Genomic DNA, 57671 nt, shown 5'->3' with positions numbered 1-57671 from the left:
GTCCCTACCGCCTTACGGCTGTCCTGCGCGCAGGCCTCCAAAAATTCTTCTGTTACCTGCCCCTGCGCAAAAAACTCCTCTACTTGTTTTATCGTATATTTGCTTAAATCATTCACTACTTTTTTCACCATTTTCTGCAGGAACTTCATCTAATGTTACCAATCCGAGTTTTCCGGCACGGAATTCATTTAAGACGATATTCTGTGCTTTTTCCAAATCCACGATACCGCCCTTGACGAGACAGCCCCGTTTGCGGCCGATAAGTTCCAATATTTCCAGCCCGTCTTCCGGCACATCGCCCGTGAGCTTGAACCTCTCGGCCAGCCGTTCCGGATAATCGCGGCGCATAATGCCCAGCAGCAGGGCTGTTACCTTTTCCCGATCATAAATATCATCGTTGATTGCGCCGGTAAAGGCCAGTTTCAACCCTACAGTCTGGTCTTCGAACTTCGGCCAGAGGATACCCGGCGTATCCAATAAATCCAAATTCGTACCAATCTTGATCCACTGCTTGGCACGGGTGACACCCGGCTTATCGGCAGCCTTAGCCTTTACCGCACCAGCCAGCCGGTTGATCAGAGAGGATTTTCCCACATTAGGAATGCCCAGAATCATGCAACGGGCCACCCGCGGCTTTGCCCCCTTGCTGACAAATTTTTCCGTCTTGGGACGAGCTAAATCTTCTGCCACCTTTACGAGCTGTTTCATGCCCTTGCCCTTCATGGAGTCAATGGCAACCGCCGGCACATTCTGACTCTTGAAGTAATCCAGCCATTTTTTCGTGCTGGCACTGTCAGCGAGGTCAGCTTTATTCAGGGCAATCATACGCGGCTTGCCTTTGATGATTTCTGCGAGCATGGGGTTGGCACTGCTCAAGGGAATACGCGCATCCAATAGTTCAATGACCACATCCACCAGTTTCAAATTTTCCTCAATCAGCCGCTGGGCTTTTTTCATATGCCCGGGGAACCACTGCAGATTGGGAATATCCTGTTTTTCCATTAATTATTCTCCTCTTACATTATCATCTGTGCTTATCATTGTACCATATTTCGCCCTTGAAAAAAATTCTGTAAAAAAATAAAAAAGTTATTGACAAGATAGATATTATCCCGTATACTAATACTCGTTGATGACGCGAAACAAGCGAACATCACGGGGGCATAGCTCAGCTGGGAGAGCGCTTGCATGGCATGCAAGAGGTCAGGAGTTCGATCCTCCTTGTCTCCACCATTTGATTTTTAACGGTCACGATTTGTGACCGTTTTATTTGCATAGCCTGTGTCAGAAAATTATTGACTTTATGTTTATTCTGTGATATTATGAATCCAAGCTAAAGGTTGAACTGACCGAAAAAGGTAATAGCTAGCCGTAGGAATGTTCAAGCTTGGCAGCATCTTTGGCTCGTGAAGGAGGGGAGTCCAATGGGCCCGTAAGATTGGTACCCATAAACAAGATGAAAACAGAATATATGACAAACAACTAGCAGCATAACCATGAACGGTAAGCTGCTAGTTTTCTGTTTGAGTGTAAAGTTGTAACATAAATTTTATTTTCCGATTGACAGCGCCCTGCCCTATATATTAAGATATAAAACAATATACATGACGGCAATGACCGCCTGTAAAGCTTTCCACAATATGAACATCTACAGAAAGAAGGGGTTAAGTTGGCATTCTATTTTGAAGAACCATCACACACTTTTGGCGAGTATCTCCTCGTTCCCGGCTATTCCTCGGACAAATGCATTCCGGCAAACGTCTCCTTGAAGACACCGCTGGTCAAGTTCCGCAAGGGAGAGGAACCGAAGATTACCATGAACATCCCCATGACCTCTGCCATCATGCAGGCGGTTTCCGATGACAACATGGCTATCGCACTGGCCAAAGAAGGCGGTGTGTCCTTCATTTATGGCTCGCAGAGTATCGAAGATGAAGCCGCTATGGTTTCCCGGGTAAAACATTATAAATCCGGTTTTGTCAGCAGTGACTCCAACATCAAGCCCTCCACTACTCTGGGCGAAATTCTCGACCTGCTGCAGGATACTGGGCACTCCACGATGGCTGTTACGGAAGACGGCACAGCTAACGGCAAACTCCTGGGTATCGTGACCAGCCGTGATTACCGTGTTTCCCGTATGTCCATGGACACGCCGGCCAGCGAATTCATGACGGCGTTTGAAAATCTCGTTTATGCCAAAGCCGAAGAAGTAACCACCATCGCTCAGGCCAACGATATCATCTGGGAAAACAAACTCAACATGCTCCCGATTATCGACCAGAACCAGCGCCTGCGCTACATGGTCTTCCGTAAAGATTACAATGCCAACAAAGACAATGAGCTCGAACTCATTGATGATAACAAGCGCTATATCGTAGGTGCTGGTATCAACACCCGCGACTACGCAGAACGCGTTCCTGCCCTCTTAAAAGCTGGTGCAGACGTCCTCTGCATTGACTCTTCGGAAGGATTCTCCGAATGGCAGCGCATCACCCTCAAATACATCCATGAGAACTTCGGCGAAGATGTCAAAGTCGGTGCCGGCAACGTTGTTGATGGTGAAGGCTTCCGCTTCCTGGCTGAAGCTGGCGCTGACTTCATCAAAGTCGGTATCGGCGGCGGCTCCATCTGCATCACCCGCGAAACCAAGGGTATTGGCCGCGGTCAGGCAACAGCCCTTATCGATGTCTGCCGCGAACGTGACAAGTACTATGCAGAAACGGGCATCTACATTCCCGTATGCTCCGATGGCGGTATCGTTCACGACTACCACATGACTTTAGCTCTGGCTATGGGCGCAGATTTCCTGATGCTCGGCCGCTACTTCTCCCGCTTTGACGAAAGCCCGACGGACAAGGTCAAAGTCAACGGCACTTACTACAAGGAATACTGGGGCGAAGGTTCCAATCGTGCCCGCAACTGGCAGCGCTACGATTTGGGCGGTTCCAAGAAACTCTCCTTCGAAGAAGGCGTTGACTCCTATGTTCCTTACGCCGGCCCCCTGAAAGACAATGTTGGCACGACACTGGCCAAGATTCGCAGCACCATGTGCAACTGCGGCTCGCTGTCCCTGCCGGAATTCCGTGATAAGGCAAAACTCACGTTGGTATCGGCAACCAGTATCGTGGAAGGCGGTTCCCATGACGTAATCCTGCGCGACCGTCTGGGCAGAGATTAATCTTTGACAAAAAAATAACCCAAAGCCCTGCCGGCAACCTTCATGCCGGCAGGGCTTTTTTCTAATTTAATGGTAATCTTTCGCGCATTCGTGTTATACTAAAAACATAAATGCAACACCATTTAGGAGGAATCGCTTTGCAATTCACGAAATCGTTAAAAGTCGTAAAACTGGGGGCACTGGCCGCCATTGTTTTGCTGTTTGTCGTCATCCATCTGCTCAATCCAGCCTTCCTGCCCCATATGTGCGGTCTGCTGGCCCGCGGAGATATTCAGGAAACAGCGGATTACATTGCCTCCTTTGGTTCCGGAGCGGTAGTATTCAGTTTCCTGCTGACCCTCTTTGTCAACGCGCTGGGCTTTCCGCCCGCCATCATCTTTTCTACCGCCAATACGCTGATCTTCGGCATTGGCTGGGGCATTTTCCTCTCCGTAGTTGCCGAAACCGTCGGCGTTGCCATCAGCTTTATCCTGCTGCGCTTTTTCTTCCGGGAGGCTGCGGAAAAAATCATCAGCCGCAACAAGACCTTGGCGAATCTGGACAAGTACAGCGGCAGCCGTGGCTTTGTGGTCATGCTGATTGCCCGCATGGTGCCCTATCTGCCGTCCGTGATGCTGAACGCCATCGGCGCCCTCTCAGCCATGCGTTTCCGCGATTACGTTATCGCCTCTTTTGTCGGCAAGTTTCCCTCTACCGGCATTGAAGCCATTATCGGCCACGATGCCATCACCCAGCAGGAAGACCCGACCCGCATGATTGTGGTCATTATTTTCGCCATCGTGCTTATTGTTGGCGCATGGCTGTATGAACGCCATGAGCAAAGAAAGAAGTGAGTTGCCTTGCGAATTTCACGCCGTGAATTCATTGCTTTAACCGGAAAAATCGCTCTGTTTTTGGGCTTGGAAAACACCTTCCCCAAACTGGCGGCTGCTGCCAGCGGGACACAACCCATTGAGGCTCTGCGTCAGCTCATCACCGCTGACCCACGCAATTCCCGTACCATTATGTGGCAGAGCAAAACACCATTGGATGGCTGCCGTCTGCAATATCAAACAGCAGACAATCCTCCGCAAAGCCTGCCGGTCAAAATGGAAAGTTTAAACGAAGACCGGATTACGAACTACTATTATACTGCGTATCTAAAAGATCTTACGCCCGCCACAACTTACCAATACCGCATTTGGCAGGGCAATAGCGCCACCGAGTGGCAGGAGTTTACCACCGCCCCCGCTGAAATCACGGATTTTTCTGCGCTTATCTTCTGCGACTCCCAATGCGGCCAGACCTATGCTGGCTGGGGCCAGAATTTCCGCACTGCCTGGCGGCGTCACCCCGATGCGCAATTCTTTGCCATTGTCGGTGATATCGTGGATAACGGACAGCAGGAATGGCAGTGGCAGCATTTCTTCGCCGCGATTGCCGATATCCTGCCACAAAAATTATTCACTCCGGTAATGGGCAATCACGAATGTTACAGCCTGCTATGGAAATTCTGCCGCCCGCGCCGCTATGAACTAAGCTACAACCTGCCCGCCAACGGCGACCCGGAACTGCAGAATTACTACTATTCCTACGACTACGGCCCCGTACATTTCATCGTCCTCAACACGCAAATGCTGGAGCTGAAAGATATTCACCCCGACCTGCTGGAGAAACAAAAAACCTGGCTGCAACAGGACGTAAAAAACCACCCAGCCAAATGGCGGGTGGTCCTGATGCACAAAGATGTGCTGGCCTATGACGAATATCAGGAAGGAACAAAAACCATGATGGGCATCAGCGATGCAGGCTATGCCTTTATGCCCCTCTTTGATGAATTAAACATCGATTTAGTGTTGACCGGCCATATGCACACCTACCGCAACCGGGGACATATCTACCACCTGAAACCAGCCGATAAAGGCCCTGTCTACATCATGAGCGGTCCCTGCGGCAACCAGCAGTACAACGTCCCTGCCGACAAAACCTTCGACCAATCCGCCATCTACCAGCCCACGCCAGAAAATTACCTGCTGCTTTCTGCCAGTGCAGAAAAACTGACCATCACCTGCTATACCATAGCCGGCGAACTCGTAGAAACCACTGAACTCCCCCACCAATAACAAGCCCTATCTAAGCAGAGCAATTATATCGCAGTAAGCCCGTGGTGGCTGGTCATGTTACCTTACCGGCTGCACCGCAGGCAACTCCACATGATTCTCGTCTGCCACATCATGAATCACCAGTTCAATACTGGTCGATTCCACAACAGCCTCCATAATCGTTTCTACCGGTACAGTCTTCTGCGGCTGCACTGCTGGCATTATCGGCGGCAATTCTACCGTTTCCTCAGGCTTAATCGTTCGTACTACACTGCTTATCGGCTGAATCGGCGGCAATTCTACTACGTCAGCCGATACAACCGGGCGGGGCAACGGTTGGACAGGCTGTACCGCTGCAGGCTTGGCAACAGTTGCCGGAGCCGGAGTTGATGTTATTTTTGGCGGCTGAACAGGCCGCGGTGTAATAAGTGATGGTTTTTCCCCACGTTTTTGCGCTTTCCGCTCTTTATCGATATCCGCTGCCGTAATGATTATGGGAATCGCCTTATTCTGCCGCTGGGCAGCTTTTTTCTCCTCAGCCAGTTCTACCGAAGTTTTTACAGCCGCCCAACGCAGGCGGGAATTCAACTCAGGTAAATTGGCCACGGCATTATCCACAGCCTGAGCTGTATCAGGCCCTTTTGGCGCCTTGTTATCCACTACCATCCGCGAACGAAAAAGCTCCTGCGAATCCACCGTAGAAACCGTCCCTGCCGCAGCCTGAGCAAAACTCCCTGCCATTACCATACCTATAAATACGGCCATACCGGCCGCTTTACTGCCATACTCCATGCACCATATCCCCCAATAGTCTGCGCTTAAAATTTTCTCTAAACATAAATAAAATTCGGCAGGACCGTATAAAAGTCCTGCCGCTTTTTTAACTGTGCTTATTTTTCCTTGAAGCTGACAACGCCCTTTTGGAAAAGATCTACCGCTTCATCGCGCAATTCCGGATTGTCGATAAGCTGTATCGAGTAGCAGCCGCCCTTATTACCGCGGAAGAATGTCACCGCCATCTGCGTATCAGCCTTTGCCGTCATATCTGGCTCACCATCATTATCTGTATCAATCTCGACTTCTTTGGCCGTGATGGCATAGATTGCCCGATCCTTTTCCGTACGGTTGATCAGTTCCATAGCCTCATAACCATTGGCACGCATCAGGATAGACAAATACTTTCTGCCATCTTCCTCATTAAGCGTATTCAAGTCCGGCATTCTATGGGTATCAAAAGCATCTTTGATTACTACCCAGGCATTTTTAATGTCATAGCCCTCATTATCAAAAATCAGGACTTCCCCTTCCTTGTCTTTATACAACTCACTAGCAGGAATGACATTGGGTTTCTTCGGACAGTTAATCGTATAACCATATTTCTTGCTGGTATATACATAACTGAGCGCTGCCTGTGCATCTTTCACCTGCTGTTCCGTCTGTGCCGGAGCTTTCTTTTTGGCATCAGCCTGATTCATGCCCGTTCCCATAAACAGAACGCCCATAAGCCCCAAAGCTGCGATAATCTTTGCTTTCTTATTCATCGTGCATTACCTCTTTCTATAGTAGTAATGAGATTCCTGAATTTATTCTCTAACGATAAGATTATATCATATCTGTCAACGCTTGCGGGCAGGTTCCACATTTACCTTCCAGCCCTTCACCGTATTGCGGTGCATAATGCTCATAACGCGTTCGGCTACATCTTCCGGCACTTCCACGAAGGTGAACTTGTCATAGATATTGATTACACCGATGGTTGCGCCTGGAATGTCGGCCTCGTCGGCAATGGCGCGGACGATATCTGCCGGACGGATTTTCTGGCTGCGGCCGATGTTCAGGAACAGACGCACCATACCCGGTGCCCCGCCTGTATCGCCGAAACCGTTGTTATCGTTCTTTTCGTCCTTAAAGCCTTCCAGGGAAAGCTTCAGAGCAGCAGCTGCAATATCCACCAAGTCAAAGCCTTCAGCCGCCACATCCGAGATAATCTCATGGTAATCGTCATAATGATTCTGCTGCAGGGTCTTGATCAGGCGTTCCTGCACCAAATCCTTCTGCCGTTCCAAGAGGTCCGAGGCCGTCGGCAGTTCCTTGCGTTGAATCTTCGTATGCGCCAGTTTCATAATCAAACGCAGCTGACGGTATTCCTTCGGCTCGATAAAGGTCATGGCCACGCCTTTACGCCCGGCACGGCCCGTACGGCCAATGCGATGCACATAGGATTCATGGTCCTGCGGAATATCGTAGTTGATGACATGCGTGATATCGTCAATATCAATGCCGCGTGCCGCTACATCTGTCGCAATCAGAATATCAATACGGCCCTCGCGGAAACGCTTCATGACCCGGTCACGCTGAATCTGCGACAAATCACCATGCAGGCCGCCCGCAGAGTAACCGCGTGCCTCCAAAGATGCCGTCAAATCGTCCACCGCCCGCTTCGTGCGGCAGAAAATGATGAGCTTGCCTGTCTCTTCCACATCCAGCACACGGCACAGCCCCTCAAACTTTTCACGCGTCTCGTAATAGAGCTGGTCAATCAGAGGAACAGTGAGATTTTCCTTCGTAATCGTAATGCGCTGCGGATGCTGCATATAGCGGCGGGACAGCTTTTCAATCGGTGCCGGCATGGTGGCCGAGAAAAGCAGTGTCTGCCGGCCGTCCGGAATCTGGCGGATGATATTTTCGATATCATCGATAAAGCCCATATCGAGCATTTCATCGGCCTCATCGAGCACCAGCGTATGAACCGTTTCCAGTTCCAATGTACCACGATTCAAATGATCCAGCAGACGTCCCGGCGTACCGACGACAATATGCACACCGCGCTTCAACGCGCGAATCTGCCGGTCAATGGCCTGCCCGCCGTAGATGGGCAGCGTACGCACCCGCTTGAACTTGCCGATTTTATTGAGTTCTTCAGCCGTCTGAATGGCCAGTTCCCGCGTCGGTGTCAGGATAAGCGCCTGTACCTTGTGGATTTTTTCCGTAACCTTTTCCACCGTCGGAATGCCAAAGGCCGCCGTCTTTCCCGTACCCGTCTGCGCCTGACCGATTACATCATGCCCTTCCAAAGTAAGCGGAATGGTCTGCGCCTGAATCGGTGAAGGCTCCTCAAATCCCATCTCCCGCAGTGCCTGCAGCACCTTGCGGCTCAGTTCAATCTCACCAAAGTTTTTCAGTTCCTGTTTCAAAAAGTTCCTCCAAAAATTTATTCTTCTACCGGCTCACCTACAACATCATAGGTAAAGCCCTGCAACACGCGAACCTTGATAATATCACCAGGTTTGCTGGTCGTATCGCCCTCGATATAAACCTGCCCGTCAACCTCCTCCGGAGCTTCACGGTAAGAACGCCCCACCGCAATATTGGGCTGGCCTTCATCACGGCCTTCCACCAGAACTTCGATGACTTTCCCCTCAAAGCTCTGATTGACTTCCTCAGAAATCTTGCTCTGCACGCTCATCAGGTCATGATAACGCTCCTGCATAACCTCCTCGGAAATCTGATTTTCCATATTATAAGCAGGAGTATCTTCCTCGCGGGAATAGGTGAACACACCCACCTTATCGAGGCGCTGCTCAATCAGGAAGTTACGCAAAGTCTGATACTGCGCATCCGTTTCCCCGGGGAAACCAACGATAAATGTCGAACGGATCGTTACCCCCGGAATGCGCTCACGCAGTTTCTTAATCAGCGCAATCATCTGCTCCTGCGTATCCGGACGGTGCATGGACTTGAGCACAGAGTTATGCGCGTGCTGCAAGGGCAGGTCAACATACTTGCAGACCTTGGGTTCCGTCGCATACACATCAATGAGTTCATCCGTAAAGAATTTCGGATAGCAATAGAGCGTACGCACCCATTTAAGCTTTGGCACCTTGACCACTTCACGCAGCAGTTCAGCAAGCGCCGGACGTTTGTAGATATCCCGGCCATAGTTGGTGCTGTCCTGTGCAATAAAGACAACTTCCCGCACACCGTTTTCGGTAAGCTGCTCCACTTCTGCGCAAATATCTTCAATCTTGCGGCTGCGGAACTTGCCGCGAATCTGTGGAATCGCACAGAAAGCACAACGGTTATCACAGCCTTCGGCAATCTTGACATAAGCCGTATAATCCGGAGTCGTACGGATACGCGGCGTCTTGGCATCATAAAGGGTATCGTCTTCACCCGCGATGACCACGCGATGACCCTTTAACGTTTCCTCCACAGCCTCCATAATGCGGCCCCATGCACCCGTCCCCAAAATCGCATCAGCTTCCGGCAGCTCGTCCAAGAGTTCCTGTTTATATCGCTGACCCAGGCAGCCCGTTACAATCAGGCTGCGACAGCGGCCCGACTCCTTGTAATCGGCCATGTTGAGCACCGTGGTGATGGACTCTTCCTTCGCCGACTGGATAAAGGCACAAGTGTTGACAATCAAAATATCGGCTTCCGCCGGATTATTCGTCAAATCAATGCCATGGTTCTTCAGTTCACCAAGCATAATTTCCGTATCCACCAGATTCTTGGAGCAGCCAAGACTGATAAAACCTGCTTTCACAAAAAGACCTCCAATGTCCTATAAAACTAACACAAACACATGTTTTATCGTTTGAGGGGTTCCCCCTACGAACTCACGTAACAATCATTTTACCATAAAATAAGAAAGGAATACAAGAAAATTGACACGGGACTTTGCGTCATGAATTACAAAAGAGGATACCGTCTGCAAAGCAGACAATATCCTCTGCACATCACAATACACAAAAATAATTACTTAAATCGGATTTCTTTTACCCACTTATCCAAAAAATCATGCCTTTGCTGTGCCGTAAAATTTACTGGCTGGTCAAAGAGAATCATATTCTTCCCCGCAAAGGACTTATAGGCCAACGTGCCCGGATTAGCAGGAACAAAGTAAAAATCTTGTTTCTGCAAAGCCTGTTGTGCTTCATCCGAAAGCAGCCAGTCCGCAAATTCCTTTGCCGCCACTGTATCGGCAGTCTTCGCCTTATAGACTATACCAGTCCCCGTGACCATAGCGGCTGTACCGTCAGCAGGATAGACAATCTTTAAAGGATAGCCCCCCTGCATATAGCGGATAACCTCACTCTCCACAGCAATAGCCACATCTACTTCCCCCATGCCTGCCTGACGTACCGGGTTAGATAGATAGCGGGCATACTGCACCACCTTTGGATGAATCTGCCTCCATATATCATAGGTAGCCACATCACCAAACTGGGCCAACATACTCATAAAAAGATTTGCCGATGCATCTGCTGCCAAAAAATCCGTAATACCAATGCGGACTTTCTGCTGAGCCGCCAATTCCTTCCAAGTATCTGGTACCAAAGACAAGGTCAGCAGATAATCTTTGTTCACACAGAATACAATCGGATCATACCATACGCCAATCCAATAGCCGTCCTGCTGTCTTAAACTTTCCGGAACCTGATCGCCTGCCTCGGAAATATAGGGTATAAGATAACCTGCAACAGCAGCTTTTGTCAGCGTATCCTTATCGGCCAAAACCATAGCTGCCGTTCCATCCTCAGCCCCTTCTGCCTGTTTCTGCAAACGCTTCAACAACTCATCAGCGGACAATGGCACGAAGTTTGTGCGCACATTATGCGACTGTTCATAGGCTCTAGTTAAAATTGCTGCATGTTCAGCCGGCAGTGTAGTATAAACCACAATCTCCCGCAAAGGCCGGTTTGTTTCATCATGTCCAGTCCCAGCAAAATACGCCGATCCTGCTACAACCAAAATAAACAACAAAAAAGCCGTCAGCAGCAGGGATGTATACCTTCTCATCAAACGATACCTCGCTCACAACTCCAATCATTCCTTATTTTATCATAAGAACAATCCTGCCGCAATACATTCGTTCGCATTACCACGGCCATTTGTGACCGCTCAGCCGCTACTGCCCACGACTTTATGATATCATTAAAATATAGCATATCATGAAAAGCAAAGGGCTGACCAGTCAAATTTGACTAGGGCGTGTTGAAAAGCTCTTCAACTGCACTATATGTTGTGATTTTTGATTCATTTTCACAAGGAAAAAACGACATAGGGAGTTTTTCAACACGCCCTAATCGACAGTCCAACAGTGAATTCGTCAAAGCGTAGATAAGTATTTCACTATAGCAGCACGTATTTCTTCATATGACATTTTTTCATTTATAGCTATCGGACATTTTTCAAAGCTTTCACTTCTTTTCGGATAATATATACCGCATTCTACTGCCCAAGTAGATATACACCATGAGGGATCATCACCAAGTATTTCATCAACTTCTAGCGCATTATCCCATGAAGATATTCCATCTTCAAATTCTTCGTCCTCTTTGTCTATATTAGGGTCTATTGTCCATAACTCTAACGGTTCATCAAATCCAAAGTACATAGCCGGACGGGCATCGGCATCTTTCTCATCATATACATTTTCCTGAAATTCTACATTCCCATCCTCAAAATTTCCCTTGAGCATGCCAATATGCCAGGTTCCTTCACGCAAGAAATTTTCAATTCCCTCACACATTAGAGATGCTGCTTTACAATATGAACCTTCACCTCCATAAAAATAGTCCCAAACGTAATCGTAATATTGAGTCCCATCAATATTTTGAACTTTATTTTCGTCATGCAACTCTAAATAGAAGGCTTGTTTCGGATGTGCGAAGTTTGAGTTATTTATAAATAAACATCCCCCTCAATCATTTAGCAATAATACTAAAAAGCATCAATATTTCCAGTTTCCTAGATTATGCTGAATTGTATTCAAGACGTCACCACGTAAGCCACTTAATCTTTTTTCTAGAATTTTATGGATTTTCTCGTTTGTATTAGCATCATCATTCGATAAATAATCATTTATATGTAACACTGACTTTACTTGATCATTAATTTCTTTTGCATAAATCTCCAATGGTTTATCCGAAATCATTTTATTAGATTGTTTGGTTATTAATACAAAATTCACAGGTGAATTGCAAATATGTTTGGGATTATCCCTCAATTCGTCTGAGGATTCTTTTATATTTTTTGCTGCTCCCAAGGGGACAATATGATGAGCTTCTAAATCCTTAGCCTCTTGAGCAAACACACTAATCTTCTTATTTGTGTCAAACATATCGCAATATGTTTTAGACAACATATACTGACATATAAATATTTTTAGAACATTTTTAGGCAACCTATCATCTTCAGCCTTATCCATCAACAATAATTTTTCATCAGAAAAATTAGTTAACTTGAATACATTTTCTATTATAGTCTCCATCCATGAACAGTCTTTATCTTTCCGTATGGTTTTTAATATATTTTTTAAGTTACTTATAAAATTAGTATTTTGATCCTTATCATATTCTCCAGAAAATAAAATAGACCAATACCATCCTTCCAGCAACTCATGTACTTCTCGCGAAAAGAATTTTGTATCTTCAAAAAAAACAATAGCTATCAATACTATCATCAACGAATAATTTACTTCTTGTATCGTCCTTACACCACATCTTGTTTGCAAAAAATACATCGCTCTATCTATTGCAACTATAACTTTATCGCAATTTTTATCTATTTGTTCCGGCATTAAATCCAATATATAATTCTTTTTAATATATTCCAGTTTTATTTCATCTGGTTTCAAGTCAGGCACTCTGCAACAAATACCTAAAACATCTAAAAAAACATCAACATACTTAGAACTTATTTCATTTTTATTTTTATTATAGCAACCCATGCTCATAGTAGCATTATAACTATTATCTTTTAATTTTGGTGATAAAATATACTTTATGTTATCAGGCAAAACATTATCAGGATATTTTTTATTCTCCTGCATTAACCGCTTTATTCGCTGATTAAAGTTTTCCTTATTATTCACTTTAGCCACTCGTGCCATAAGTAAATCAAATGTATTCAGACACACCCCACCACGATTAAGATTTTCATATATATCAATAGCTCTAGCCCTCTGCGATGCCTTCACCCTAATCTGATTAAGTTCCAATTTGGATACACATGCTTTCAAATATTCCTTAATCTTTTCTTGCCAAACCTGTTGTCTTTCATTTATATTATTTTCAAAATATTTATCTCTTTCATCGCCACTTTTTCCAACAATATCCTCTGCATCTTCAAATATATATTTTATAAAATTTTCCTTGTCCACATCGCTATCGTATGACATATATTGATTTACAATTTCTTTTTTTATATTGTCCGCAATCGATTCTATAATTTCTTTGAACCGCAAAATAATTTTTGTCTGTTTCTTTTCCGTAGGGCAAAGTAAAAACAGTGGTATTAAATACTTATCTTCTGAATTTAAGCAATACGTATCTAACGCCGGTGTCAACTCTTGGCTAGGATTATAGGGCTTTTTATCATTAGCTGTAAAAGTTTCCACATGAATATAGCTGTATATTTGCGATGTTAAAAACTCCGGCAAGTCTTTGTCTGGATTACTCATTGGAAAACAAAGATTGTTTACCCCGAACCAATCTTCTGCACGATCAGGTCTATTCTTCCATTTAGGTAATGCTAAGAAGAATCTGCGTTTTAAGGCCATTGGAGCAATCAATTCACTAACCTTTTTACAATTTTCATGTATTACATTTGAAAACACATTAGCTAAAACGGTTATACGTTGCTGCCCATCCAATAGAAACTCTACCTCTGCATTCATGGCATTTGTTTCCACTTTTTTCTTAGCACAACCTATAACATTTGCTGCATAATCATCAGGTTTTGCCTCAAGCAACAATATACTTCCAACCGGCATTTTACATAAAACAGATGCTATTAACTGCTTCTGCTGTTCTTCATCTCGCCATACAAAGTCTCGTTGAAAATCGGGTAACAGAATTTCATTTTTTTCAATTTTTTCCATTATCTCTGCTAAGTTGGACATCATAATCATTCCTCCAAACCTTAAATATTATCCCTTATATAGTCAAAAGCTATCTTCATTTTATTGAAATCATCATCATTATTAAAACACCCTAGACTTATTCTTATTGTTCCAGCCGGATAAGTATTCAAATATTTATGTGCTAAAGGTGCACATTGTAATCCCGTACGCACGTCAATATCCATACGACTAAAAAAAGGATTAATACTATCACTGCTTATGCCATCAATAACAAAAGAAACAATCCCTATATATTTATTTTTTTCATTAACCCCTATAATATTGATAAAATCATAATTGTCTAATAATGCTAAAATTCTCTGTCGATTATTCAAATCATTATTACTATAATATTCTACCCCATTAGAAATTAACCATTTCAACGCTGCATACAATCCAGCAATCGCCATCATATTCGGTGTTCCCATCTCATATCTGGCTGGTAAATTTTCTGGCATATCTTGATTTGCTGAATCTACTCCCGTTCCTCCATATAAAACGGTTGGCAAATCAACAGCTGGATTCAGCAAAAATCCTGACACCCCCGTAGGTCCATATAATGTTTTATGCCCGGCAAAAACTGCAAAATCACATTTAGCTTGGGTGATATCTAAATCCACAAGTCCTGCGGTTTGTGCCATATCTACTACAGTCACCGCATTATAATTTTTAGCTAAGGAAAACACCTCCGCTACTGGTGTTATCAGCCCAATTACATTACTCGCATGGGACATAATAACCATATCCGGCTGACAATCTGCGAATTGATAACCGATACGCTCCAGGTCAAAGGAGCAATCGCTATTCACTGCCAGCACTTGCACATTTATCTGGTCTTTATAAGCATGGAGTACTCTCGTTACGGCGTTATGTTCAAAAGGCGTGATATAAACATTTTTGATATTTGTCTTTAACATGCCTTGAATAATCATATTCAACGCCAATGTCGCAGTCGGTGTGAAAATCACTTCATGACTAGGAGCATGCAACAATTCCTTTAACATCATTCTTGTTTCTGCCACAATTTCAGCGCCAGTTTTTTCGCCTTTACCACCACGCCCCATGCTACCGGCATTCTGCCGGTAAAACGTATCCATTGCTTCATACACTGCCGCCGGCTTAGGGTATGTCGTAGCAGCGTTATTAAAATATGCCATATTTATCTCCCTTAACAGAACTCTTGCAGGATTTCAGCTACAACCTGCCTTTTTTCCTGTTCGCTAATAGACTGTCCTATTGCTTCAATATTAGCCAGCAAACTATTGCGCAGGAGTTTTGCCCGCGGCGAATAGTCAATCTTAGCAAATCTTTTTTTAGCTGCTTTTCCCTGTGCATTTAAGAAGGTAAATTCATAGTCACTATGCGGTTCTTCAGTTGCGACACTTTCCTGAGAGTCTTCCACTTCAAAACCACAGGCCGTTTCCTTATACTGTTTTATCTTATTTTGAAAATCGACAAAGGTTTGGTCGCTCCAATCCGTCAGGCGAAGCCCTGTTGCATATCGCACAATACTATGCAAAAGCTCATTATCATTAATTCCATCCGTGCGGCACAACTCCAAAAATTTGCTTGTTCCATCGGCAAATATTTCTTCAAACACGGCCAAAGGTAGACTATCACAAAAGTCCAGCATGATTGACTTTAATGATGCCCTTTTAGGCTGACCATGCTGAAAAACATCCCGCAAACACTGCGTCGCATCCGCCTGCAATGCAATTACAGCATGGTCAAAAAATGATTTTGCATGTTGAATCGCTAGACATAATTCAGACGGCTCTGTTAATTGCCGCTTAAAAATCCGTGGCAGCTTTTCAAATAGCAATTCGCTGGCATTTCGGCTATCTTTTACCGCCTTACGGAAAGGAACATAATCTGAATTTATTTTCTCACCATTAGGCAAGCAATGCATATCACGCGCATACTTGGGCAACGAAAGATACCATTTGAACATGCCTTTGGCTACATGTTCAAAATTATCTGCTTTGCTTTCATCTAATGTAATAAAATCAGCAAAGACCTTCTCTAAATCATGAATATAGATTTCTTTATCGTTTGACCAGTCAATTTTTTCTAAGGTATAGTTTCCCGGACTGGCATTTATTTGTTGCAATACATCAGCAGTAATATTGACGGGCTCACCCTTATCGTAGATGATAACGGTTTTCTTATGACTATGCATCGCCACGGCTAAGTATATGGGGATAACGCCTTTTCTAAGGCCGAACATGCATTCTGGCGCCATCAGTAATTTATACAAGTCTGCAAAATTACGTCTTTTGCCACTTTTAGAGGGTTCCTCCATAAAGTGATATATGGTTTCTAAAACCAAATCCATGTTTTTATCACCGGTATTACGATTAAAGGTCCAACCATCTTCATCTACAGTTAATATTTTTGTCCGCATAAGCGTACTGCGCATAATCGAAACATCCTGCCCCGTTCCCGTAAGACCTAATTCCGGTTCTACTTCCGTACGCAATATAGCCGATAACACCTTATGACTGCTATTGATGGCCGTAGTCGTCAGTTCATTTTTGTTGATTACCTCATTATTAATAACCGGGGTATTGCGATAAACATCATTACATATGTCGGAAAGCAGTCTTGATAACTGCGAACGGCGATGAATATTCTGTTTATTACCCATATGATAATAAGCTGCCTTACCGCGTTCTGGTCTGGTATATCGTTGAATAAACTCCCGTACAACATCATATAAGTCGCTATATACCAAATCATACTCGCCATAAAGAACACTATCGCCAATGGCATTTTCTCTTAACTCTGTTACTGCATGGAATTCCAAGAGTTTATCCCGGATATCCATGTATTCCTGCGGCACCACAAAGAGAAAACGTTTATATTTAGCGTCTACTTGTGGCAGTTTTTCCGTTGCTGCTATTAATTCTTCTTCAGAATCCGGCAAAATAGCATAAATAATACCGTCTGCTTCAATATTTTCACTCTTGATATCCCAATCAACGTCAGCACCTACTTCACTGGCATGGATGAATTCAAAAGCGAAGAAGCGCGTTATTTCACGTTCATCATTGTATTTAGCAGGATACATATAACGGTCAAAATTCATTTGATTAAGAAGCTTCTTCACATCATAATTAGCATTGGCCGCTACAAAATCACCAATTTTTTGATAGATATTTACCCCCGAAGACTGTTTTAAGCATAAATAGCCGTTGCTGCGTTTCAAATAGAGTACGTATTTCTTGTCAATCAACTCTGCTAAGGCTTTATCAATTTCATCTATCGAATATTCCTGCTGTAAAATTCTTTCTAACTCTATTTGTGTAGGCGGTAACAGTTCAAATTGTTCCACCATGTAAATAAGGGCTAGAATTTTTATGATTTTGCCTTGTAAAGTATTACCAGTAACCCTGCCTAAAATATTCTTGGCCAATATATACGTTTTGTGTATTTCACCTGCATATACTTCTTTTTCCAGCAGTGGCAGGAAATAATCGAATACATAATCAGGAGTCAATAAACGGAATCCGTTAGTTTCTTGCCGTAAAAAGTCTACTAAGGTATAGCGCGTATCTGCTGACAGAAATGTAAATAGCGTTCTTTCATTCTGAGCGATTTTTTCTGATAAGCGTGGCAAAATAAATGTTGTTATCGGATGCAATGGATAACAGGAATATAGATATTGTCTCTTTTCCTGTTCTGAAAAACCTTTAAGGATATCATGTTTATCATAAAGTTTTTCTAAACCGTTAAAATTCTGTGCATATTCCTGCTGAAATTTCTGCCATTTATCTTCATCCTTCTGAATCGCTGTACCGATAATGCCGTAAGTCTGCTCATAGTCATCACTTAAATGAATATGCTTAAATCGTTCAGACACGCCACGCCAGCCGTCCGTTTTTTGTTTTGGCAGCTTATCAATGTAATTGGCAATTTCTTTATGGGAAATCAGCAGCAAGTGCAACTGATTTTTCCCACTGCGATTGCATTTTTCGGCAAAGTCCTGCAAAAGCTTCGTATCACTGACAGACGCCCCTTGAATATTTGCTTCAAGGAATTTGCTAAATTCGTCGTATACGACATAAATACCTGTGTACCCTTTTTCTTTTAAGCTTTCCAGTACACTTTCATACAACTCCACCACATCGAAGCCAATAAAGGGGTTAAACACACTTCCCGCAGTCAGTTGCGGATAGATTTTCTCAAACTCTTGATACGCTGCAATATCATAAGCGGTTAGCCGGGCAAGAAAATCCTGCATCGTGCCATTAATTTTAGCATTAAGTTCTTTATACGTTTCTGGAAAATCATTTTTCCACTTGTTCACACAACGGATGGCCGCCTTGTAATTGGTATCCGGCATAATATCGAGAAGATTCTCATCCCGCAAGGTGTGTTCTAACGCCATCAAGAACGCCTGTGGTATACTCGTGCTACTGCCGGAAATAATCACCGGCAGGATTTTATCAGTGGAATTATAATAGCGCTTGATTTCTCGTGCTAAGTCTTCTCGTTCAGCTAATTTAGGCTGTAAATGACGAAACTTTGCCCTGTCCTTTTTCAGCAGCAAAGAAAGCGTCGTGAGTACCATATGTGATTTTCCCCGCCCATAAGCACCAATCAAAACGCGTGCTCTATCCGTAGAGTTTTCTGCCGTAGACTTTAGCACATCCTCCATGAAATCCAGTGCTGAATTTGTGGGGATAAAATTCTCTATTTTTTCATCGTGGTATAAATCGTAGCTAAGATTTACGGAATACTGAAAACCATCTGCCACTTTTATCATTTGCTCATTCACCTTGTTCTTCCCAAATTTCTTTATAATATGCCTCGATATTTTCTAATGCTGTTTCCATTTTTAGCACCTTTACTACATCGAGCCCCGCAGTACGTACAATCTTCAATACGCCCATATTCTCGATATTTCGTAGCACCCTGAGTAAGGTAATTACATCGAGATTAAATACGCGGCCAATACTCCCCGCATCATTCTGCAGGCTATCCAAAGTTATCTCTGTTTGATTCGGATGCTTACTTAGAATCATTGCCCAGGCAATCCGCGCTGGAATTTGTTCTGCCGTCATAATATTTTTGCGATAAATCTTATTTTCCCGGCTGACATAGTCTACAAGACCTAATTCCCCTAACGGACAAGCAATGTTATTTTCTGGTGATACGTATTTCGCGCTGCTTTTATAGCGCGGCAAATACGTATTGATTATACAGTTAAAATCATCCTGCAAAGAACGTTCTGCCACGTTGGCACTCTCGTCCTGCATCGTAACCCAGTTTCTTAAACTGTTCATAAAGTCTTCCTTGGTAAACTCCTGCATTTTAAAGAAATTGAAGAAATAGTACCACGAAGTAGCTTCCTCCTCATTGTTGGCTAAATGATATTGCAAAAGCGCCAGCGTTCCCTGTTCTTCTATGTAACGGTCATATTGGTAAATCAACTCCCCCAATGGAGTAAATGTTTGGATGCGTTTACCAGACTTCTTTTCCTGCGTTATCCCTGCGACCTGTAGCCAATAGCGCAGAGACTTCACCATATTTGAACCAATGCCCAGCACATCCATGGGCTTTTCGTCCTTGCTTACAAACACGGCACCATTTTGTTTTACATACTTCATGCCTTTGCTGAGCCAGCCCTTACGAATAAAGAATGTCTCGTGGCCCCTAAATTTCATTATCTATTTCTCCCTTATCATTCGTTATTATTTCGTTCGCAAATACTTGTCCATCATGCAGCCGCCCGCCAAATATTTGGCGTTCATGCACTTATAGCAGTGAACGCACTTTTCCGGGTCGATATAGTAGGAATCACCGATTATGGAAATTGCCCCCGTCCTGCATAGTGATTCACACTTCAAGCACCTGCGGCAGGCATTGAATTTCCGGATTTGATAACCTGCCAGGCGCTGTAATTCATCATGATTTTCTACGTTTAAGGTCTTTACCTTTACAGCATGCTCATAACCATCCTGCATAAAGGGTTGTAACGATAGAATAGGCACATTGCTTTTCGCATCCAAAATAATGGTTTCTTGCAATAGTTTTTGTCCTAAGTCTTTTGCTACTTTTCCAAATGGTGTAAACATATTAATCAGTTCATCATCATAAGGCTTGAACAGCTTATATATCTTGGAATGTTCTTCCGAAGTACAATTCGTGAATTGCAGCTTGACTGTTTTGGCTGCCGCTAAGCCATTACCGCCCTGTCTTGCTTTCCACTTGCCGGAATCAACATAGACTTCCGCATCAGCCTTGCCAATCTTCTTGGCAAAATCAATCAAGAAATTTCGCCATGCCGTAGACTTATCCGGCATATAGATGCTAGACAAGAACTGTGCGCGACTATTATTGTTTGGACAGCAATAACAGCCCACCCGGTCATACCCCAAACGATAGGCATCATTGAAATCTATTTTTTCGGATAAAATATAAAGCCAAACATCAATATCCTTCCAGTTGAAAATCGGCGCTGCTACGGTCTGTTGCTGAATCTTTACCGATTCCGTATTCTTCTCTACCCGGTTATATTTACTGCGGCTGACCGATTCAAACTTGCGAATACCGTAAAAGGTTAAAATCTGCTGATTGCGATAAAAATTACTGATAATCCGCGTGATGGGGCCAGTCTTAAACATGGAGCAACACCACCGCATCATGCGGGCTGGCGGCCCAATTTCCGCGCACATATCCATGAAGTTCTGCTCTTTGTTCTCGGCTACTTGAAATATCGCCTGGGGATGGTCTATGCGAAAACGCTTGGCATATTCCATCGTCATCGGAAATTCTAAGGTTGTATTGCCAAAGATATGCACCAAGCTCGGATTGCTCAACGCTTTGGTTACGATATCGGCCACCACGGTAGAATCCTTACCGCCAGAAAAAGACAGGACGATATTCTCCTGCGGATACTTCTCAGCTTCATGACGAATAAAGTCATGTGCTTCTTCGATAATCGCCGCTAAATGCTCCCGATTGGCTTGCACAAATAATTCCACTTGTCGTTGAAAAGCTTCATCATACTCATCCATACGGCTTTCCGCCAGTGCTTGCCGCAGTTTTTCTACATCTGCCGCAGTGTATATACTGTTCGTTACGGTTTTTCCCTTACCATCTATATAGTAACGGTTTTTGTTAGCCCATACAGATGCTTTTCGCAGACTATATGGCTCTTTGTTCAACAACAGCTCCAGCAAGCGGCGTTCTTCGGGGAACACTGGTCTTAAATCTGCCGTCAAATACTTCATTTTTTCCTGACATAGCGGGCATATATCTTTCTGCGCATCATTGATACGCTTGATAATCGGCGTATGACAATGCGTACAGTAGTATACTTCCGTAGGGATATCCTCTATTGTTTCGCTGCCACACACAGGACATGTTTTATCTAAAGTTTCTATCTTACAATCTTTACACCACATAAATTAATTCCTTACATATAACGGATTCCGTTATTTTATACCTATAAAATTAGCCGTCTATCCCTATGAATGACGGCTTTTTCATTTATTTTTAGAGTTACCACGATTATAAATGTACATTAATATTATATAACGAATTTCGTTACCATTCAACCAATCGGTTAGTTTTTCTCAAATACGGTTAATTGTATCAACTTTGTACATTTTTCCGCTATAATACTTTCAGAGGTGATACGAATCATGTCCATCGGTGACAGAATCAAAGAACGACGTAAATATCTTGGCCTGACCCAGATTGAGCTTGGTCAGCGTATTCATAAATCTTCACAGGTAGTCTCCAACTGGGAACGTGGCTACACTACGGGCATATCCGCTGAGGATTTACAGCTATTAGCCCAGGCTCTTGCCACGGACATTGCGTTTTTCGTCCCCAATGCCTATACTGCCACCTCGGAGGCTCTTGAACCTGACGCACTAAAAACCTTCCAGATACGGGATACCCCCATAGACAGCCGGTTATCTTCTTTAATCGCTGAATACCCACACTTAGATGAAAAATCAAAGGACATTATTGATGCCATCGTAGCCTTGTCCAAAAAAGAATAAAAACGGCAGCGTGCCTGTGACGCAATCGTCAACGGGCACGCTGCCGTTATTTTTCTGCTTGTATAAGATATCGCCGCCTGTAGTAATCCTTGGCTCGGTATTCCACAATGTCCTGAAAATGAGTTACTACCACTTCATTGTCTAAGTATGGTTCCATCGCTTCACAAAATACCAAAGCCCACTCACCCCGGCTTTGTAAAAAAGCACTTTGCAGGAATTGCACCGGCATTTTTTTGATTTTCGTCAAATGCCATGAATCCGTAAGCTTTTGATAATCTTGAAAGCTTCCTACATGCGGCAAATCCTGCCAGTTTCGGCCATGTGCGAAGAACTGCTTCCACACCGGTAATATATCGGCATAGGTAATCCCGGCTTTCAGACGGCGCTTCTCCTGCAACGCCAGTAACACGGGCATCTTATATACCTTGGTCATTGCCGTATTCATCATTTCCTGCAGGAATTCCTCTGCTACAGTACCTTGGATTGCTTGCTCTGCAGGCGTAAGTTCATTGAGTTCTGCCAAAAGCATCAGATAATGTTTGAACGGACTCTCCTTGGGGTGTTTCAGGCATTGTTCGTATACAGATACCGTCATATTGGCAAAGAGTTCCATTCTGGAAGGGCGCTTGCCCAACAGTTGTTTGATGCGATAGTATTCCTCCCGGATGGCTGCCCGCAAAGGCTGCCGTCCTTTTTCCATTTGTGCAAAGAGATCGAGCAGCCGCAAGTCGAAATCAACATAGCAGTTAGCCGGCGCCGCTAGCGCATCATGTTCTCCATAAGAGGCTCTTTCCTCGCCGCAAAGCAATCCCTTTACCAGCCCGGCATTATGATAATTGCCAATGAAGTCCAGCACCACCAAATATTCCTTGCCCGGATATAAGCGCAAGCCACGGCCAAACTGCTGCATAAATACGGTAGGCGATTCCGTTGGCCGCAGAAACATGACCATATCCAAGGCAGGAATATCTATGCCCTCATTAAACATATCCACCGCAAAAATTACCTGCAAATCGCCTGCATTTAATCGTTCTACAGCCTTGCTTCTTTCCTCTGCATATTTTCCCTGCGCATTGCTGTATACTGCCGCTGCTTTTATTCCCTGTTTTACAAAAAAATCCGCCATGCTTTCTGCATGTTCACGCGTTGCACAGAACCCTAGTGCACGTTGCGAACGATATTTTCGATAATGACTTAGGATATTTTTCATCCGCCGGATATTATCCAGATAAATACAATTCAAATCGCCGGCAGCATAGGTTCCTGCCACCGGACGCAGGGATTTATAATCCGTATCATCGTATATACCATAGTAGCGAAAAGGCACCAACATACCGCGGTTAATCGCCTCAAACAAGGATAATTCAAAGGGTACATTGTAATCACATAACGCGTAGATATTCCGCCCATCCAAGCGTTCAGTCGTTGCGGTCAGCCCCAACAGGAATTTAGGCTGGAAATACCGCAGGATATTTTGGTACTGGCTGCTCACCGCATGATGAAATTCATCTATGACAATGTAATCAAAGCAATCCGTCGCAAAATAATCCGGGTGCAAATATTTTTCCTGCCCTAATGTTTCCACGGAAGCAAACAGCATTTTTTTATCTGTTTGCTTTATTTTGCCGGTAAAAAAGCCATAATCAGCCGAGCCGCGTACATGTTGAAAAGCTACAGCGGCCTGCCGCAAAATTTCTTCACGATGGGCAATAAAGAGCACTTTGGCATAAGGCACAGAATCAAAAGCCGCCAGATAAGTCTTGCCAGTGCCTGTGGCCGCATGAATAATTGCCTTATCAGCTCCCTCTGACCGCGTTTTGTCCAAGTAGTAAAGCGCTTCAATCTGCGCACCGCGTGGCTGAATTTCTGCATGGTCAGCAACTTTTGTTTCTGCTGATAATAACGGCGATTTTTGCCAATGTCTGGCATACTGGCATAATTTATCCTCATCAACCAATATAGAATGATTGTCATAGATATGTTGAAAGGTCTGATAGAACTCCTGATATTCCTGAGGATTATCCCGACTGTCCAAGCGATAATTCCACTCCACTGCCCCGCCTAATGCACTGGCAGATAGATTGGACGAACCAACGAACAAATAACTATGCATATCAAAATGCAGGAAGTACGCTTTCGGATGAAAGTTACGCGATTCATCCTTATAAAAGCGCAATTCCACCTTATCACCTAGATAGTAGCGCAATAAATACAAGGCCTGCGGCTCAGTCAGATTAAAATTCGTACCCGTCAGCAACGTGACAGCCGCACCATTTTTCACGGCTTCCAGCAGCACAGGCAAAATCAGGCGCACACCAGATTCTCTTGTATAAGCGACCATAATCTCAATACGGGCTGCCTTTATTGCCAGTTTTCGCAAAGCGGGAAACAGCTGTTTTCCAGCATCACCAGTAAATACCGCCGAATTCTTATTCGCCGTTTTCCCTAGCGTTTTTTGCACAGTATGTTCAGCCATTGCTCATCTGACCGCCCTTCCCTTACATCGCCCGTCACCCAAAGGTTCAACGTCTCCCATGTAATACCTTCCGTCAGTAATCGCCAGCGTTCTTCTGTCAAATCGGTAAAATAACGGCCATGCCGCATACCGGAAAAGTCACCATATTTGAACGAAGCATAGAATATCCCCTCGCTATGCAAACCAGCCGCCAAATTCTGCACAACCTGCCTTAATGTTTTCCAAGGCAAATGCAACAGGGAAGCACAGGCCCATATCCCATCATAAGCATCGGTTTCCGCAAAGTCAGCAAAGGACTGTCTGACCACCTGCTGATGGATATAATCTTCTGCCAGTGAGGCCAGGTTTTCGGCTCCATCTAATGCGGTTACGCGAAATCCCTGTGAGAGGAAATAATAGCTGTCCCGCCCAGAGCCACAGCCAAAATCCAATATATGACCACCAACGGGTATACGCCTTAGAAAAGCTTGCTGGATTTCCGTAAAGTCCACCTGTTGGGTTTGGCTGACAAATTCTGTTGCATTATCGTTATAGTATTGCATCGTTATTTCTTGCACATCATCCATTTTCATCCCCCCAGTTTCATTTTAGCGGGAATTGCCAGGTACAAACTCTCTTTTGCCGTTATATAGATAAAATTTCACGTTAAATGTAGTATGTTAATGTTATTTGAAGAGATCTATGGTACAACAGGCATGAAAAAAGCAGCCCGAAGGCTGCATCATTGGATAATAAAAGGGCAACTGAGCGATCAATTATCCAAAAATCTTTCAAGTTCCGTTTCTTCCAGTATCTGTGTCAAAACTCGATAGTCCAAATACTGAATCCCCTCCATGCCGCTATGGATTTTATCAGCTAAATCACTGCCATAATATATGTGCATGGCCTTTTCCAGCGATATCGCTTTCTCCTGGGCCAGCTGCGCGATAATACGTTCTTCCAGTTTTTCCTGATAGACCTGTTCCAAAACATTTTCGTCCATGACTTACACCTCAAAGTAAGAATCGTAACTCAGTAATTTATCAATGGCTTTCTGTGTTATGAACGCTATCTGGTCATAATTGGGATAAGCTTTGATTTCCTTTAATGCTCTATCCTTCTCCCAAATGCCAGTACGGTATAAGTCCACCACCCGAAACACTTTATCATTTGCAACCTTACCAGAAATTAGGTCATACTCTTTATAATCTGTATTTCCATCCCGGCACTTGCAAACAAAGTCTATCCATTCCATCAAATCTTCCGAAAACGTCTTATGCTTCAAACCGTCAATATCATCAGCCATCTGATAGCAATTCACCACAGCTGATTTCCCCTTTTGCAAACCAGCCTTACGCCGTGCCCAGCGCATAGCCTGTTCCTTGACCGTAGTTACATAAAATCCCTGACCAAAATCAAGCAACCGATAAGAATGCAACACATCCGGCTTTTTGATTATCTCTGTCGAGCCGTGATAAACTATCATACCTCCACACCTCTTATCCGCAAGTATTCTTTAATGTCATCTACCAAATAGCCGCTGCCCTGCGTATGGAGAATATCATAATTAGGCACGAGATATTTGTCAATACAGCCAGTCTCCTGCAATTTACCATATACCTGTTTGGGAGAAAGATTCCATTTATTGGCACAAGCGTGAATCATGTAAACTACAAATTCCATGCTGTCCTGATTCATAGTCAACACCTCATTTCCCGTAATTAGCTGCCAAAAATTCAAAAGTAGTACTTCCCTGCTTATCAAGAATACGTGCTTCAAAAACATCACGAGCATCTTGCAAACTTTTGGCATACGCCTCACGGCTGAAAATGTTTCTGATGGTTCAATCAGCAAAAATATCCTTTAACTGAATCTCCAAATCATCATACAAACTCACTTTCAAGGACAGTTTTTGTTCAGCTCTTTCTTCTGCTGTTAAACGTGCCCACTCATTTTCACTGAAGTTTGTATAGATATTGTCAAGATAGTACACACCATGCTCATTAAGTCTGTATACTTCAATAGCTTCGTCTTTAGGGCTGATTATCCAATATTCTTTTACCCCAAATTTTTCGTAAATATCCTTCTTGACGGTCATATCCCGTTTGCGGGTACTGGGCGAAAGAATTTCAGCAACAAAGTCCGGTGCTCCGTCAATATAGGTATCTTTAACCTTAGAGCGTTCACAAGTGATGTTAATGTCCGGTATCAAATGGTTTTGTTCGCTAAATACGACTTCTGCTTCGGAGAACACCATACATTTCTTCCCTTGCAGGAAATTGCCGATAATCCGGTGCAAATGCCCCTGTATTCGAATATGACGAATATTTGCCGGACTCATATTATACACAACGCCATTCAGCAATTCGTTTTTTCGGTAGTCCTTCAGCGCCTCCATCCGAAATCCCTCTCTTTCACTATGAACGCCTATATCTTTTCCTGTTCTCCCATATTATACACCGCCCGCCGCTAACCGGTCAAATTGACTGGTCAACCGACATTGCCCAAGTACACATATTTCATTCTCTTTTGGGCTATTTTTTGCAATTCATAGAGCTTATCCAATTGCGTGGCAGATGCTTTATATTGATAGCGTGGAAAATAGCGTGACAAATGCAGGGGGATTTCTCTATTGACACCTGCCAGCCAATCTACCTCCGCACAAAATTCGTTGATATCATCGCTTATGCCCGGAACAACCAATGTGGTCACTTCCACATACACGCCCGCTTCTGCCGCCATTTGGATTGTCCGCTGTGCAGCCTGCAGGCTGCCGCCCAGTTTGGCATACGTTTTGTCCGCAAAGGCCTTGAGGTCGATATTCATGGCATCCACATAAGGCAGCAATTCCGTCAATGGTTCTTCTTCAATCTGTCCGTTCGTAACGAGCACGTTTTTTTGTCCCGCCTGATGCAATAAGGGCAGCGTATCCCGCAGGTATTCATAGCTCAGTAATGGCTCGTTATAGGTAAAGGCCACGCCGATACTGCCATATTGCTGACTTGTCTCCTGCGCCAGCTCTGCCAACTGCATCGGACTGATTTGCCAGCGTACTTCCCGCTCTCCCCCTTGGGAAATCGTATGATTCTGGCAAAAGGGACAGGCCATATTGCAACCGAAACTGCCCAGGGACAGAATCACGCTGCCCGGATAAAAATGATACAAAGGCTTTTTTTCGATGGGGTCAATGGCCAGCGAAGTAACTCTGCCGTAATTCAGACTTTTTATCTGCCCTCCCTCGTTGCGGCGTGTACGGCAAAAACCAACTTGTCCTTCTGCCAAAGCACAATGATGCGGACAAAGATTACATGCTTGCTTATTCATGTTCGCCACCTCAAAATCTGATTTATCTGAAAAATACTTGTGCAAGAAAAGCTGACAGGTCAATTAGGACTTGTCAGCTTTTCGTTTATGCTTCTTCGTTTTGCAGGGCTTCTATTCCCTGTTTGAATTCTTCCATGGTCAGGGTGAAGTATGACAACTCCTGCAAAATGCCATACACTTCCTGCTGGGATTTTGCCTTGTCCAGACGCTCCACCAATTCATCTTCCGTCAGCGCATGCAACAGCATGTGCTTGATTTCTGCAATGTCCATTATACTGCCGCCTTATCCTTGATTTCGTCATCGTCCGTAATACGCGCCTCATACTCTGGCTGCTGCTCAAAGATAATGGTCGGCGCCAGGTAAAAGCCATTGAAACGGGTCGCACTGACGCTGGTATACGCGCCCATCTCCGTCACCAATACGTTATCTCCGATTTTCAGTTCCGGCGCCATAAAGTCGCGATACAGCACATCAATGCCATCACAGCTGGGGCCACCGAAGGTTGAAAGTTTCTTGGCGCTCTTGCCGAAGCAGTGCAATGGATACGTCCAATGGTCATACATAATCCCGGAGAAACAGCCATAAATGCCCTCATCGAGAATATACCAGGGCTGCTCACCACGATTCTTGGTACCGATAACGGAAGTGATGAGATTTACTGCCGTACCGCACATATAACGTCCTGGCTCCGTCCAAACCGCCGTATCCGGGAACAGTCGGTCAATCTGTTTGTTGATGGCTTCCATCATCGCCGCCAAATCCACATTCAGGCCATTGGCATCCGGCACGGGGAAACCGCCGCCGATATCCAAATCCGTCAGGTGCATGCCCATTTCTTCTGCTTCATCAAAGAGTTTTCTCGCCACCAGCAAGGCTTCTTCATAAGCTGCTGTGGAGAGGGACTGACTGCCCACATGGAAGCAGATGCCCATAGCATGCAGGCCCGCTTTTTGGGCGGCCAAAAGGAGGTCAAGGGCTTCTTCAACAGGTGCACCGAACTTCGTATTGAGATCCACCAGCGCCTTGTTATTGCGCACAGCAATGCGCACCAATACATCGGCCCCTGGCACAGCCTCAGCCATCTTGGGAATCTCGGTGTGGTCATCAAAGGTAAAGCGGCGCACGTTAAACTTCTGAGCCGCCTCCAAACCCCGCCTATCCTTTACCGGATTAGCATATATCATCTGCGAACCATCTACACCCAATTCATGTAGAATCTCCATCTCCCCGGCAGAGGCCACATCAAAATGAGCGCCCAAACCTGCCAACCGGGACAAAATTTCCGGCGTAGGATTCGCCTTCATCGCATAAAATACCCCCGCCCGCGGTAAATGACGGCGCATAAACTGGTAGTTTTCCTCAACCTTGTCCAGCGATGCCACCAAAAAGGGCGTCGGGTAACGCTTGGCAAGCGTTTTTACTTCTTTTTCGGTAAGTCTGAAATTTTGCATAACACAACCCGTTCCATAGTAAATTTAAGATGAATTGACAAATGTTCATCTCATAAGCTACATTGTAATATAAATGATACAAATTAACAATATAAAATCGAAATAAAAACTTCTTTTACAAAAAACACCACAGGATTTGCGATAAGCAAAATTTTTGGCCAAATTTTTCACCCTGTCAAGTAAAAGTACTTGCACCCCCCCACTTTTTGTGCTAAAATACCATTATTGTGTGTTAGGAGCGAGTTGGCTCCCACAGGTTAAGGACGAACCGTTAAGTAGTTGAAAATATCGATAAATATGTATATAAGTGGACAAAATCTTATATACATATGCTTAACGGGCCGTTTCAAGCCCAAGTGACCGTGTTCAGCGAAAGCTGTTTGCGGGATGAACTAAGTTGTCGGGATAAGTTAAAGACTCACCTGCGGATGTAAACCATCAGTCCGCTGCTCTGAGAGTGCCAACCAAGAAACACCGCTAATGTCCTGCGGGGATAACAGGGAAACACATGAGCTTCATGATGACATGGGCAAGAAGGAAATTTCCCGTGCTTGCACGGAGATGGCAGAGATGCCACAAAAGAGGACGTTTGCCCTTTTGTTGTATGAAGGGCAAACATTCCTTAAATTTATGTTTATAGGGTTCAAATGTGCTTAGATATGTATATTCGAGTATATTAGACCATATTTTTAGAAGGAGGTGTAACACATGGCAAGTGTTTGCGAAATCTGCGCTAAAGGCGAACTGTCTGGCAACAATGTCAGCCATTCCCACTTGAAGACGAGACGCACTTGGAAGCCGAACATCCAGCGTGTACGCGCTGTTGTTGAAGGCGAAGTGAAACGTGTCAACGTCTGCACGCGTTGCCTGCGTTCTGGTAAGGTTCAGCGTGCCCTTTAATTTGCGCATAAATATCACCAAAAGCTGATATATCATAAAATAACCCTATCGCAGTTGTTGCGGTAGGGTTATTTTATATGCACTGACACATTGTTTTTCAAAATGCCTTGTGCTAGACTTAACTATAAATACATACAGTGCGAAACTTTTTAAGGTGGTGAACATTCTATGGCCATACCATACAATATCATAGACTTTGATATGCAGATAGGAAAGAATAAACCGGAAACCATCCGTCATCCGGACAACTACTGCCCCTTCTGCCATCCAGAGGAACTGACGGATATCATCGATAAAGATGGGCCAATTATCCTGCTGCGCAATAAATATAACGTCCTTTCCGGCACGGAACAATTCGTCCTGATTGAAACGGATATCTGTCACAGCGATATGCCAGACTACTCTGCCCCCCATATGGAACGCCTGCTGCGCTTTGGCCTGCACCATTGGCAGCGGCTCCTGCAATCCGGCAAATATGATGATGTGGTGTTCTTCAAGAACTATGGGCCGCTATCCGGCGGGACTATCCGTCATCCACATATGCAGATTGTAGCCTTTCCTCACCTGGAACAGCCTTTGAGCGCTCTGCCGGAGGAGTTTGCTGGGGAAATCATCACCTGTCAAAACGGCGTGGAATTCAATATCTCCACCACTCCCCGAATCGGATTCTGGGAACTCAATATTATCCCTGCAGAAATCGAAAGCCCTGCTGCCATCTCGGCTTTGGCCAAATTCCTGCAAATTGGCACCGACTATTTCACCCGTCATTTTCATCAAGGACGGATACAAAGCTACAATATCTTCTTCTACCAGCTAAAGGGACAAGTTTATGCCAAAATCATGCCCCGTTTTGCCACACCGCCGCTCTATGTCGGTTATGGCATTCATGTATGTCCTACCAATATTCCGGAAGCTGTAGCTGAAATCAAGCAGCTTTATTTTTCCACATAAGCAAAAAATGTCATCTGACCGGTCAAATTAACCAGTCAGATGACATTTTCTTATGCTTCTTTTTTGTCAAAAGGTACGTGATTGAGAATAAGTTCCGGATTGTTGTCGGTAATCCAGCCCAAAGCCCATTCGTTGTTGACCAGCAGCACCGGGTTATTGTGGCGGTCGTAGACGAACATACCGCGGTCAGCGCCTTTAAGCTCTGCCGGCGTTACTTCATGGCCGTCTTCAAAGGCCATCCAGCGTGCAACTTCATAGGGCTGCATATTCATCTCGATATCTACGTTATACTCGTTCTTGAGGCGGTATTCGAGCACTTCAAACTGCAGGGTGCCGACAGTGCCTACAATGTAGGATTCCGTACCAGCGCCGGCCTGCTGGAACAGCTGAATCGCACCTTCCTGCGTCAGCTGTTCAATGCCCTTGACGAACTGCTTGCGTTTCATGGTATCCTTGGCCTGTACGCGGGCAAATTTTTCTGGCGGGAATACCGGGAAATCGGCATATTTGAACTTATGGCTGGCATCGCAGACCGTATCGCCGATACCGAACACGCCCGGGTCAAAAAGGCCGACGATATCGCCGGGATATGCCGTGTCGATAATCTGTCTGTCCTGCGCCAGGAACTGCTGGGGCTGGGCCAGTTTGAGCATCTTGCCCGTGCGTTCATGCCAAACTTCCATATTGCGCTCGAATTTGCCGGAGCAAATGCGGATAAAGGCCAGACGGTCACGATGTGCCGGATTCATGTTCGCCTGAATCTTGAAGACAAAGCCAGAGAACTTTTCATCGTTAGCGGCAATCAGACCATCCGAGGACTTGCGCGGCTGTGGCGTAGGGGCCATTTCAATATAGCCTTCCAGGAAGTCCTGCACACCGAAGTTGGTCATAGCCGAACCAAAGAACATCGGCGTCAATTCCCCTTCATTGACCTTAGCCATGTCAAATTCTTCACCGGCTTCGTTCAAGAGTTCCAAGTCCTCCTGCAAAGCTTCCCAAACGTCTTCGCCCACGCGTTCGATAACCTGCGGGTCATCCGGCTCAAACACATCGGCTACGCGGGCTTCCTGACCGTGGGTGGTGTCGGCGGCAAAGAGCAGCACCTTGTCGTTGCGGCGGTCATACACGCCCATATACTGCCCGTCCTGACCAATTGGCCAGTTCATGGGATAGGAGCGAATGCCCAGCACGTTTTCGATTTCGTCCATCAGGTCAATCGGCGCCTTGCCGAAATGGTCAAGCTTGTTGACAAAGGTAAAGATAGGAATACCACGCTGTTTGCAGACCTTAAAGAGCTTTTTCGTCTGCGCCTCGACACCCTTGGCTACGTCGATAACCATGACAGCGCTGTCCACAGCCATCAAGGTGCGATAGGTATCTTCACTGAAGTCCTGATGGCCCGGCGTGTCGAGAATGTTGATACGGCAGCCATCATAGTCAAACTGCAATACCGAAGACGTTACCGAGATACCACGCTGTTTTTCAATTTCCATCCAGTCGGACACCGCATGACGCTGCGTCTTGCGGGATTTGATGGAACCAGCCAGATGAATGGCACCACCGTAGAGCAAAAGTTTTTCCGTCAACGTCGTCTTACCTGCATCCGGGTGCGAGATGATGGCAAAGGTACGACGCTTTTCAATTTCTTTATCAAGTTCTGCGCTTAAAGCTGACAAAATAAATCCTCCAATGTCGTATAATTCGTTTAATATTGACGCAATCCCACTTTTCCCTTTTGAAATTCCTAAAAGGTTCAAAATACGAAAAAGATGGTTGTTTCGTGTACGAGCAACGTAAAGCCTTGCTACGACTAGCTGCGAAGCATCTTGCGGTTTCCCTCTGGGGCAATGCCACAGAGCGTACTTATATCTATTGGCAGCCTCTACGCACTCGCATAACACCCATTTTACCATAAAATAAGAACGGAAGACAAGAAAATTGGCACGAACAACAGTGCTGCGGAAAAAATATCTTTATTTCATTTATATCGCTTTTACCCATTTTTCTCTACCGACCTAGCACTTAATCACGGACATCTTCAGCTTACGGGCATACGAATTCCATCTCATATATAGCTGCATCAGAATTCCTATAAGCCCTGCCACGGCGCTCTGATTGCAGGCAATGACCTTATCTGTTTATCCTGCAGTTCATAAACTATGCCGTTATCTGCCAGTTCCTGCAAAAATGCATTTAGATAAACAGGGCTTTGAAACTTCTGCATGAAGTCCAGTGTAAATCTGCCATTTACCGCTGAGATTTGAATGGTGATATCCATAACAGTGGCACTCCAGGCATGGAACTCTTTTACATATTTTTCCGCTTCTCCGAAAATTCCAGCCAAGTCCATTTTCGTTCACCTCTAGCATCAGTCTAAATATTGGCTGATTCCTACTTTATCCGCAGCCTTCCAGAATATTGAATACAGGAAACCATTATCCCACTTATACTCATATGCCGTCACATTTTCGCCATTTTTATTCACGCAACTCAACAAGCGGATATTTCTCTGGCCAACATTTTTAAACGTACTGAACCGATACGTCGATTTTGCAATCTTAGCAGGATTTCCATAGGCATCTGCACCACCATTACCCGCATATACAATGCAGCTTACGTAGGCAACACCATCTTCCACATAATAATTACAACTGGTCAAGTCCAGATAATAAACCGTTGCTTCATCCACCCCACAGATTGGAATATTATGGTTCAAGTAAAGATAGTTTTCTCGCTCAGGCATATCCGGTTGAGGCTGCCTCGGCACCTTCTTATATTCCACCTTCATATCATATCTTTTGCCTGTGATATCCACACCATCCGTCATCCCATTGGCAAATACACTGCTTATGCCCATAATCATCAATGCACAAATCATCAAAGCTATTTTCTTCATTTACATTTCCTCCCAAAACTACGCCTTTTCCAACTTCGCCTTAAACGAAATTTCCCTTGGCGTTTCAATATCCTCAAACTTTATGACATAAGCACCTTTATCCGTGTTGATATCCAGTATTTCACCTTCACCCATAATGCGGTGCAATACCTTATCACCTTTAGTAAATACTGCTTTTTTTGCAGTCTGCCCCTGCTCCATTCGTTTATCCATCCCTCGGATATAATCCCAGGCATCTTTCTGAACACTTTCTGCCACAGGCTTTGCGTATTCCAGCAGCTTATCATCAATCTCCAGCAAGAATCTTGAGGGGTATCTTAGAGACGCATCAAAATTCAGGCCAGAGGCTGCAGACAAATAGAGCCTTTTCTGTGCTCGTGTAACAGCCACAAAGGCCAGCCGCCGTTCTTCTTCCATCGCCTGCTCTGTTCTGGTTTTTCTGGAGGGGAATATGCCCTCATTCAATCCACAGAGGAACACATAAGGAAACTCCAAACCTTTGGCCGCGTGAACAGTCATCAGCTTTATTTTATCCCCCTGCTCAGCCGTATCACTGTTGGTTAAAAGTGCCACTCTTGCCAGATAATGCTCCAGCATGGCTTCTTCCCCGCAGGAAGTTTCATACTCATAGATGGCCTGTTTCAGCTCTGCCAGATTATCCAGACGTTCCTGACTACCTTCCGTGCGCAGCATTTCTTCATAGCCGCTGGCATCTAATAGTGCCGACAGCACCTCCGATACCGGCCTGCCACTATATGTTGCCGAAAATTCCTCTACAAGCTCCACAAACCGATTGGCTTTGGTTCCCTTAATCAATTCATGGTCAAGGGTGCTTTTTAAGGCATCATAAAGGCTGCACTTATTCTGCTCGGCATATTCCTGCAGAAATGCCATTCTACGCTCCCCAAGGTTACGCTTGGGGACATTGACTATCCGCTGGAAAGACAGGTCATCCCGATAGGCAATCATGCGCAAGTAGGACAGGGCATCCTTGATTTCCTTCCGGTCAAAGAAATGTATCCCGCTGTAAAGCGTATACGGAAGTTCCTCCTTCATGAATACTTCTTCGATAGAACGGGTCAAATAATGCGCCCGATATAAAACTGCGATATTTCGGTAAGGCACATCCTTTTCATGCAGCTTTTCAATCTCCTGCGCAATCCATTGGGCTTCTTTTTCCGGCGATTCATTGCTGGAACACAGGACAGATTCACCATTTGGCAATGTTGGCACCAATTTTTTCTCTATCCGATATCGGTTATGAGCAATCAGGTCATTGGCCACAGCCAGAATTTCCGGCGTAGAGCGATAGTTTTCCATCATGTAAATGGTCTTGCATGGCTTGAATTCCTGGTCAAAGTTCTGTAAATAACGGATATTAGCCCCACGCCACGTATAAATGGTCTGGTCGGGGTCACCTACGACAAAGAGATTCTTATGATAGCCGCACAAAATCTTCATCAAACGGTACTGCAGCTCATCAATATCCTGAAATTCATCAATCATGATGTATTCCAGACGCTGCTGCCATTTCAGCCGCAATTCTTCCTTCTGCTCAAAGATATATAAGGTAAACTTGATGAGGTCATTGTAATCAAGGCCAAAGCACTTCTTCTCCTGATACAAATAACCATAGAAGATAATGTCCTTCGGCTCCACAGCCCTTTCATACTTTTCCTTGATGGCCTCCTGCGACATGGCAATCATATCCTGATAGTATTCCGGCTCGGTGAAAATCTTTCGTATCTCAATCATATCCCTCGCCTTAGCAAAGGTCATATCCCGCAGGGAAAGCTTTCTCTCCTCGTAGATAATCTTCAGCATGGCATCAATATCGCTGTTATCCAGCACCAGGAAACTCTTGGGGTATTGTACGGCATAACTGTCTTCCTGCAGTACGGACACGCAGAATCCATGAAACGTATTGATATAGCCTGTGTCATTATCCCCTGTAAGCAGATGAATCCGTTTCCGCATCTCTGTAGCCGATTTATTGGTAAAGGTTACGCACAGGATATTTCCCGGCATAATGCCGATTTCATTTACCAAATAGGCAAATCTATGGCTCAGTGCTCTTGTCTTGCCGGAACCAGCCCCGGCCAGTACCCGCACATAACCTTCCGTCTCTGTAACAGCCTCCAGCTGCGCCTTATTAAGCCCTGCTAAAAGCTCAAACTCATTCTCCTCCATATCCGTCTCCTTGATTATTGTCAACCTTTATGCAGCAAAGCTGCTTGTTTTACCGATTTATGCCTGTACCGCTTGCGACCTTTAGTAATCGCAGGCAAATCAACCACAGCCATCCGCCTTTGCACTGCCGTTATTCGTTACTGACAATTATACCGCTACCTTACATATTTTTCTATAATTCCTCGAAACAATGTTATTAAACCGCATTCTTCATGCTCCTTGACAATCTCTCCGAGGATGAACAAAAGAGTATCACTATTTGCTGCAAAAAAAGACAAGGTAGCTGCATTTATGTGCAGCTCACTCTTGTCTTTTTCACAGCCTTTTCTCTTTCATCCAATTATTTTTTTTGCGTAATTGCCAACACACGAACCGGCAATCCCGTAGCCTGTTCAATATTAGGCCAGGCAGCGAACAGCAATGCTCCCACCGGTGCTACTCTATCCAGATTATTCAATACTTCAATCTGCAGCTTTCCCTTGCTGAGCACATAGCGTTCGCAAGCCAGATCACCGGAAGCAGCAGCTACAGCACTGGCATCCGTATCCAAGGTTTCATGGCCATTAGCTGCCGCATTGCGCACCTCGTAGATATACTTCAATGCTTCCAGTGACCAGCCGGGAGCATTTTCATTGCCATCTTCATCTATCCCCGACAATTTATCCATGTCCGGCCAATTCTTTGCCCAACCAGCATTAAGCGCAACAAAAGCTCCATCCGGGATATCTCCATATTTTGCTTCAAAAGCCTTGATATCCTCCACCGTAACAGCGTAATGCACGTCCTCACGCACCTTATCGCGAATATCTATTACGACCAATGGGTAAAGCATATGCCTGACACCAAATTTTTCCGACAGAGGCGCATCTTTGACAAAATGACCAGGAAAATCAATATGCGTGCCAAACTGCCCAGGAAACTTGAATGTTTGAATCAGGCATTCAAGCATAGGATTGCCCCAGTCAAATACAGTCTTGGATAGCTCCACCGCCCCCTCAGGTATACCCGCCCAGTAAGGGCTGTCATTGTTTACGGAATGGCTTAAATCTACCCATTCATATTTCTCCGACTGCAGCTCATTGATAAGATTCCATAACTGATGACTCATAGAATGCACCCCCACAACTATTACATATCTATACAATAGGTAATATAATACATTCTAGAAGGTGTGTCAACATTTATTGCAAAAAAGCAGTCTTATCCCCTGTTTTTAGTATCATATGTACGTTTACATTAAACAAAGATACATATTACCTATTTCTGGCATTTTCCTTCTCAGTCGTTACAACATGGCCAGAAGCAAGCAAAATCAAAGCGTTTCAGGATTCTTTCCGTTGTAGCAACGCCACGCTCTCCACATGCGAAGTACACGGGAACATATCCACAGGCTGTACTTTCACCGCTTTATATCCCAGTTCGTCAAGGATGGCGATATCGCGGGCGAGACTAGCGGGGTTGCAGGAAACGTAGACAATGCGTTCCGGCTGCATATTGGCAAAGGTTTCGAGAACCGTCGGCGTACAGCCTGCACGCGGTGGGTCTACGACCACTACATCTGCCCGGACGCCCTGCTTGTAGAGACGCGGCATAACCTTGGTAGCATCACCCACGATAAATTCAGCATTGCGCACGTTGTTATCGCGGGCATTTTTCTGCGCGTCAAGAATCGCCGGCTTCACGATTTCGATGCCGATAACGCTATGCGCTTTCTGCGCGAGGAACAGGGTAATCGTACCCGTACCGCAATAAGCATCAATAACCGTTTCCTGACCGCTCAGGTTCGCATATTCCAGCGCCTTGTTGTAAAGAACTTCTGCCTGACTTGTGTTGACCTGGAAGAAAGAGCGCGGCGAGATATGGAAGTTCAGGCGGCCAATGCTGTCCTGAATGGTCGGGCGGCCCCAAAGGAGTTTCGTATCGCGGCCCATAATGACGTTGTTATGGTAGGTCTGGATATTCTGATGGACGCTGACCACCTTGGGCAGTCTTGCCCGCAACATTTTGACAAATTCTTTTTCCTTGGGCATGGTCTTGGTGGCCGTGACGATAACCACCATGATGTCACCATTCTTGCCCACACGTCCTACCACATGACGCAGTACGCCGGTATGTTTGTCCTCATTATAGACGGGAATATTCAGCTTGGTGACGATTTCCCGCACAGCATTGACGACTTCGTTGTTGCCCTCTTTTTGAATATGGCAGTCCGTTGTGTCAATGATGGCATGGCTCCCTTGCGCAAAGCAGCCGATAATGGTCTTGCCCTTGTCACGGCCGATGGGGAACTGCATCTTATTGCGGTAGTTCCACGGCGTAGCCGCTCCGATGGTGGGTTCAACATGCAAATCCGGCTGTTTGCCGATACGAGTCACCGCGTCGATAACCTGCTGACGCTTGGCGTTCAGCTGAGCCATATAGTCAAGGTGCTGCAGCTGACAGCCGCCGCATTTATCATAAATGCCGCAAATCGGCTCCACTCGGTCCGCACTTTGCTTGATGATTTTTTTGACATGCCCCTTGGCATAGGTCTTTTTGACCTCATCAATAACAGCTTCCACCGTTTCCCCCGGCAGGGCGTAGGGCACGAAAACCGTAAACTCTTCATAGCGGCCTACGCCTTCACCGCTGGTACCCAGCGTGTTGATTACGATTTCATAAGCTTTTCCTTTTTCGACGGGAACTTTTTTGCTCACTTTTATTTCCTTCCTTACCTATAAAACACAGAACAAATATTTACTATTCTACCATAAATATGTTCCCCTGCAAATACAAGAACAGCATGGAAATGACTCCATGCTGTTCAACTTGGCCAATATTTTATTGCAGCCGAAATTGCACAGTCTGACTCACTGCGCATCTTACCGGTTCTTCATACACATTGAGCGCTGGAGAAAAACGATAGCGATAAGCGGCCGCTACTGCCGCATCATCCATCGAAGGATAACCGGAGGACGCCGCCACATTTGCGGTTTCCACGCTGCCGTCTTTGCCCACAACGACACGAACCCGCACGGCACCCTCTATGCCCTGACGACGCAAATCCTCCGGATAGGCCGGATTTGCTCCTGCGAGCAGACGGGGCGGCGTCTTGGGGCGCTGGGCAGCAGTACTATCCCTAGCGCCGCTGCCTTGACCCGAACCTCCTTCTCCGCCTTGGCCATTGCCTTTTTCTCCGCCGTTACCGCTATTAGCGACACCTTCTCCAGTCGCTGAACTGCCCTGACCGTTGCCGCCAGTTGTAGTACGAACCGCAGCATTTTCGCCTTTCTCTGCGTTATCCCGCTGTTTTGACTCCTTGTAAATTTGCTGCGTTTCGGGCTGACGCGTATAGTTTTCCGAAATCTCCGGTGCCGCAGTACTGGCTGAATAAGACACCTCTTCGACCGCAGCTTCTGCCCCGGCATCGCTGGTATCACCTGCGCTTGCTCCGCCCGCTTCTGCCTGTTCGACATCATATAGCGCTACATCCAGCACCTTTTCCGGTTCAGCAGATACCTGTGCAAACAGACCGGTCAATGCCACGACCACAAACAGAAAAATATGCACAGCCGCCGAAATGCCCCAGGCATAGAGTTTATCCTTATTTTCATTCATCATGAGCAGCACCTGTCTCGGCAGCCAGGCCAAAGCGGGCAATCCCCGCACCGCGCAGTTTATCCAACAGGCCAATCACCATACCATAGTCCATCCCCTGGTCAGCTCTCACGACCACAGCAAAGCGCGGATTGCGCTTATATTCCTGCTTGGCCCGCGCCAAGAGGTCATCTTCAGCAATGGGCTGGTCTTCCAGCCACAAAGAACCATCTGCCTTTAAGGTAACCAGATAATTTACATTCATCTGCGTTTCAGCAGTCTGCGCTTTGGGCATATTCACATCCACCGTTTTGATATTCACCATATAAAGCGTACTCATCATAAAGAACACCAACAGAAAAAACATAATATCAATCATGGGGATAATCATGACTTCCGGCCGGGCAAAGGCCTTTCTGTCCCGCAGTCTCATAGCGTACCGCCTTCCATGACCAGCTGTCCCGCAGCTGCATGCTCAGCACCTTCATGCAGACGAACAAGATGCTCTTCAACCAGCGAGAAACACTGTTCCATATCCGTAATGATACTTTCCAGACGCTGCGAGAAATATGCATGTACCGTGAGCGCTGCAATCGCCACGCAAAGCCCCATCGCCGTAGCGATAAGGGCTTCCCCCACACCTCCTGTGATGGCCGTTGCCTGCCCGGATGCGACATTGAACACGCTAAAGGACGAAATCATGCCGCTGATGGTGCCCAGCAGCCCTAAAAGCGGTGCCATAGTGACAATCACGCTAAGATAATACAACCGCTGACGCATTCTGGACAGAGCGATGCCGGATTGCAGTTCCATATAATGGGCGGCTTGCTCCCGATTTTCCTTCTGCACTGCGGCGATGATGATTTTCGCCAGAACGCCAGGGGCATTTTGCAGTAAAGCTGCAGCTTCCCCATACTGGCCGGCAGTAACCTGCTCATAAAAAACTCGCGCAAAATCCCGCCCGGAATCCATGCGGTTAAAATGCAGGGCGCGCTCAATGCCAATGGCCACTACAAACATGGAGCAAAGCAGCAGTACATACATAACTGCGCCGCCCTTTTGAAAAAATTCTACGCCCGTAACCATATAATCCATATTCATTCCTCACATTTCTTCCTTAAAATTCATGCTGTACGCCAAAGATTACGCTGCGTCCCGGTGCCATATAGTAACCAGACCAGGTTGCAATGGATTCGTAACTTTCATTGGTCAGATTATAGCCTTTTATATAGAACTTGGTCTTATCATTGCAATGGTAGTTCAATACCATATCCAAGGTGGTATAGCGGCTTTTCAGGAAGGCATTATCACCTACTACCCTGCCAGCCACATGCTGCAAGGTCAAATCGCCCTCCCATTTATCCTGCTTATAACTTACGCCAAAAATATAGCGATTGGGCTGATTGTTTTTGCGGTACAGATAATGCCAGGTATTGTCGCTTTCCTTTACCTGTGCATAAGAATAGCCTAACCGTACGGCCCACTGCGGTGAGAAATGATGGCGCAGGTTGAGGTCCAACCCTCGCCGTGTCTCCTGCGCTACATTGTAGTAACGGGTTTTATCCGTATATATCCAATCCAGCGCATTTTTAACTTTGCTGTAATAGAAGGTCGCATCCACATCTGTATTCGCGGATAGTTTTGATTTTATGCCCGTCGTTACCGTTTGGGACTTCTCCTGCTGCAAATTCTCATTGCCTGCCCACCACTGCGTATTGGCATAACGCATTTTCAAGGTAGGATTGTTTACCGCCTGTCCCCAGGAAACGAAGGCACTCGTGGCAGCCGAAAGTTCTTTGTTCAAACCAATATGCGAAGTAAAGTCTGCGCCAAAGTCGCTATGGTCTTCCCATCTGGTGCCTAAATTCAGTGACCAGCCACGTCCCATACGCCAGTTATCCTCCAGATAAAGAGAAGTCGTATTGGCCGAGCGGTCAAGGCTACCGTTATTTTCTTCCTGTATATTCTCGTGATGGAAGGACACGCCGCTGATTAGCGTATGCTTATCGCTGAGCAGCCAGTTTTTCTGATACTCAGCCCCCATGGCTTTCATATCATCTTTGAAGGATGCATCATAATTGCCGTCTAAAGTTTCCTGATTGTGATAAATCCGAAAATAATCCTGCGGCCCGTTTTCTACTTTGGCTGCCCAAGTATAGGTCAACGCATAAGTGCGTACAGTTTCCCGTCCACGGGCATTCGGATAGGTTGGCTGAGCTGTATTGGCGTCCTTTACATTAGCCGCCATGCTTTTATTGGCTTCTGTATTGGTAAAATCAAAGCTGAGTAAATCGCCATTGGTGAATTTTTTATCCAGCGTCAGGGCTTTACTCGTTCTGTGCATGCCCGTATCCGCAATAGACAAATTGCCATTCGACGGTGAGCGGTATTCGATATCTCCCCGCGTTTCCCGGCTTACCGTAAGCGCATAGGTTACGCTGTCATCGCCGCCTTCCACACGCAGAGCACCGCGCCGCTGTTGCTGTGTGCCCACTTCCCCGCGCACCTTTACATGCATGCCCGCCTCTGGCCGCTTGGTGATGATGTTGACTACGCCTCCCATAGCCGCATTGCCATACAGGGAGGAATTGGGGCCGTGCACCACTTCGATACGCTCGATATTTTCCACCTGAAAGGTATCCAAATCCATAAGTCCGGTATCGACACCGCTGATAAGCGGCCCGTGGTTCCAGTTGGTGCGCCGGCCATTCACCATGAGCAGCACGCGGTTATCGCCATTAAGCTCCACATAACTGCCGGTGGTATTGGTTTTGACGTTAATGCCCTTATCGCGCAAAGCATCGGTTACGGTTGTGTAATTCCCCTTGGCCAAATCTTCAGCAGTCACCACGGTAACCTCTGCTGCCACTTCCTGCGAACGCACCTTCATGCGATTGGCCGTTACCACATAATCATCCAGGGAGAACTCCTCCACGGCTAAATCCTCTGCTGCATTTTCCGCAGCGGCAACATACTCTGCCCCACTCAAAGTCAGTGCTCCACAAAGCATAGCTGCCAAAATCTTTTGCTCCTTGTACTGTTTCATTAAGTCCTAAATCCTCTCTTGTATTTATTATCTATGTTTAAGCCTGCCCTCAGCCAGGCGGGATAGCGCATCCAACGCGCGTCCATTGCCACTGTTGACCTCAGCAAAGGGAATGTTGATGATACGTCCCTGCTGTACCGCCCGCAACGGCTGCAGGTCACGATTTTTCTTTACCTGCTCCCAAACCTCCTCATCGGAAAGGTCCTGCCCATCCGGTCCCGGCAGCGAAACATACACCAGATAATCCGGGTCATAGGCGAGTATTCTCTCGGGCCCCACAAAGACCGTTTTCATGCTGACCAGATTATCCAGCCCGGCCTTATCCAGCACATCGTTTATCAGATAACCCGCATCATAAAGGGAATAGGAACTTCTGCCATGCTCCTGCAAGACAATCGCTGTTTCCCGCTCCCGTTCTTTTAGGCATTCAGCTATTGTAGCTTCACGCTTACGGCAAGCCGCAATATAATCAGCTGCCCGCTCCTCCACAGCAAAGATTGTCCCCAAATCTTCGATAAACGGATAAACAGAATTTTCTAGTGTCGGCCGTTCATGGGGAATTGTCGCGGGAACGATATACGCGCCTATGCCATGTTCCTGCCATCCTTGAGGTGCTCCCAATTCCATAGGCGAAAAATTATGTGCCCAGCCGATGATGAGGTCAGGCTGCAAGGCAAATACTTCTTCCTGCGCGGGTATAAATGCCGCCTGCACCTTAGGCAAAGCCGCAAAGCGCGTAACCAGATGCTCCGGTTCACTGCCATAGGCGGCAATCGTCTGCTCAATATGCGCATCCAATCCCAGTTCCAACATTGCCTCTGCGGCTCCGGGATAGAGAATAAGCACACGCTGAGGAATCCCCTTTATTAATGTACGCCGGCTATGTCCATTCTCGTCATAATTTTGTATAAATTGCTTATCGGTTATATTTTCTGAATCTCTACTACAGCCGAACAGCAACGTAGAACAAGTCAGGGCCATAATCAAAAGTACGAGCTTCATACAGCCATCTTCCCCCGTCCATAGACGATAACGGGACGTCCCTCAGGACCTTTGAGTACCTCGCATTGTACGCCGTAAACATCCTGAATGAGCGTTGGAGTCAATATTTCAACAGGACGGCCCGCAGCTGCCAAGCGTCCGCCCTTGAGCACATAGAGCCGCTGACAGTACATCGCTGCCAAATTCAAATCATGCAATACCGCCAGCACACCGACACCAAGACCTGCCGCAATCTCCATAATCTGCATTTGGTAACGTATATCCAGGTGATTGGTTGGCTCGTCCAAAAGCAACAGGCGCGGCTCCTGCGCCAAGGCTCTGGCGAGCACTACGCGCTGCTGCTCACCACCGGACAATGCGGCAAATCGCCGCTTTGCCAATTTTTCTATACCTGCCTGCGACAAGGCGCGTTCCACCGCTTGCCTGTCTTGTGCAGAAATCCTGCCGTTAGAGCCTTGATGGGGAATCCGCCCCATCATCACCATATCCTCAACGGTAAAGTCAAAATTAACCTTATGAAACTGTCCCATCACAGCCAGCAAACGCGCTGATTCAGACAAGGATATATCCTGTAAGTACCTGCCCAAGACAACTATATCTCCCTTTTGCGGCTGTAAAACACGATAGACATTTTTTAGCAGCGTTGACTTGCCACTGCCGTTTGGGCCAATAATGCCCACAAATTCTCCCCGTTTTACAGACAGGGATATATCCTGCAATATCGCCCTTTTCCCCAAGGAAAAGGAAAGGTTCTTCACTTCTAAATCCTGCATAAACGCCCCTTTCATCGTCCCAGACCATTCTCTGTTCGAAAAAGCAGCCGCATAAAGAGCGGTGCTCCAACCAGCGCGGTCAAAATTCCGATGGGTAAATCACCGCTGGGCAACAGTACCCGGCAAAGCACATCCGCCAAAATCAAAAATATCGCCCCCACAATCAGCACACCCGGCAGTACCCGGCGATGGTCAGAGCCCACTACTGCCCGCACGGCATGGGGAATAATCAAGCCGACAAAACCAAATATCCCACAAACCGAAACGATAATTCCCGTAAGCAAGGCTGTAAGGGCCAAATATCTGCGCCGTGCCCCAATGAGGTCCACCCCCAAAGTCACTGCCGTTTCCTCGCCGAGCAGCATGGCATTGAGCTCCCGCAGACGCAAGGCAAAGAAAACAGCTCCCACAAGCACAGCTATTCCCGGCAGCCATAGGCTATCCCAACGCGCACCAGCCAGTGAGCCCATCGTCCAAAACGCAGCACTGCGCATCCCTTCTGCATCATTGGCCAGATAAACGACCAGATTCGCCAGTGCAGAAAATAGCGCGCTGACCACCGCACCCGCCAAAATCAATCGTACAGCCGAAGCACTGCGCTCCTTGCCGGCTAATGCCAAAACAAAGCCCGTGGCGGCCACAGCACCCAAAAAGGCTCCCAACGGAACACCTATCCCCGCCAGGAACGCAGTTCCGCCAAGCAAAATAACGGCTACTGCTCCTAGTGAAGCCCCTGAGGCAACACCTAAAATATATGGTTCAGCTAATGGATTTTGTACTAAGGCCTGCATGACCATGCCACATAGCGACAAACCCGCTCCGGCAAAACCGGCCAGCAGTACCCGAGGCAAACGCAATTCCCACAGAATATCATGATGGGCTGAGGATATGGTTATGCCTTTCATCAGCCCGCTGCGTTCCCCCAGCAGCGCCAGCACTTCCGCTAAAGGAATATCCACCACGCCCACAGATATGGCAAACAAAATCGTAAAAAATATACTGACCAGCCCCGCAGTCAAGTAAACCAAAGGCAATACACTCATTTCCTTTCTTTTATGATTGATTAGTAGCGATAATCATTATATATTGAGAATAATAATCTGTCAACATCTATTTGATTGTATAATTTATTTTTATACGCAAAAGACCTCTTTGATACTAAAAATCATATCATTTTTCAGTATCAAAGAGGTCTTTAATCTATATTCTTTTTCAGAACTCTACCTTGCTGAATAAATCCATTGGCTTATCCAAAAGCACCTTAGCTCCATGTTCTACCAGTTCTTCTTTGGGACGGAATCCCCAGGTTACTCCGACAGACAACATGCCGGCATTCTTTGCCGTATCCATATCTACGCTGGTATCCCCAAAATAGGCAACTTCTTCCGGCTTTACGCCCATCTTTTCGGCAATCAACAAAACCTTTTGCGGGTCAGGCTTGCGCGGCAAATCCTTGCAGTCACCGATAACGGACACAAACATATCTTTTGGAAATAATTTTGCCACGATGATATCGGCTGCCGACTGATGCTTATTGGTGCAGATGCCCAAGGGGATATTCTTGGCCTGCAAGGTCTGCAGCATATCCATAATACCGTCATAGCAATCGGTCTTATGGGTAAGATTGCGGTCATAGCATTCTTTGTATTTTGCCAAAGCCTCATCCACAAAAGCCGAATCTGCGGCTTTGTCAGCAGGCAGGCAGCGTTCAATGAGCTTACGGGAGCCATTGCCCACAAAGTAACGATATTTGTCGATACCATGGGTGGGATAGCCGTAGCTTTCCAGCATCTCATTGGCACTGTCGGCCAAATCGGCCAACGAGTCAATCAATGTGCCATCCAGGTCAAAAATAGCGGCTTTATATTGCATAGGAATCTCCTTTCAAAAATAGGGACTGTAAAATTGCGTTTTGTCGGCAAGTTCGTGATAAAGGTATCCAGTTCATACGTTGTCAGGGGTTCACGGGGGAGTACTTTTGCTGTTTCCGCTAAACGTCCCTCCCTGTCAAGTTAGAGCTATTTAGCGGGATGCGCCGGGCAGGCCAGCGGCGCGTCTTTCAGCGTGCTTTCTAGTTACTACCTGCGTCGGGCCGGTCTTCGCTTACGCTCAGACTGTCGCTCCCACAGCAAAAGCACTCCCCCGTGAACCCAAGAAACGGTATTGACAATCAGCACGAACCGTTGCTCCCGTAACAAGAACATCGATGTAATTGCAGCTTCCAGCCAGAACATATCTGCAGACACAAACGAAGCTTTGGGTGGAGGCGGGGATGCTTATTCGCCGACGGAACGACTGCCTGAACGAAGTGAAGGCTGGCCCGCAAACCGTTGTTACTGGAAACTGAGCTGAATATACGCGCCGCCGGCCTGCCCGGCGCAGGTAACTAAAATAGTACGCACTACTGCTGGCGGGTCATTTAGTGAAGTGGCGAAGAAGTATCCCCACCTCCGCCCCACAAATCTGTAACCAATTGCGTTCAAGCACGCAACTACAAACTGCAATTTGCCAAAAGTGCGTTGACAAATTTTACGTCAACGCACTTTCTGTTTATAAAAGGGATATTTCACAGCCCCTATTATATCAAATTTGTCAGTTTAGCTTTTCCGCCAGCAGTTTGTTGACCATCTGCGGGTTGGCTTTACCTTTGGAGGCCTTCATAACCTGACCTACGAGAGCGCCGATGGCTTTCTTGTTGCCGCCCTTATAGTCGTCAACAGCCTTCTGATTGTTGGCGATAACTTCGTCCACAATGCCTTCGATGGCTTTGGTATCGGTAATCTGTACAAGGCCCTTGTCCTTGACGATTTTTTCCGGGCTGTCGGTATTCGTCCACATTTCCTTGAAGACCTTCTTGGCAATCTTGCCGGAAATGGTGTCCTTCATGATAAGCTGAATCATTTCGCCGAGGCGCTGAGCGTCCACCGGTGATTTGCTGATGTCGAGACCTTCCTCGTTGAGGTTCTTGGCCAAATCGCCCATCATCCAGTTGGCTGCCAGCTTGGCATCAGCGCCCGTAGCCACTACAGCATCGAAGTATTCTGCCATAGCGCGGGAGCTCGTGATGATACCAGCATCGTAATCGGACAGGCCGAAGTCCTTTTCCAGACGTGCGCGGCGGGCATCGGGCAGTTCCGGCAGCTCACTGCGGTACTTTTCGATGGTTTCCTCGCTGGTCACGATAGGCGGCAGGTCCGGTTCCGGCATGTAGCGATAGTCATGGGCATTTTCCTTGCTGCGCATGGACAGCGTAATGCCGCGGGCCGGGTCATAGGTACGGGTTTCCTGCACGATATGGCCGCCGTCTTCGAGAACTTCCGTCTGACGCTCAATTTCGTAATTGATGGCATCCTCGAGGTTCTTGAAGGAGTTGATGTTCTTCATCTCGGTACGGGTGCCGAGTTCTTTCGTGCCAACCGGGCGCAGGGATACGTTGATGTCGGCGCGCAGGTTGCCTTCTTCCATGCGGCAATTGGACACATCGATGTATTCCATGATGGCCTTGATTTTTTCCATATAAGCGCGGGCTTCTTCAGCCGAGCTCATATCCGGTTCGGATACGATTTCAAGGAGGGGCACGCCGGTACGGTTGTAGTCAACGTTACTGGACGCGGAATCCTTGATGGTCGTGCCGGAATGCACGAGCTTGCCGGCATCTTCTTCCATATGGATACGCGTCAGGCGAATGCGTTTCTTTTCGCCTTCCACGTCAATATCCACCCAGCCATGTTCAGCAATCGGCAGGTCGTACTGGGACGTCTGCCAGTTCTTCGGCAGGTCAGGATAGTAATAGTTCTTGCGGTCAAACTTGCTGTACTTGTTGATTTCGCAGTTCGTGGCAAGGCCAGCCTTGATACCGAACTCCACCACACGCTGATTTACCGTGGGCAGTACACCGGGCATACCCAGGCAAACCGGGCACACATGGGTGTTCTGGTCAGCACCAAATTCCGTGGCACAACCGCAGAAAATCTTGGTTTTCGTCTTTAATTCGCAATGTATTTCCAGGCCAATGACGGCTTCGTACTTCATTCGTTGTTACCTCCCAGCTGCGGCATTTTCGTGTGATACTCCTGGCTCTGTTCATAGGTGTAAGCCGCACGGATAATGGTTTCTTCATCCAGCGCCTTGCCGATAAGCTGCATGCCGATAGGCATTCCCTTGCTGCTCATGCCGCAGGGAATGGAGATGCCCGGCAGACCAGCCAGATTCAAAGGTACGGTGCAGGCATCCTGCAAGTACATCTGCAGCGGGTCGCCAGCCATTTCGCCAATCTTGAAGGCTGTCGTCGGCGCAACAGGGGCCAAAATTACATCTACCTGTTCAAAAGCCTTGGCATAGTCTTCCGCTACGAGCGTACGCACTTTCATGGCTTTGAGGTAGTAAGCATCATAGTAGCCGGCAGACAAGGCGTAGTTACCGATAACGATACGGCGTTTTACTTCCTCACCGAATTTTTCCGTACGGGTGTTGGTCATCATGGCGACGAGGTCTTCACCTTCCACGCGTTCACCATAGCTTACGCCGTCATAACGCTGCAGGTTGGTGGCTGCTTCAGCCGGAGCAATAAGGTAATAGGCAGAAATTGCATAATCCGTATGCGGCAGGGAAATCTCAACGATTTCGGCGCCCATTTCCTTGTACTTTTCGATAGCCGTGCGAATAGCCTTTTCCACTTCGGGGTCCATGCCCTTGACGAAGTATTCTTTCGGCAGACCAATTTTAAGGCCTTTCACATCTTCCACCAACGCCTTGGTGAAATCCGGCACTTCCGCAGCGCTGGAAGTGGAATCCATGTCATCATGGCCGGCGATGATGTTGAGGATGTTCGCGCAGTCCGTCACATCACGGGTCACAGGGCCAATCTGGTCCAAAGAAGAACCATAAGCCACGAGGCCATAGCGGGAAACACGGCCGTAGGTCGGCTTTAAGCCTACCACGCCGCAGAAGGATGCCGGCTGACGAATGGAGCCGCCCGTATCGGAGCCAAGCGACCAAATCGCCGTACCAGCAGCTACGGATGCGGCACTGCCGCCCGAAGAACCGCCCGGTACACATTCCGTATTCCAGGGATTGCAGGTCGGATGGTACGCAGAATTTTCCGTGGAACCGCCCATGGCGAACTCATCCATGTTGAGCTTGCCCAGGATAACGGGATTTTCGGCTTTGAGCTTGGTCATAACCGTAGCATCATAAGGCGGCACGAAGTTTTCCAGAATCTTGGAGGCACAAGTCGTCTTTACGCCCTTGGTGCAGATATTGTCCTTGATGGCGCCCGGGATACCTTCGAGGAAGGAAATCTCCTCACCGCGGGCAATCTTTTCGTCCACGGCCTTAGCCTGAGCCAGAGCTTCGTCACGGGTAATGGTCAAATATGCTTTAACGTCGCCTTCCACCTCGTCGATGCGCGCCAGCACATCTTCGGTGAGCTCTACACTTGTAATCTCTTTATTCACCAGCATATCATGGAGTACATGAGCCGGTTTTTCATATAATCTCACGTTCAATCCTCCTGCCTTAGTCTTCCAGAACCTTCGGTACTTTGAAGTAGCCGTCTTCCTTGAGCGGAGCATTCGCGAGCGCTGCCTCACGGTCAAGGGATGCTTTCACTTCGTCCTTGCGGAACACGTTCTGCATGGGCAGGGCGTAAGTGGTCGGCTTAACATTTTCCGTATCCAGCTCGGACAGATTGTCCATATAGGTCAGGATTTTATCCATCTGGTCAATGTACTTGTCCTCCTGGTCGGCAGGAATTGCCAAACGAGAAAGAACCGCTACATTTTGCAAATCTTCTTTGGTAACTTTCATTTTCTCACCATCCATAGATGTTTATTGTTATCGCTAGGAAACATACTTCAATAGTATAGCACAAATACGGCCGCTCTAAAAGTTTTTCATCTTCAAATTCCGTAAATACGCTTTGTGCTCCGGACTGACCCGTCTGCTCTCAATCGCCTTCTGAATCGCCTTGTTATGTGTCCATGGCGCCAAACGTCGCTCCTCAATATAGGGCAATGATGCCTCATACTGCTTAGCCAGAGCCGTTGCAAAATACCAGGCAATCATCATATTGATATAATATTCCTCTGAGCGGATTTGCGCGACCATTTCAAAATAGGAACGGTCAAAATCCTCATCGAGGAAATGCACCATCAGCATACCGATGGCATAGCGCACAGTGTAAGTACCTTCAGCGTTCAGCCATGTCTTAATCTGCTGTAAAAGTTCCGGCCTATGCTTCTTAAACACCTTCGGCGACATCTGGTCGCAGGTCGCCCAGTTATCCACATAGGGCAGAAATTTTTCCAAGTACGCCATGCACGGTTCATAATCCTTCATTGCCGAAAGAATAAAGGCATGGAGCTGATTTTCCTCATGATACGCATGCGGCAAGTCCTGAAGAAATGCCTCCGCCTTCCCTGCCGCCAGGACTTCTTTGGCCAACTGCCGCAGGGCCGGTGTGCGCACGCCGATTATCTTTTCCGGTGCTATATTGGGTATCAGTTTACTGCTGAATTCCTGATAGTTTTTATCCTGCATGCTAAACAATTTTTTTTGAATGTTCATCTGCACGCCTCCCCAACAATTCTTTAGCCACAAGCTCACTTCTTATCCGCAGAAGTAAATCATCATCGTGTTCTTTAGACAAAAAATTCATACTGCCATACCAAACCAAATCATCATCAAAAACCGCATAATGACAATTGAGATCATTCTGCGCTTCGACGATAACTCCCGCAGCTGTCATTGCTTTTTTGCTAAGTTTTGCCAAATTTTGTTGTTTATCGCTATACACCTCATCGGGTAATGTTATCACCGTTATCTTCGGTTTGGGCTCACCCAAGTCATTTATCCGTTTGATAAATTCCACTACCCGTCTGCGGCTCAACCAGGGACTTGAGATACAAATACGTTCAGCAGCCTTAGAAAAATCCTGCCAAAAAACTTCCTGATAATCGTTTACCGTATAAATGACATTGTTCCCTTCGCCTGTCGGCGCAAACAACTTATACCCCATAGCGGCATAAGCCTTTAACCGTTTTTGATACATGCGTTCCAACATTTTCACATGCACATCCACATAATCATAAATAATTACGTTTTCCTTGCCTGAAAAGTCCCGATGCAAACGGCCTGCATACTGAGCCAAATTTCCCTTCCACGATATCGGCACGGTCAGAAAAAGCGTGTCCAGCCGAGGAAAATTAAAGCCTTCGCCAATATATTTTCCCGTAGCAATAATTGCTATCCGCTTCTGTTTTTCCGCTTCCTGCAGCCGATTTTGACGCTCCCGTCGTTCTTTAGCTGAGCCACCGCCTAATAAAAGCACTGCATAAACATCATGCGCTTGTAACTGTTCGTAAATATATTCAGCATGTTCCTTAAATTTGGTCAGTACTAACGGCGTGCGTCCTTCAGCCAGACTGTTGAGTATATCCGCTAACAGTAAGTCATTGCGCTCTTTATCACCAATGAGCAACTTGTAAAAATCATTGATGGTCGCCCTATCTGTAGTCACCGGGGCAAATGCGGTAAACCGCGGATAGATCTCATGACGAAAATCCTGCATCTTGCCACGTTCTTTTTCCGTAAGCCGATAGCGCAGCGGCCCCAACTGCATGAACATAATTTTTTCATGACCATCATCACGTACAGGCGTAGCCGTAAGGCCGTAAACATATTTGGCTTTGACATTCCACAATACATTTTCAAAAGTAGCTGCACCAGCATGGTGGCATTCATCCATGATGACCATACCATAATCCTGCAAGCGTTTATCCACTTCATCATCCCGGCCCAAAGAAGAAATCATTGCTATGTCCACGATGCCATGCAAAGAATCCCGCCCACTATACAACGTACCTACTATGCTGGTTTTACGTTTTCCCTTAATCATAGGTAACGCTTCATCAATCTGCAGGAACTTTTCAATATCCTGTTGCCATTGCCGCATCAACTCGCGATTATGAACCAAAATCAAGGTATTTACCTTACGACTGGCAATCAAATAAGTTCCCAGAACTGTTTTTCCAAAACCAGTAGCTGCCCCCAAAATTCCCCCATCATGTGCCAGCATAACATCAGCTGCCTCCTGCTGACCTGGTTGCAATTTTCCTTTAAAGGAAACCTTTATCGCCTTACCTTGCTTTCGACAGTCCTCAAAAACAAAGGGTACTTTAGCCTCCGACAGTAACGATATTAAATCAGTCAGTAATCCTCTGGGCAAGGTAACATAATCATCGACTTCACGAAAGCACTGAATCCGCCGCGGTATTTGCTTGGTCGAATAATGCATGGCCTGCATTTTGTAAAACTGCGGATTGCTAAATGTTGCCAGTTGTCTTATACGATTAAGCGAGCGCGGCTTAACCGCGGCTTTGGGAATATATATGCAATTGGCCAATGATATTTGCAATTTGCTCGTGAAGTCTTTTGCTTCCAGCGACAAAACACGCTTTCCTTCCCAGGGCCTTGACTGCTCTGTATAATCTGCACATTCCTCTTGGACAACTATAGCTTTGCTTTCGCTCCAAGCCCTTATCTTCTCCGCTACAAAATCCGCAGTAAGTGGTTTTATATTGGCCAAATACCCCCACTGGTCAGCCACTGCCTGCCAATTTTCATCAACGAATACAGAATTATGCTGCTTGCGTGGCAATCCTTGCAATGGCAGAGCAATCAGATTTCCCAAGCCGCCCGCCGGCATCTCATCCTGATTGGGCAGCATCCTGTCGAAGGTGTTAAAATCCGTCTGCTGCATGACCTCTGCCCCTTTTTCCAGCAATAAGCGGCCAAAAAGTCTCGCCGTCTTAGCGGCTATCGGTTGGGCAAAAAATAACCAGACATGCGCTCCATTTCCTGACCGTGAACGTTCCAAAGCTGAATCTATACCATAAGCATGACATATTTTTCTTAACCCTAGAGCCTCATCCTGCCAATAGCAAGCCGAACCATCATGGTCATCAAAATCGAACACCAAAAATTTACAGGTTGAATCTTCCAATAGAGCATATGTTCCCGCCACAAAGGATTTTCCCTTTTCATCCGTTCCGAGCAAATGCTGACGAGCTACCTGTTCGGTGAACGGCTGCCATTTATGCGCATTGCACGCATTACACTTTACCGGCTTACGTAAGCGCTTAGGACACACATCCTGCCAAAAGTTAACACAAACCGGAGAATACCCTTTGCGCCCCTCGGTTGTTTCCCATCGCTTGGCATAGACATCCCTGCGAGCAACAAAGAGCTTCATAAATAAATTTATCCGCCGTTGTTCCTCAGCCTGTTTATCCATCACAGCGGCAGGTCGTACTTCCATTTTTTCCTGCCAAGCGATACCATGTTCATTTAGCATAGTTCGCAGATGCAGATTTTCTTTGGCCAATCTGCGATTTTCCTGTCGCAGCCACTCCAGTTCTGTCACATTTCTCCCTCCTACAACATGGTAATCGGGTCAATATCAATGGCCACATCCGTGCGCAGATGCAGCTTCTGCTCCCGCAAAAAGGCCTGCACCGCAGGCAAATCGGCGGTCTTAATCAGCACGACAAAGCGGTAGATACCACGGAAGCGGGCAATTACCGCAGGCGACGGACCGATAATCTGCTGCCCCTTTACGCCGTCGAAGTATTCGTTAAAGGCCGTCACCAAATTTTTGGCATTGCCCTTGGCAGTGTTTTCATCTTCATGTTGGAACAACAGTTTGACCAGCCGGCTAAAGGGCGGATAGAACAAGCCCTGCCGCATTTTCATTTCCTGCTCGTAAAAGCCTTCGTAATCCTGGGCAATACCACAGGTCACGGCATAGTGCTCCGGATTATAGGTCTGAATCACCACTCTGCCTTGATGTTCATGGCGCCCTGCCCGGCCGGCCGTCTGGGTAATCAGCATAAAGCAGCGCTCTGCCGCGCGAAAGTCCGGCATGTGCAAACTGGAATCGGCGCTGATGATGCCCACCGCCGTCACATCGGGAATATCATGCCCTTTGGCTACCATCTGCGTGCCCAGGAGGATATCGTATTGTTTCTCACGGAACTTCTGCAGGATTTCCTGATGGGCAAATTTGGTATTGGTCGTATCCCTGTCCATGCGGATAACGCGGGCAGACGGCACCAGTTGGTGAAGTTCCTGCTCCAGCTTCTCTGTACCGGAACCGAAATATTTAATGTAGCGGCTGCTGCATTTCGGACATACATCGGGCACCGGCTCCGTCACATCGCAGTGATGACAGGACAGTTTGCCGTTCTTATGATAGACCAGCGGCAGGCCGCAGAGCTTGCATTTAATGACCTCGCCGCAGGAACGACACATGACAAAGGTGGAAAAGCCCCGCCGATTCAGCATGATGATAATCTGCTGGTTCTGTGCCATAGTCGTTTCAATCAGCTGCTGCAAGGCCGCTGACATGATATGTCGATTGCCCATGCGCAGTTCCTGCCGCATATCAATGCATTGCACAACAGGCAGGGGCAGATTGCCGATACGTTTGGGCATATTGAGCAAGGTCAGTTCCCCGGCCTTTGCCCGATAATAACTTTCGAGTGAAGGGGTCGCACTCCCTAGCAATAGTACCGCCTGATGGATTTTTGCCAGTTCCTCGGCCACAACCTTGGCATGATAGCGGGGCGATTCGTCCTGCTTGTAGGACATATCCTGCTCCTCGTCCATGATGATTAGGCCCACATCACTAGCCGGCGTGAAAAGCGCCGAGCGCGCACCGATAATAATACCTGCCTGACCGCGCCGCACCCGAAGCACGGCATCATTGCGTTCCGCCAAAGACAAGCGGCTGTGCATAACGACAATATCCTGCGCAAAATACGCCTTAAAGGCCATAACCACCTGACCGGTCAGGGCGATTTCCGGCACCAGCACAATAACCTGTCGCCCGGCCTGCCGGACTTTCCCCGCCATTTCGATATAGACCTGCGTCTTGCCGCTGCCGGTTACGCCTTTCAGCAAAAAGCCCTGATATTCCCGCTTGTTTACAGCCGGTTCCATCGCCGCTATAGCCGCTTTTTGGTCAGTAGTCAGTTCCACCTCTGCGTGCACTGCTTCTGCATTACTATAACTGTCCCGCATAATCCGGCGATTTTCCATGCGGATAATGCCATCCGCCGCCAGCGCCTTTAAGACCTGCGCCGATATCTTTTGGGCTTTGAGCTCCTTGACCGCCATTTTGCCGCCCGCCGCCGCGAGGACCTCTAATGCATGCGCCTGTGCTTTTTTCCGCTTATAGTCGTTAAGCAGTTCTTCGTTAACTTCCACCTGCAAAACGGCGTCCTGCTCATAGCGGGCTTTTTCCCGCTTGTCCGCCGCATACTCCCTGCGGATAATGCCATACTGTACCATCTTGTCCAGCATGGCCGGCAATTCCGCCTTTAACTCCGGCAGTTTTTTCCCTAAGGCCAGACGGCTTGCCGGTTCTGCAGCCAAAGCCTCATAAACCTGCCGATAGGTGGGCATATGCAGGAGGATATGTTCATGCTGCATGGGGTCGCTTTCATAGAGCACCGTAATTTTCAGGCCGCTTTTCCCCGGCATAAAGAGCCGCATCATCTCCGCCAGTGAGCACAAGTAAAAATCCGCCAGCCATTTCGCTGCCCGTAAAACCGGCGGCGTAAACCAGGCTTCTTCGTCCACCGCAGCTTCAATGGGCTTTAGCTTGCCCTGCATATCACCAAGTTCTGCAGCAGACTGCTCCGCCACGGACAGAATAAAACCTTCCACCTTGCGCCCGCCGAAGGGCACAAAAACACGCCAGCCTGTTTCCAAATAGGAAAGCTCGGCTGGCACGCTGTAGGTATAGGCTTTAGCTATGCTTTTTACGGGAATATTGACAAAGACGCTGGCTGTCAGCATGTATTTTTAACCACCATTCATAAATCGTTTGTATCTTTAAATTCTAACATTCCCCCTGTGAATGCGCAACAAATTATCCAAAACGCCGTAACCCCCTAACTTTAGTTATGGGGATATAAGGCGTGTCCACCGAATTTACGTAAGTAATTGAAGGTGGACAATTACTTTTTAACTTGTGTTGTATTATCTTTCTTAAAGTTGTATAATACAAATATGGGAGAAATAAAATATCATTCAAGCCACAATATCGTATATTCATGTAAGTACCATATCGTGTTCTGTCCCAAGTACCGCAGAAAAGTGTTGGTCAATGGCGTTGACACCAGACTAAAGGAGCTGGTCAAGTCAATCTGTGAAGAAATCCAAGTCGATGTAATCGAAATGGAAATCATGCCAGACCATGTGCATCTTCTACTGGAGGTTCACCCGCAGTTCGGTGTTCACAAAGCCGTAAAGACTATCAAGGGCAAGACCTCTCGTATCTTGAGGCAGGAATTTCCATGGCTGACAACTAAACTGCCTAGCCTATGGACAAACAGCTATTTTTGCTCCACTGTCGGTGGTGCTCCGCTTAACATCGTGAAGCAGTATATCGAGAGCCAAAAAACATCGCAAAGGAAGTGAGAAAATGGACAAGTACACAATGGGCTTCAAATTCAGAATATATCCGAACCATGCCCAGCAAGAACTCATTAACCATACTCTGGGCTGTTGCCGATTTGTGTTCAATCATTTTCTCGCCATCCGTAGAGATGAATGGACTGCAAACCATAAGTCTGTAACCTACAATCAGACCAGTGCCATGCTGACGGACTTGAAAAGGTATGAAGAGTATAGCTGGCTGAAAGAGGTAGACAGCATGGCATTACAGGAGTCTTTGAAGAATCTCGACACAGCATACCAGAATTTCTTCAAACACCAAGCAAAATACCCACGCTTCAAATCCAAGCATAACCATAGCCAGTCCTACCGCACCAGGAATCAGAGCAAAGGCGTCCGTATCGTAGGGAATCGAATTAAACTGCCAAAAATCGGAGCTGTGAAAATCAAGCAGAGCCG

At 46.5% G+C, this 57671-nt stretch carries 50 protein-coding genes and 1 tRNA gene (1 of these 51 running past the window's edge); 9 read left to right on the top strand and 42 right to left on the bottom strand.

From position 1 onward, the window contains the following. Together G598_RS0110485 and ylqF are read right to left on the bottom strand one after the other, a co-directional pair. Window positions 1-116: the 5' portion of a ribonuclease HII gene (locus G598_RS0110485; protein WP_037363956.1), read on the bottom strand. It extends 673 nt beyond the left edge of the window; only the first 116 of its 789 coding nucleotides appear in the window; the start codon lies at window positions 114-116; its stop codon lies beyond the left edge, outside the window. Then, window positions 109-1002, bottom strand: coding sequence for a ribosome biogenesis GTPase YlqF (gene ylqF, locus G598_RS0110480; protein ID WP_026766928.1), 894 nt, complete (start codon window positions 1000-1002; stop codon window positions 109-111). Before ylqF ends, G598_RS0110485 begins: the two co-directional genes overlap by 8 nt. Before the next feature lie 155 nt (window positions 1003-1157). Between ylqF and G598_RS0110475 the strand changes: the two genes are divergently transcribed. From G598_RS0110475 to G598_RS17710, 4 genes are all read left to right on the top strand, one after another. Then, window positions 1158-1233, top strand: a tRNA-Ala gene (locus G598_RS0110475). Window positions 1234-1669: 436 nt separating this feature from the next. Continuing rightward, window positions 1670-3178 (top strand): IMP dehydrogenase, encoded by a 1509-nt coding sequence (locus G598_RS0110470; RefSeq protein ID WP_026766927.1) that lies wholly within the window; start codon window positions 1670-1672, stop codon window positions 3176-3178. Window positions 3179-3288: 110 nt separating this feature from the next. Beyond that, window positions 3289-4011, top strand: coding sequence for a TVP38/TMEM64 family protein (locus G598_RS0110465; protein ID WP_037363937.1), 723 nt, complete (start codon window positions 3289-3291; stop codon window positions 4009-4011). Between the two features lie 6 nt (window positions 4012-4017). Continuing rightward, on the top strand, window positions 4018-5280 hold the full coding sequence (locus G598_RS17710; protein ID WP_051180200.1) for a purple acid phosphatase family protein: 1263 nt from the start codon (window positions 4018-4020) through the stop codon (window positions 5278-5280). 57 nt (window positions 5281-5337) lie between these two features. Here G598_RS17710 and G598_RS0110455 read toward each other — a convergent pair whose 3' ends face one another. The 11 genes from G598_RS0110455 to G598_RS0110400 all read right to left on the bottom strand — a co-directional run bounded on the left by G598_RS0110455 (window position 5338) and on the right by G598_RS0110400 (window position 21531). Continuing rightward, window positions 5338-6051 carry a hypothetical protein gene (locus G598_RS0110455; RefSeq protein WP_026766925.1) on the bottom strand — a complete coding sequence of 238 codons (714 nt, stop codon included), beginning with the start codon at window positions 6049-6051 and terminating at the stop codon, window positions 5338-5340. A gap of 98 nt (window positions 6052-6149) precedes the next feature. Then, entirely contained in the window at window positions 6150-6800 is a 651-nt protein-coding gene (locus G598_RS0110450) for a hypothetical protein (RefSeq protein ID WP_026766924.1), read from the bottom strand. 75 nt (window positions 6801-6875) lie between these two features. Then, on the bottom strand, window positions 6876-8453 hold the full coding sequence (locus G598_RS0110445) for a DEAD/DEAH box helicase (protein WP_026766923.1): 1578 nt from the start codon (window positions 8451-8453) through the stop codon (window positions 6876-6878). A gap of 17 nt (window positions 8454-8470) precedes the next feature. After that, window positions 8471-9805, bottom strand: a complete 1335-nt coding sequence (gene rimO / locus G598_RS0110440) for a 30S ribosomal protein S12 methylthiotransferase RimO (protein WP_026766922.1) — start codon at window positions 9803-9805, stop codon at window positions 8471-8473. Window positions 9806-10017: 212 nt separating this feature from the next. Then, a complete protein-coding gene (locus G598_RS0110435) occupies window positions 10018-11061 on the bottom strand; it encodes an ABC transporter substrate-binding protein (protein ID WP_026766921.1) in 1044 nt (347 codons plus the stop codon). 310 nt (window positions 11062-11371) lie between these two features. Beyond that, window positions 11372-11902 (bottom strand): hypothetical protein, encoded by a 531-nt coding sequence (locus G598_RS0110430; protein WP_157833317.1) that lies wholly within the window; start codon window positions 11900-11902, stop codon window positions 11372-11374. 93 nt (window positions 11903-11995) lie between these two features. Further along, window positions 11996-14170 carry a DUF262 domain-containing protein gene (locus G598_RS0110420; protein WP_026766919.1) on the bottom strand — a complete coding sequence of 725 codons (2175 nt, stop codon included), beginning with the start codon at window positions 14168-14170 and terminating at the stop codon, window positions 11996-11998. A 17-nt stretch (window positions 14171-14187) separates the two neighbouring features. Continuing rightward, window positions 14188-15324 (bottom strand): aminotransferase class V-fold PLP-dependent enzyme, encoded by a 1137-nt coding sequence (locus tag G598_RS0110415; protein WP_026766918.1) that lies wholly within the window; start codon window positions 15322-15324, stop codon window positions 14188-14190. Between the two features lie 11 nt (window positions 15325-15335). Beyond that, on the bottom strand, window positions 15336-18935 hold the full coding sequence (locus G598_RS0110410; RefSeq protein ID WP_026766917.1) for a hypothetical protein: 3600 nt from the start codon (window positions 18933-18935) through the stop codon (window positions 15336-15338). A gap of 4 nt (window positions 18936-18939) precedes the next feature. Then, window positions 18940-19836 (bottom strand): DUF4007 family protein, encoded by an 897-nt coding sequence (locus G598_RS0110405; protein WP_026766916.1) that lies wholly within the window; start codon window positions 19834-19836, stop codon window positions 18940-18942. A gap of 27 nt (window positions 19837-19863) precedes the next feature. Further along, on the bottom strand, window positions 19864-21531 hold the full coding sequence (locus G598_RS0110400) for a phosphoadenosine phosphosulfate reductase domain-containing protein (protein WP_245582794.1): 1668 nt from the start codon (window positions 21529-21531) through the stop codon (window positions 19864-19866). Between the two features lie 288 nt (window positions 21532-21819). Here G598_RS0110400 and G598_RS17705 point away from each other — a divergent pair, with 288 nt between their 5' ends. After that, complete coding sequence (locus G598_RS17705) at window positions 21820-22185, top strand: helix-turn-helix domain-containing protein (RefSeq protein WP_037363934.1); 366 nt, start codon at window positions 21820-21822, stop codon at window positions 22183-22185. 46 nt (window positions 22186-22231) lie between these two features. Here G598_RS17705 and G598_RS0110390 read toward each other — a convergent pair whose 3' ends face one another. The 9 genes from G598_RS0110390 to G598_RS0110350 form a co-directional block, all read right to left on the bottom strand. Beyond that, a complete protein-coding gene (locus G598_RS0110390) occupies window positions 22232-24661 on the bottom strand; it encodes a DEAD/DEAH box helicase family protein (RefSeq protein ID WP_026766914.1) in 2430 nt (809 codons plus the stop codon). Continuing rightward, window positions 24631-25227, bottom strand: a complete 597-nt coding sequence (locus G598_RS0110385; RefSeq protein WP_026766913.1) for a class I SAM-dependent methyltransferase — start codon at window positions 25225-25227, stop codon at window positions 24631-24633. Before G598_RS0110385 ends, G598_RS0110390 begins: the two co-directional genes overlap by 31 nt. Window positions 25228-25412: 185 nt before the next feature. Beyond that, window positions 25413-25643 (bottom strand): hypothetical protein, encoded by a 231-nt coding sequence (locus G598_RS0110380; RefSeq protein ID WP_026766912.1) that lies wholly within the window; start codon window positions 25641-25643, stop codon window positions 25413-25415. 3 nt (window positions 25644-25646) lie between these two features. Continuing rightward, complete coding sequence (locus G598_RS0110375; protein ID WP_026766911.1) at window positions 25647-26126, bottom strand: DUF3990 domain-containing protein; 480 nt, start codon at window positions 26124-26126, stop codon at window positions 25647-25649. Beyond that, a complete protein-coding gene (locus G598_RS0110370) occupies window positions 26123-26338 on the bottom strand; it encodes a DUF3791 domain-containing protein (RefSeq protein WP_026766910.1) in 216 nt (71 codons plus the stop codon). Before G598_RS0110370 ends, G598_RS0110375 begins: the two co-directional genes overlap by 4 nt. Before the next feature lie 145 nt (window positions 26339-26483). Further along, entirely contained in the window at window positions 26484-27038 is a 555-nt protein-coding gene (locus G598_RS17700) for a Uma2 family endonuclease (RefSeq protein WP_037363932.1), read from the bottom strand. A gap of 92 nt (window positions 27039-27130) precedes the next feature. Then, the gene (gene amrS, locus G598_RS0110360) at window positions 27131-27964 is read right to left on the bottom strand and encodes an AmmeMemoRadiSam system radical SAM enzyme (protein ID WP_026766909.1); all 834 of its coding nucleotides are present in this window, start codon (window positions 27962-27964) and stop codon (window positions 27131-27133) included. Between the two features lie 85 nt (window positions 27965-28049). Next, window positions 28050-28235, bottom strand: a complete 186-nt coding sequence (locus G598_RS0110355; protein WP_026766908.1) for a hypothetical protein — start codon at window positions 28233-28235, stop codon at window positions 28050-28052. Then, on the bottom strand, window positions 28235-29416 hold the full coding sequence (locus G598_RS0110350) for a type III PLP-dependent enzyme (protein ID WP_026766907.1): 1182 nt from the start codon (window positions 29414-29416) through the stop codon (window positions 28235-28237). Before G598_RS0110350 ends, G598_RS0110355 begins: the two co-directional genes overlap by 1 nt. A 708-nt stretch (window positions 29417-30124) precedes the next feature. Here G598_RS0110350 and rpmB point away from each other — a divergent pair. Together rpmB and G598_RS0110335 are read left to right on the top strand one after the other, a co-directional pair. Further along, a complete protein-coding gene (rpmB, locus tag G598_RS0110340) occupies window positions 30125-30316 on the top strand; it encodes a 50S ribosomal protein L28 (protein WP_014424781.1) in 192 nt (63 codons plus the stop codon). Window positions 30317-30490: 174 nt separating this feature from the next. Next, window positions 30491-31267: a DUF4931 domain-containing protein gene (locus tag G598_RS0110335; protein WP_102012095.1), complete on the top strand. Its 777-nt coding sequence runs from the start codon at window positions 30491-30493 to the stop codon at window positions 31265-31267. Window positions 31268-31317: 50 nt separating this feature from the next. On the opposite strand, the gene G598_RS0110330 is transcribed toward G598_RS0110335, so the two are convergent. The 20 genes from G598_RS0110330 to priA form a co-directional block, all read right to left on the bottom strand. Beyond that, a complete protein-coding gene (locus G598_RS0110330) occupies window positions 31318-32943 on the bottom strand; it encodes a peptide chain release factor 3 (RefSeq protein ID WP_026766905.1) in 1626 nt (541 codons plus the stop codon). Window positions 32944-33356: 413 nt separating this feature from the next. After that, a complete protein-coding gene (locus G598_RS0110325; RefSeq protein WP_026766904.1) occupies window positions 33357-33617 on the bottom strand; it encodes a hypothetical protein in 261 nt (86 codons plus the stop codon). Window positions 33618-33635: 18 nt separating this feature from the next. Continuing rightward, window positions 33636-34163, bottom strand: coding sequence for a hypothetical protein (locus G598_RS0110320; RefSeq protein ID WP_026766903.1), 528 nt, complete (start codon window positions 34161-34163; stop codon window positions 33636-33638). Window positions 34164-34181: 18 nt separating this feature from the next. Next, entirely contained in the window at window positions 34182-36353 is a 2172-nt protein-coding gene (locus G598_RS0110315; RefSeq protein ID WP_026766902.1) for an ATP-dependent helicase, read from the bottom strand. A 340-nt stretch (window positions 36354-36693) separates the two neighbouring features. Then, window positions 36694-37461: a cyclase family protein gene (locus G598_RS0110310; protein ID WP_026766901.1), complete on the bottom strand. Its 768-nt coding sequence runs from the start codon at window positions 37459-37461 to the stop codon at window positions 36694-36696. Window positions 37462-37675: 214 nt separating this feature from the next. Beyond that, window positions 37676-39049: a 23S rRNA (uracil(1939)-C(5))-methyltransferase RlmD gene (gene rlmD, locus G598_RS0110305; protein WP_026766900.1), complete on the bottom strand. Its 1374-nt coding sequence runs from the start codon at window positions 39047-39049 to the stop codon at window positions 37676-37678. Between the two features lie 124 nt (window positions 39050-39173). Continuing rightward, window positions 39174-39953 (bottom strand): TonB family protein, encoded by a 780-nt coding sequence (locus G598_RS18675; RefSeq protein ID WP_080657011.1) that lies wholly within the window; start codon window positions 39951-39953, stop codon window positions 39174-39176. Next, a complete protein-coding gene (locus tag G598_RS0110295; protein WP_026766898.1) occupies window positions 39943-40362 on the bottom strand; it encodes an ExbD/TolR family protein in 420 nt (139 codons plus the stop codon). Before G598_RS0110295 ends, G598_RS18675 begins: the two co-directional genes overlap by 11 nt. Continuing rightward, window positions 40359-41024 (bottom strand): MotA/TolQ/ExbB proton channel family protein, encoded by a 666-nt coding sequence (locus tag G598_RS17690; RefSeq protein ID WP_037363946.1) that lies wholly within the window; start codon window positions 41022-41024, stop codon window positions 40359-40361. The genes G598_RS0110295 and G598_RS17690 overlap by 4 nt, the downstream gene beginning before the upstream one ends. A 22-nt stretch (window positions 41025-41046) precedes the next feature. Further along, complete coding sequence (locus G598_RS17685) at window positions 41047-42975, bottom strand: TonB-dependent receptor plug domain-containing protein (protein WP_051180196.1); 1929 nt, start codon at window positions 42973-42975, stop codon at window positions 41047-41049. 27 nt (window positions 42976-43002) lie between these two features. After that, the gene (locus G598_RS17680; protein WP_051180193.1) at window positions 43003-43977 is read right to left on the bottom strand and encodes an ABC transporter substrate-binding protein; all 975 of its coding nucleotides are present in this window, start codon (window positions 43975-43977) and stop codon (window positions 43003-43005) included. Continuing rightward, entirely contained in the window at window positions 43974-44750 is a 777-nt protein-coding gene (locus G598_RS0110275; protein ID WP_026766897.1) for a heme ABC transporter ATP-binding protein, read from the bottom strand. The genes G598_RS17680 and G598_RS0110275 overlap by 4 nt, the downstream gene beginning before the upstream one ends. A gap of 11 nt (window positions 44751-44761) precedes the next feature. After that, a complete protein-coding gene (locus G598_RS0110270) occupies window positions 44762-45778 on the bottom strand; it encodes a FecCD family ABC transporter permease (protein WP_336433147.1) in 1017 nt (338 codons plus the stop codon). A 184-nt stretch (window positions 45779-45962) separates the two neighbouring features. Beyond that, window positions 45963-46622, bottom strand: a complete 660-nt coding sequence (locus G598_RS0110265) for an HAD family hydrolase (protein WP_026766895.1) — start codon at window positions 46620-46622, stop codon at window positions 45963-45965. Between the two features lie 720 nt (window positions 46623-47342). Further along, complete coding sequence (gatB, locus tag G598_RS0110260) at window positions 47343-48782, bottom strand: Asp-tRNA(Asn)/Glu-tRNA(Gln) amidotransferase subunit GatB (protein ID WP_026766894.1); 1440 nt, start codon at window positions 48780-48782, stop codon at window positions 47343-47345. Continuing rightward, window positions 48779-50251, bottom strand: coding sequence for an Asp-tRNA(Asn)/Glu-tRNA(Gln) amidotransferase subunit GatA (gatA, locus tag G598_RS0110255; RefSeq protein WP_026766893.1), 1473 nt, complete (start codon window positions 50249-50251; stop codon window positions 48779-48781). Before gatA ends, gatB begins: the two co-directional genes overlap by 4 nt. A gap of 16 nt (window positions 50252-50267) precedes the next feature. Further along, window positions 50268-50558 (bottom strand): Asp-tRNA(Asn)/Glu-tRNA(Gln) amidotransferase subunit GatC, encoded by a 291-nt coding sequence (gene gatC, locus G598_RS0110250; protein WP_026760529.1) that lies wholly within the window; start codon window positions 50556-50558, stop codon window positions 50268-50270. Window positions 50559-50633: 75 nt separating this feature from the next. Further along, window positions 50634-51317: a DNA alkylation repair protein gene (locus tag G598_RS0110245; protein WP_026766892.1), complete on the bottom strand. Its 684-nt coding sequence runs from the start codon at window positions 51315-51317 to the stop codon at window positions 50634-50636. Further along, window positions 51292-54174, bottom strand: a complete 2883-nt coding sequence (locus G598_RS17675; RefSeq protein WP_051180191.1) for a TOTE conflict system archaeo-eukaryotic primase domain-containing protein — start codon at window positions 54172-54174, stop codon at window positions 51292-51294. The genes G598_RS0110245 and G598_RS17675 overlap by 26 nt, the downstream gene beginning before the upstream one ends. An 11-nt stretch (window positions 54175-54185) precedes the next feature. Then, window positions 54186-56612 (bottom strand): primosomal protein N', encoded by a 2427-nt coding sequence (priA, locus tag G598_RS0110235; RefSeq protein WP_026766891.1) that lies wholly within the window; start codon window positions 56610-56612, stop codon window positions 54186-54188. Between the two features lie 213 nt (window positions 56613-56825). On the opposite strand from priA, the gene tnpA reads away from it, so the two are divergent. Together tnpA and G598_RS0110225 are read left to right on the top strand one after the other, a co-directional pair. Beyond that, complete coding sequence (gene tnpA / locus G598_RS0110230; RefSeq protein ID WP_037363939.1) at window positions 56826-57236, top strand: IS200/IS605 family transposase; 411 nt, start codon at window positions 56826-56828, stop codon at window positions 57234-57236. 4 nt (window positions 57237-57240) lie between these two features. After that, on the top strand, window positions 57241-57671 hold a 431-nt coding region (locus tag G598_RS0110225), incomplete at its 3' end, for an RNA-guided endonuclease TnpB family protein (RefSeq protein WP_026766889.1).

Source organism: Selenomonas ruminantium subsp. ruminantium ATCC 12561, from assembly GCF_000424065.1.
Classification (GTDB): domain Bacteria; phylum Bacillota; class Negativicutes; order Selenomonadales; family Selenomonadaceae; genus Selenomonas_A; species Selenomonas_A ruminantium.
The sequence above is the reverse complement of the archived record's forward strand: the minus strand, read 5'-3'. Positions and strand labels throughout refer to the sequence as shown.

Excerpts from the sequence above, each read along its gene's own strand:
- G598_RS17700 (WP_037363932.1), bottom strand. The coding sequence starts at position 27,038 with ATGGAGGCGCTGAAGGACTACCGAAAAAACGAATTGCTGAATGGCGTT.
- ylqF (WP_026766928.1), bottom strand. The coding sequence starts at position 1,002 with ATGGAAAAACAGGATATTCCCAATCTGCAGTGGTTCCCCGGGCATATG.
- G598_RS17685 (WP_051180196.1), bottom strand. The coding sequence starts at position 42,975 with ATGAAACAGTACAAGGAGCAAAAGATTTTGGCAGCTATGCTTTGTGGA.
- G598_RS0110370 (WP_026766910.1), bottom strand. The coding sequence starts at position 26,338 with ATGAATCAGGACAGCATGGAATTTGTAGTTTACATGATTCACGCTTGT.
- G598_RS0110390 (WP_026766914.1), bottom strand. The coding sequence starts at position 24,661 with ATGGCTGAACATACTGTGCAAAAAACGCTAGGGAAAACGGCGAATAAG.
- G598_RS0110320 (WP_026766903.1), bottom strand. The coding sequence starts at position 34,163 with ATGAAGAAAATAGCTTTGATGATTTGTGCATTGATGATTATGGGCATA.
- G598_RS0110350 (WP_026766907.1), bottom strand. The coding sequence starts at position 29,416 with ATGCAAAATTTCAGACTTACCGAAAAAGAAGTAAAAACGCTTGCCAAG.
- G598_RS0110265 (WP_026766895.1), bottom strand. The coding sequence starts at position 46,622 with ATGCAATATAAAGCCGCTATTTTTGACCTGGATGGCACATTGATTGAC.
- G598_RS0110315 (WP_026766902.1), bottom strand. The coding sequence starts at position 36,353 with ATGGAGGAGAATGAGTTTGAGCTTTTAGCAGGGCTTAATAAGGCGCAG.
- G598_RS0110435 (WP_026766921.1), bottom strand. The coding sequence starts at position 11,061 with ATGAGAAGGTATACATCCCTGCTGCTGACGGCTTTTTTGTTGTTTATT.
- tnpA (WP_037363939.1), top strand. The coding sequence starts at position 56,826 with ATGGGAGAAATAAAATATCATTCAAGCCACAATATCGTATATTCATGT.
- G598_RS17705 (WP_037363934.1), top strand. The coding sequence starts at position 21,820 with ATGTCCATCGGTGACAGAATCAAAGAACGACGTAAATATCTTGGCCTG.
- G598_RS0110275 (WP_026766897.1), bottom strand. The coding sequence starts at position 44,750 with ATGCAGGATTTAGAAGTGAAGAACCTTTCCTTTTCCTTGGGGAAAAGG.
- gatC (WP_026760529.1), bottom strand. The coding sequence starts at position 50,558 with ATGAAAGTTACCAAAGAAGATTTGCAAAATGTAGCGGTTCTTTCTCGT.
- G598_RS0110385 (WP_026766913.1), bottom strand. The coding sequence starts at position 25,227 with ATGGATGATGTGCAAGAAATAACGATGCAATACTATAACGATAATGCA.
- G598_RS0110375 (WP_026766911.1), bottom strand. The coding sequence starts at position 26,126 with ATGATAGTTTATCACGGCTCGACAGAGATAATCAAAAAGCCGGATGTG.
- G598_RS0110410 (WP_026766917.1), bottom strand. The coding sequence starts at position 18,935 with ATGATAAAAGTGGCAGATGGTTTTCAGTATTCCGTAAATCTTAGCTAC.
- G598_RS0110295 (WP_026766898.1), bottom strand. The coding sequence starts at position 40,362 with ATGAGACTGCGGGACAGAAAGGCCTTTGCCCGGCCGGAAGTCATGATT.
- rpmB (WP_014424781.1), top strand. The coding sequence starts at position 30,125 with ATGGCAAGTGTTTGCGAAATCTGCGCTAAAGGCGAACTGTCTGGCAAC.
- priA (WP_026766891.1), bottom strand. The coding sequence starts at position 56,612 with ATGCTGACAGCCAGCGTCTTTGTCAATATTCCCGTAAAAAGCATAGCT.
- G598_RS0110450 (WP_026766924.1), bottom strand. The coding sequence starts at position 6,800 with ATGAATAAGAAAGCAAAGATTATCGCAGCTTTGGGGCTTATGGGCGTT.
- G598_RS0110245 (WP_026766892.1), bottom strand. The coding sequence starts at position 51,317 with ATGAACATTCAAAAAAAATTGTTTAGCATGCAGGATAAAAACTATCAG.
- G598_RS0110415 (WP_026766918.1), bottom strand. The coding sequence starts at position 15,324 with ATGGCATATTTTAATAACGCTGCTACGACATACCCTAAGCCGGCGGCA.
- amrS (WP_026766909.1), bottom strand. The coding sequence starts at position 27,964 with ATGAATAAGCAAGCATGTAATCTTTGTCCGCATCATTGTGCTTTGGCA.
- G598_RS0110455 (WP_026766925.1), bottom strand. The coding sequence starts at position 6,051 with ATGGAGTATGGCAGTAAAGCGGCCGGTATGGCCGTATTTATAGGTATG.
- G598_RS0110325 (WP_026766904.1), bottom strand. The coding sequence starts at position 33,617 with ATGGACTTGGCTGGAATTTTCGGAGAAGCGGAAAAATATGTAAAAGAG.
- G598_RS17690 (WP_037363946.1), bottom strand. The coding sequence starts at position 41,024 with ATGGATTATATGGTTACGGGCGTAGAATTTTTTCAAAAGGGCGGCGCA.
- G598_RS0110405 (WP_026766916.1), bottom strand. The coding sequence starts at position 19,836 with ATGAAATTTAGGGGCCACGAGACATTCTTTATTCGTAAGGGCTGGCTC.
- G598_RS17680 (WP_051180193.1), bottom strand. The coding sequence starts at position 43,977 with ATGAAGCTCGTACTTTTGATTATGGCCCTGACTTGTTCTACGTTGCTG.
- G598_RS0110420 (WP_026766919.1), bottom strand. The coding sequence starts at position 14,170 with ATGATGTCCAACTTAGCAGAGATAATGGAAAAAATTGAAAAAAATGAA.
- G598_RS0110465 (WP_037363937.1), top strand. The coding sequence starts at position 3,289 with ATGCAACACCATTTAGGAGGAATCGCTTTGCAATTCACGAAATCGTTA.
- G598_RS0110310 (WP_026766901.1), bottom strand. The coding sequence starts at position 37,461 with ATGAGTCATCAGTTATGGAATCTTATCAATGAGCTGCAGTCGGAGAAA.
- G598_RS18675 (WP_080657011.1), bottom strand. The coding sequence starts at position 39,953 with ATGATGAATGAAAATAAGGATAAACTCTATGCCTGGGGCATTTCGGCG.
- G598_RS0110355 (WP_026766908.1), bottom strand. The coding sequence starts at position 28,235 with ATGGACATTGCAGAAATCAAGCACATGCTGTTGCATGCGCTGACGGAA.
- G598_RS0110380 (WP_026766912.1), bottom strand. The coding sequence starts at position 25,643 with ATGGACGAAAATGTTTTGGAACAGGTCTATCAGGAAAAACTGGAAGAA.
- gatB (WP_026766894.1), bottom strand. The coding sequence starts at position 48,782 with ATGAAGTACGAAGCCGTCATTGGCCTGGAAATACATTGCGAATTAAAG.